The 57,671-nt window shown below is 50.7% G+C and carries 38 protein-coding genes, 1 tRNA gene and 3 pseudogenes (1 of these 42 running past the window's edge); 9 read left to right on the top strand and 33 right to left on the bottom strand.

All coding sequences use genetic code 11. The annotated features are described in order from the left end of the window. Positions 1-177, bottom strand: a pseudogene (locus EV202_RS15275) (IS5/IS1182 family transposase); the annotation flags it as partial. 457 nt (positions 178-634) lie between these two features. On the opposite strand from EV202_RS15275, the gene EV202_RS08465 reads away from it, so the two are divergent. After that, positions 635-2,440, top strand: a complete 1,806-nt coding sequence (locus tag EV202_RS08465) for an AMP-dependent synthetase/ligase (RefSeq protein ID WP_106069801.1) — start codon at positions 635-637, stop codon at positions 2,438-2,440. A 137-nt stretch (positions 2,441-2,577) separates the two neighbouring features. Here EV202_RS08465 and EV202_RS08470 read toward each other — a convergent pair whose 3' ends face one another. Further along, positions 2,578-5,499, bottom strand: a complete 2,922-nt coding sequence (locus EV202_RS08470; protein WP_131926699.1) for a M16 family metallopeptidase — start codon at positions 5,497-5,499, stop codon at positions 2,578-2,580. 187 nt (positions 5,500-5,686) lie between these two features. Here EV202_RS08470 and prfB point away from each other — a divergent pair, with 187 nt between their 5' ends. After that, positions 5,687-6,802, top strand: coding sequence for a peptide chain release factor 2 (gene prfB / locus EV202_RS08475; RefSeq protein ID WP_106069803.1), 1,116 nt, complete (start codon positions 5,687-5,689; stop codon positions 6,800-6,802). Between the two features lie 16 nt (positions 6,803-6,818). On the opposite strand, the gene EV202_RS08480 is transcribed toward prfB, so the two are convergent. The 4 genes and pseudogenes from EV202_RS08480 to EV202_RS08490 all read right to left on the bottom strand — a co-directional run bounded on the left by EV202_RS08480 (position 6,819) and on the right by EV202_RS08490 (position 7,868). Beyond that, complete coding sequence (locus tag EV202_RS08480) at positions 6,819-7,115, bottom strand: helix-turn-helix domain-containing protein (RefSeq protein ID WP_106069804.1); 297 nt, start codon at positions 7,113-7,115, stop codon at positions 6,819-6,821. Beyond that, a pseudogene (locus tag EV202_RS15400) lies at positions 7,099-7,236 on the bottom strand (type II toxin-antitoxin system RelE/ParE family toxin); the annotation flags it as partial. The gene EV202_RS08480 and the pseudogene EV202_RS15400, both read right to left, overlap by 17 nt. A gap of 15 nt (positions 7,237-7,251) precedes the next feature. Beyond that, a complete protein-coding gene (locus tag EV202_RS15280) occupies positions 7,252-7,458 on the bottom strand; it encodes a type II toxin-antitoxin system RelE/ParE family toxin (RefSeq protein ID WP_234878269.1) in 207 nt (68 codons plus the stop codon). A gap of 182 nt (positions 7,459-7,640) precedes the next feature. Next, positions 7,641-7,868, bottom strand: a complete 228-nt coding sequence (locus EV202_RS08490; protein ID WP_131926702.1) for a hypothetical protein — start codon at positions 7,866-7,868, stop codon at positions 7,641-7,643. Positions 7,869-8,071: 203 nt separating this feature from the next. Between EV202_RS08490 and EV202_RS15405 the strand changes: the two genes are divergently transcribed. The 4 genes from EV202_RS15405 to EV202_RS08505 all read left to right on the top strand — a co-directional run bounded on the left by EV202_RS15405 (position 8,072) and on the right by EV202_RS08505 (position 12,726). Continuing rightward, on the top strand, positions 8,072-8,206 hold the full coding sequence (locus EV202_RS15405; RefSeq protein ID WP_262709392.1) for a hypothetical protein: 135 nt from the start codon (positions 8,072-8,074) through the stop codon (positions 8,204-8,206). Between the two features lie 22 nt (positions 8,207-8,228). Then, on the top strand, positions 8,229-8,717 hold the full coding sequence (locus tag EV202_RS08495; RefSeq protein ID WP_131926704.1) for a CYTH domain-containing protein: 489 nt from the start codon (positions 8,229-8,231) through the stop codon (positions 8,715-8,717). Between the two features lie 13 nt (positions 8,718-8,730). Beyond that, positions 8,731-10,026 carry an MgtC/SapB family protein gene (locus tag EV202_RS08500; protein ID WP_131926706.1) on the top strand — a complete coding sequence of 432 codons (1,296 nt, stop codon included), beginning with the start codon at positions 8,731-8,733 and terminating at the stop codon, positions 10,024-10,026. A gap of 171 nt (positions 10,027-10,197) precedes the next feature. Then, positions 10,198-12,726, top strand: coding sequence for an outer membrane beta-barrel family protein (locus tag EV202_RS08505; protein ID WP_131926765.1), 2,529 nt, complete (start codon positions 10,198-10,200; stop codon positions 12,724-12,726). Positions 12,727-13,277: 551 nt separating this feature from the next. Here EV202_RS08505 and EV202_RS08510 read toward each other — a convergent pair. The 4 genes from EV202_RS08510 to EV202_RS08525 all read right to left on the bottom strand — a co-directional run bounded on the left by EV202_RS08510 (position 13,278) and on the right by EV202_RS08525 (position 18,066). Further along, positions 13,278-13,359 (bottom strand) — tRNA-Leu (locus EV202_RS08510). A 69-nt stretch (positions 13,360-13,428) separates the two neighbouring features. Next, entirely contained in the window at positions 13,429-14,451 is a 1,023-nt protein-coding gene (locus tag EV202_RS08515; protein WP_131926708.1) for a S41 family peptidase, read from the bottom strand. A gap of 32 nt (positions 14,452-14,483) precedes the next feature. Further along, positions 14,484-15,338 carry a DUF3316 domain-containing protein gene (locus tag EV202_RS08520; RefSeq protein WP_131926767.1) on the bottom strand — a complete coding sequence of 285 codons (855 nt, stop codon included), beginning with the start codon at positions 15,336-15,338 and terminating at the stop codon, positions 14,484-14,486. A gap of 46 nt (positions 15,339-15,384) precedes the next feature. Continuing rightward, a complete protein-coding gene (locus EV202_RS08525) occupies positions 15,385-18,066 on the bottom strand; it encodes a DNA gyrase/topoisomerase IV subunit A (RefSeq protein WP_131926710.1) in 2,682 nt (893 codons plus the stop codon). A 533-nt stretch (positions 18,067-18,599) separates the two neighbouring features. Here EV202_RS08525 and EV202_RS08530 point away from each other — a divergent pair. Both EV202_RS08530 and EV202_RS08535 read left to right on the top strand, forming a co-directional pair. Continuing rightward, positions 18,600-20,144 carry a glycine--tRNA ligase gene (locus EV202_RS08530; protein WP_131926712.1) on the top strand — a complete coding sequence of 515 codons (1,545 nt, stop codon included), beginning with the start codon at positions 18,600-18,602 and terminating at the stop codon, positions 20,142-20,144. Between the two features lie 131 nt (positions 20,145-20,275). Beyond that, positions 20,276-20,923, top strand: coding sequence for an FKBP-type peptidyl-prolyl cis-trans isomerase (locus EV202_RS08535; RefSeq protein WP_131926714.1), 648 nt, complete (start codon positions 20,276-20,278; stop codon positions 20,921-20,923). Positions 20,924-21,298: 375 nt separating this feature from the next. Here EV202_RS08535 and EV202_RS08540 read toward each other — a convergent pair whose 3' ends face one another. From EV202_RS08540 to hcp, 21 genes and pseudogenes are all read right to left on the bottom strand, one after another. Next, positions 21,299-23,176, bottom strand: a complete 1,878-nt coding sequence (locus EV202_RS08540; RefSeq protein WP_131926716.1) for a serine hydrolase — start codon at positions 23,174-23,176, stop codon at positions 21,299-21,301. A gap of 70 nt (positions 23,177-23,246) precedes the next feature. Then, entirely contained in the window at positions 23,247-24,059 is an 813-nt protein-coding gene (gene murQ / locus EV202_RS08545; protein WP_131926717.1) for an N-acetylmuramic acid 6-phosphate etherase, read from the bottom strand. Between the two features lie 73 nt (positions 24,060-24,132). After that, positions 24,133-24,978, bottom strand: a complete 846-nt coding sequence (locus tag EV202_RS08550; protein ID WP_131926718.1) for an ATPase — start codon at positions 24,976-24,978, stop codon at positions 24,133-24,135. Between the two features lie 18 nt (positions 24,979-24,996). Beyond that, positions 24,997-26,181, bottom strand: a complete 1,185-nt coding sequence (locus EV202_RS08555) for an acyltransferase family protein (RefSeq protein WP_131926719.1) — start codon at positions 26,179-26,181, stop codon at positions 24,997-24,999. Then, a complete protein-coding gene (locus EV202_RS08560) occupies positions 26,178-29,222 on the bottom strand; it encodes an FAD-binding and (Fe-S)-binding domain-containing protein (RefSeq protein WP_131926720.1) in 3,045 nt (1,014 codons plus the stop codon). Before EV202_RS08560 ends, EV202_RS08555 begins: the two co-directional genes overlap by 4 nt. Positions 29,223-29,531: 309 nt before the next feature. Next, entirely contained in the window at positions 29,532-30,770 is a 1,239-nt protein-coding gene (locus EV202_RS08565; RefSeq protein WP_131926721.1) for an exo-beta-N-acetylmuramidase NamZ family protein, read from the bottom strand. Positions 30,771-30,863: 93 nt separating this feature from the next. Then, the gene (locus EV202_RS08570; RefSeq protein WP_131926770.1) at positions 30,864-32,210 is read right to left on the bottom strand and encodes an MFS transporter; all 1,347 of its coding nucleotides are present in this window, start codon (positions 32,208-32,210) and stop codon (positions 30,864-30,866) included. Further along, complete coding sequence (locus EV202_RS15175) at positions 32,203-33,663, bottom strand: DUF559 domain-containing protein (RefSeq protein WP_455710222.1); 1,461 nt, start codon at positions 33,661-33,663, stop codon at positions 32,203-32,205. The genes EV202_RS08570 and EV202_RS15175 overlap by 8 nt, the downstream gene beginning before the upstream one ends. Further along, positions 33,649-34,062: pseudogene (locus tag EV202_RS15460) on the bottom strand (SpoIID/LytB domain-containing protein); the annotation flags it as partial. The pseudogene EV202_RS15460 and the gene EV202_RS15175, both read right to left, overlap by 15 nt. After that, positions 34,059-35,054, bottom strand: coding sequence for a DUF4922 domain-containing protein (locus EV202_RS08590; protein ID WP_131926722.1), 996 nt, complete (start codon positions 35,052-35,054; stop codon positions 34,059-34,061). The pseudogene EV202_RS15460 and the gene EV202_RS08590, both read right to left, overlap by 4 nt. A 172-nt stretch (positions 35,055-35,226) precedes the next feature. Further along, positions 35,227-36,690, bottom strand: a complete 1,464-nt coding sequence (locus EV202_RS08595; RefSeq protein ID WP_131926723.1) for a glycosyltransferase family 2 protein — start codon at positions 36,688-36,690, stop codon at positions 35,227-35,229. An 84-nt stretch (positions 36,691-36,774) separates the two neighbouring features. Next, entirely contained in the window at positions 36,775-38,673 is a 1,899-nt protein-coding gene (locus tag EV202_RS08600) for an outer membrane protein assembly factor BamB family protein (RefSeq protein WP_131926724.1), read from the bottom strand. A 19-nt stretch (positions 38,674-38,692) separates the two neighbouring features. Beyond that, positions 38,693-41,779, bottom strand: coding sequence for a golvesin C-terminal-like domain-containing protein (locus EV202_RS08605; protein ID WP_131926725.1), 3,087 nt, complete (start codon positions 41,777-41,779; stop codon positions 38,693-38,695). Positions 41,780-41,793: 14 nt separating this feature from the next. Then, positions 41,794-43,248, bottom strand: a complete 1,455-nt coding sequence (locus tag EV202_RS08610; protein ID WP_131926726.1) for a sodium:solute symporter — start codon at positions 43,246-43,248, stop codon at positions 41,794-41,796. A gap of 89 nt (positions 43,249-43,337) precedes the next feature. Continuing rightward, positions 43,338-44,504 (bottom strand): exo-beta-N-acetylmuramidase NamZ family protein, encoded by a 1,167-nt coding sequence (locus EV202_RS08615; RefSeq protein WP_131926727.1) that lies wholly within the window; start codon positions 44,502-44,504, stop codon positions 43,338-43,340. A 329-nt stretch (positions 44,505-44,833) separates the two neighbouring features. Next, positions 44,834-46,630, bottom strand: a complete 1,797-nt coding sequence (locus tag EV202_RS08620; RefSeq protein WP_131926728.1) for a RagB/SusD family nutrient uptake outer membrane protein — start codon at positions 46,628-46,630, stop codon at positions 44,834-44,836. Between the two features lie 19 nt (positions 46,631-46,649). Further along, on the bottom strand, positions 46,650-49,979 hold the full coding sequence (locus tag EV202_RS08625; protein WP_131926729.1) for a SusC/RagA family TonB-linked outer membrane protein: 3,330 nt from the start codon (positions 49,977-49,979) through the stop codon (positions 46,650-46,652). A 336-nt stretch (positions 49,980-50,315) separates the two neighbouring features. Then, a complete protein-coding gene (locus EV202_RS08630; RefSeq protein WP_131926730.1) occupies positions 50,316-51,164 on the bottom strand; it encodes a hypothetical protein in 849 nt (282 codons plus the stop codon). 145 nt (positions 51,165-51,309) lie between these two features. After that, complete coding sequence (locus tag EV202_RS08635) at positions 51,310-52,545, bottom strand: DUF438 domain-containing protein (protein WP_131926731.1); 1,236 nt, start codon at positions 52,543-52,545, stop codon at positions 51,310-51,312. A 7-nt stretch (positions 52,546-52,552) separates the two neighbouring features. Further along, positions 52,553-52,888, bottom strand: a complete 336-nt coding sequence (locus tag EV202_RS08640) for a cupin domain-containing protein (RefSeq protein ID WP_106041085.1) — start codon at positions 52,886-52,888, stop codon at positions 52,553-52,555. 26 nt (positions 52,889-52,914) lie between these two features. After that, a complete protein-coding gene (gene hcp, locus EV202_RS08645; protein ID WP_106070567.1) occupies positions 52,915-54,564 on the bottom strand; it encodes a hydroxylamine reductase in 1,650 nt (549 codons plus the stop codon). A gap of 188 nt (positions 54,565-54,752) precedes the next feature. Here hcp and EV202_RS08650 point away from each other — a divergent pair, with 188 nt between their 5' ends. Further along, positions 54,753-55,421, top strand: a complete 669-nt coding sequence (locus EV202_RS08650) for a Crp/Fnr family transcriptional regulator (protein WP_131926732.1) — start codon at positions 54,753-54,755, stop codon at positions 55,419-55,421. A 71-nt stretch (positions 55,422-55,492) separates the two neighbouring features. Here EV202_RS08650 and EV202_RS08655 read toward each other — a convergent pair whose 3' ends face one another. Both EV202_RS08655 and EV202_RS08660 read right to left on the bottom strand, forming a co-directional pair. Continuing rightward, positions 55,493-56,710 carry a DUF4407 domain-containing protein gene (locus EV202_RS08655; RefSeq protein WP_165899413.1) on the bottom strand — a complete coding sequence of 406 codons (1,218 nt, stop codon included), beginning with the start codon at positions 56,708-56,710 and terminating at the stop codon, positions 55,493-55,495. 12 nt (positions 56,711-56,722) lie between these two features. Further along, positions 56,723-57,671 carry the 3' portion of a serine/threonine-protein kinase gene (locus tag EV202_RS08660; RefSeq protein ID WP_131926734.1) on the bottom strand. The gene runs 650 nt beyond the window's last position, so 949 of the gene's 1,599 nt are visible here — the last part of the coding sequence; the start codon falls outside the window, past its right edge; it ends in the stop codon at positions 56,723-56,725.

A 57,671-nucleotide genomic window follows, 5' to 3' on the forward strand; every position in this document is an offset into this window, starting at 1 on the left:
TACGATTTCAACAAGACTACTTTGAGTTACGAAACCACGTTTGCCCACACATAAATGAGGCAATATTTCACTTTTTATTGTATCTTTGTCCAACACAGCGTACATGGGGATGTTGTTATGAATGAGTTTGCTCACCCATAATATAACAATTTTAGCTATTAGTACGCTGTTTCTCATTGGATCAATTAGTTTAAATCACTTCAAAATAAAAAGAATGAAAGACATCGTTTATGCTTACATGACTTTTGGTGAAGACTATTGGTGGGCGTTTTTAATCGTTTGGCTGCTTCTTATAATAATGACTTGGATTCCTGATTTTGTAAACTTTCGCAAGACAGCTTTAATAATTCCGGGAATTTTCTTTTTGGTTTGGTATATACTGGAAATACTTCGTTACCTATGTTTGATATAAGAACGAGAAAGTTAAAGCCTTGACCCTTAAATAAGATGCATGGAAAGCCTCACGATAACAAGAAATCTCGGATATGGGTAAGATGAATGAAGGAGTACCCTTTCTTGAAATCCTTATGATGATTCGGGAAGTTTTTCTGTATCTACGGATAAATCCTGAAAAAGGAAGAAGGTTTCAAATGAAACCACTACCTTTGCGGTGTATTTATTAATTCATAGACTTATGACTTATCATCATTTATCTGTTCTGGTGCATCGCCAGGCAGAAAAGTATGGAGACAAAACGGCCCTGAAATACAGGGACTATGAGACGGCGCAGTGGATACCGGTTTCCTGGAATGAGTTTTCGCGGATTGTGCATCGGGTTGCCCGGGCAATGGCAGCCTTAGGGATAGAGCCGCAGGAGAACGTCGGTATCTTCTCGCAGAATAAACCCGAATGTCTTTATACTGATTTCGGCGCTTTTGCCAACCGGGCGGCGACTGTTCCTTTGTATGCCACCAGTTCGCCGGCACAAGCGCAGTATATCATCAACGATGCAAAGATGCGCTATGTGTTCGTGGGTGAGCAGTTTCAGTATGACGCAGCTTTCAGTGTGTTCGGCTTCTGCACCTCCTTGCAGCAACTTATCATCTTCGATCGTGCCGTGGTGCGCGACCCGCGAGACACCACGTCCATCTATTTTGACGAGTTTCTGGAGATAGACAAAGAGGCACGATACGCTGCAGTTGTGGAAGAGCGTACCGCAGCAGCTTCGTACGACGACCTTGCCAATATCCTTTATACCTCCGGCACCACCGGCGAACCGAAAGGAGTCATGCTCCACCATTTCAATTATCGTGAAGCTTTCCGCATCCACGACATCCGCCTGCCTTTTATGACCGACAAAGATGTTTCCATGAACTTCCTTCCGTTGACGCATGTGTTCGAAAAGGCGTGGACTTATCTCTGCATCCATCGGGGTGTGCAGGTCTGCGTCAATCTCCGTCCGCAGGATATTCAGACCACCATCAAAGAGATACGCCCCACGCTGATGTGCAGCGTGCCGCGCTTTTGGGAGAAAGTCTATGCCGGCGTACAGGAAAAGATTGCCCAAGAAACCGGCTTGCGCAAAGCGATGATGCTGGATGCCATCAAGGTGGGCAAAGCGCACAACATCGACTATCTGCGCCGTGGAAAAACTCCTCCGGTGATGCTTCATCTGAAATATAAGTTTTACGAGAAGACCGTCTATGCGCTGTTGAAGAAGACCATCGGCATTGAAAACGGCAATTTCTTCCCCACGGCGGGTGCTGCCGTGCCCGATGAGATTTGCGAGTTTGTGCATTCGGTGGGCATCAACATGGTGGTGGGCTACGGACTGACGGAGTCGACGGCCACCGTGTCGTGCTTCTTGAACGAAGGCTACGAGATAGGCTCCGTGGGTACGCTGATGCCCGATGTGGAGGTGAAGATTGGCGAGAACAATGAGATACTCTTGCGTGGCAAGACCATTACCACCGGTTATTATAAGAAGCCGGTAGCCACTGCGGCCGCCATTGATGAAGACGGTTGGTTTCATACGGGCGATGCAGGTTATCTGAAAGATAATCATCTCTATCTGACAGAGCGCATTAAAGACTTGTTCAAGACGTCCAACGGGAAGTATATCTGCCCGCAGGCGTTGGAGACCAAGTTGGGCATCGACCGCTACATTGACCAGATTGCCATTATTGCCGATGAGCGGAAGTTCGTCTCTGCCCTGATAGTCCCTGTATATGGTTTCGTGAAGGATTATGCCGACGAGAAAGGCATTGCGTATGGCAGCATGGAAGAGTTGTTGCAGCATCCTAAGATACAGGCCTTGTTCCGTGCCCGCATCGACACGCTGCAACAGCAGTTTGCCCATTACGAACAGGTGAAACGTTTCACGCTCCTGCCCGAACCTTTCAGCATGGAGCGCGGCGAGCTGACGAACACGTTGAAGCTGAAACGTCCCGTGGTGGCGAAGAACTACAAGGATGTGATAGATAAGATGTATGAGGAGTAGCGAAAAAAAAGCACTATAGAAATATATAGTGCCTAATTTAAAATCTGTGTAATACGCATCGTCTGCGTCTGAATGATGTATAAACAGCCTTTCGGGCAGCCCGGCATACAGTGGCGTCCGAAAGGCTGTTTGTTTTTTTAGTATCCGAAGATTTCTTCCTGTGTCAGTTCAACCACCGGGGCTATTTTCTTCAAGGCTTCGATGTCGAGCTCTTTCTTGTCGCCGAGGATACCGTAGTTGTACGTGCGTCCTTTTATCCGGCTGGTTTGGAAGTCGACAACGTCTTTCAGCGTCATGCCCTGAATGTCGTTGTACAATTTGATGCGTGAGTCTATATCCTGACCCAGATATTGGGCGCTGATAAACGACCAGATGACGCTCATCTTCGTGATGCGTTCGGTGCGCAGGCGTGCCGTCATGCCCTCTTTGGCCAGTTTGAAGGCTGCTTCCGATTGGGGCATGTTTTCGATGATGTCGTTGAATGTTTTGATGGCATCCAGCATCTTGTCGTTCTGCGTGGCTATCTGGCTCATAACAAGGTAATTGTTTTTCAGATAAGACGGACGGTTGAAACCTGCCCATGCCGAATAGGCCAACCCACGGCTTTCGCGCATTTCTTGGAACACGATGGAGTTCATGCCGCCTCCGAAATACTCGTTGTAGAGCTGGCGTGCCGGCTCGATGGAGGCATCGAACTTCTCTCCCCGGTTGGATATCTGGGTCATGTAAATCTGTTTTGCCTCGTATGGAGCAATGTAGAAAGTGGTTTTCGGCGTAAGCTGTTCATTGAAGTCATTGCCCGTGGGGATGTCTTTCAGCATGGCCGGAGTCTTGTGCTCTTTGGCAAGAAGGGCAAGCACGTCTTGTTCGCTGCGGGGGCCGTAGTACAGAATGCGGTGCTTGAAGCCGTTCAGGCCGTGGATGCGGTCTACCAGCTCTTGCGGGTTCATGTCGGTCAGTTCGGCTTCGCTCAAGAGGTTGGTTGCGGCGTTTTTCGGGCCATAGACGATGTAGGTCGTCAGGCGCGAGAAGTTCTGCATCTGGTTCAGTTTGGCATCTTTACGCTTCTTCAGGATGTCTTGCACGAGGTTGGCGTAGGCTTCCTTGTTGACTTGCGCATCGGCCAACAGCTTTTCGAAGAGGGCGATGGCGGCGGGCATGTTTTCGTTCAAGCCCGAAAGCTCCACATACGTGCGTTCGCTGCTGGGATATACGCTGAAGCTGCAAGCCATGCGGTAGAACTCGCTTTTCACCTGTTCGGGAGTCATGTCCGATGTGCCCAGGTATTCCAGATACTGGGCTGCCGTGCCCAATGCCTTGTCGTTGTTGTTGCCCATATCGAAAAGATAGGTCAGCTCGAAAATGTCGTTGTTGGTGTTCTGCTTGTAGAGTACGGGGATGCCGTTCTGTGTTTTCAGTTGCGACAAGTCTTTGCTGTAATCGAGGAATACCGGCTCGATGGGAGTGACTTGGCTTCCCTGTATATCTTTCAGGAACGGGCTGATGGCGTCGCGGTTCATGAAGATGGGGGTGATGGTGGGTTTCGCAATCTTCTTCTCGTTCAGGTCTTTTCCCTGACGTTTGTAGATAACGACGTAGTTCGTGTCTTCCAGATATTGGTTGGCGAAAGCCACGATGTCGGCTTTGGTCAGTCGGGAGATGCGGTTCAGTTGGTTCACCTCGTCGGCCCAGTCGCTGCCGTTGACGAAAGACTGTACGAACCAGTTGGCGCGTGCGCCGTTGCTATCCAGTCTGTATAGCTGGTTCAGTTTGAAGTTGTTGATGTTGGCTTCCAATATTTTTTCGTCGAAGTCGCCGTTGCGCAGTTTCTTGACTTCGCCCAGCAGCAGGTCTTTCACCTCGTCCAATGTCTGGCCCTGTTTGGGACGTCCCTGCATCATCAGTGCGGAATAGTCTGACATGCTCATCGGATAGCAGTAAGCGCTCAGCGTCTTCTGTTGTTGGGTCAGGTTGAGGTCAATCAGACCGGCTTGGCCGTTGTAGAGGATTTGCGATACCACTTCCAGTATTTCGGCCTCTTTGCTGGCTGCTCCGGGGAATCGCCATGCCAAAGCCACGCTTTCGGCGTCCGGGCCGAACACTTCGCGCACAATCGGGGCGGTGATAGGCTTTTCTTTCGCCAGATTCAGTTTGGGCAGATTGGGATTGGGCTTCAGTGAGCCGAAGTATTTGTCAACGACGGCAATCATGCTGTCGGGGTCGAAGTCGCCGCTGAGGCAGATGGCCATGTTGTTGGGCACATACCACATCTTATAATAGTTTTTGATGTTGGTGATGGAGGGGTTCTTCAGATGCTCCTGTGTGCCGAGTACGGTTTGCGTGCCGTAGGGATGGTGGGGGAAGAGGGCCGATAGGGTAGCTTCGTACACCTTACGCGGGTCTCTGGTGAGCGACATGTTCTTCTCCTCGTACACCGTCTCCAGCTCGGTGTGGAAACCGCGGATCACACTGTTCTTGAAGCGGTCGGCCTGTATCTTTGCCCAGTTCTCTACTTGATTGGAGGGTATGTCTTCGGTGTAGCACGTCACGTCGAAGCTGGTATAGGCATTCGTCCCATTGGCGCCGATGGCAGTCATCAGCTTGTCGTATTCGTTGGGGATGGACAGTTTGGATGCCTCGTAAGAAAGGCTGTCGATGGCGTGATAGATGTTTTTGCGGGCAACGCTGTCCGTTGTTTTGCGATAGATTTCGAATTGCTGTTCTATCTGGTCGAGCAGTGGCTTCTCGGCTTCGTAGTTTTGCGTGCCGAAGTGGTTGGTGCCTTTAAACATCAGGTGCTCGAAATAGTGTGCCAGTCCGGTGGTTTCGGCAGGGTCGTTCTTTCCGCCCACACGTACGGCGATAAACGTTTGTATACGCGGTTTCTCTTTGTTAACTGTCATGTAGACTTTCAGTCCATTGTCTAAGGTGTAGATACGTGCTTTCAGTGGGTCGTTGGGCACGGTGGTGTAGCGATAGTCCTTGGGACCGGCGCCACGCATGCTTGCTGTTGCCAGAATGAAAAGCAGCAGGCACGCCAAGCGGAATAATTTATTCATAAATTAAAGTTATTGGGTTGATAAACACAAAAGTATGTATTTTTATCCAAAGGTGGTGCATGTAGCAGGTTATTTTTTGAAAAACGGGCTATGTTTCACTGCTTCAACTATTTCAGGAGCTTGCTTTTTGAGTAATTGTGTTTTTTTCCTACCTTTGCCGTCCTGAAAACCGAAAAGGAACAAGCGTATGATTACCGCAGAACAACTGAAAGATATCAAAGAACGTACCGATGCCTTGAACCGCTATCTGGACATCGAAGGAAAAAAAATACAAGTAGAGGAAGAACAACTCCGCACGCAAGCCCCCGGATTCTGGGACGACCAAAAGGCCGCCGAAGCGCAGATGAAGAAAGTGAAGGGCTTGCAACAATGGATTTCGGGCTACAACGAGGTGAAGACGCTGACGGAAGAAGTGCAGCTGGCCTACGATTTCTACAAGGACGAGCTGGTGAGCGAGGAAGAGGTGGACGAGGCCTATGCCAAAGCATCCGTTGCCGTAGAGGAACTTGAACTCAAGAATATGCTTCGCGAAGAAGCCGACCAGATGGACTGCGTGCTGAAGATAAACTCCGGTGCGGGCGGCACGGAAAGCCAAGACTGGGCCAGCATGCTGATGCGCATGTACCTGCGCTATGCCGAGACCAACGGTTATAAGGCCACCATTGCCAACTTGCAGGAGGGCGACGAGGCGGGCATCAAGACTTGTACCATCGAGATTGCCGGCGATTATGCCTACGGTTACCTGAAGGGCGAGAACGGGGTGCACCGCTTGGTGCGCGTCTCTCCCTACAACGCACAGGGCAAGCGCATGACTTCTTTTGCCTCTGTGTTCGTCACTCCGTTGGTAGACGATACCATTGAGGTGAACATCAACGTAGCCAACATCTCGTGGGATACCTTCCGTTCCAGCGGGGCAGGCGGGCAGAACGTGAACAAGGTGGAGTCCGGCGTGCGTCTGCGCTATCAGTTCAAAGACCCTTATACGGGCGAGGAAGAAGAAATCCTGATTGAAAACACCGAAACGCGCGACCAGCCCAAGAACCGCGAGAATGCCCTGCGCCAGTTGCGCTCCATCTTGTACGACAAGGAACTTCAGCACCGCATGGCCGAACAGGCCAAGGTGGAAGCCGGCAAGAAGAAAATCGAATGGGGCTCGCAGATACGCAGTTACGTGTTCGACGACCGCCGCGTGAAAGACCATCGCACCAACTTCCAGACCAGCGACGTGAACGGGGTGATGGACGGAAAGATAGACGGCTTCATCAAGGCATACCTCATGGAGTTTGCCGGAAGCGGCGAATAGAGGCGGAGGTGGGGCGCTACATGGGGCGCAGTTCCACCGTGAGCCCCATTGCCGCCGCGATGCGGTAGAGCGTGGAGACGGTGGGGATGGTCAGCCCTCTTTCGATTCTCGAAATGTAGCCTTTGTCCGCCCCGATGCGCTTGGCGAGTTCTTCCTGCGTCAGCTTCGCGTTTTTGCGGGCATCCAGCAGGATTTGGGCGTTGTATTCTTCCCAAGCCTTTTCTCTGGCTTGTTCGCGCTCTTTTGTGCCAATCTCTCCGAACTCTCTTGCGAGTTCGGCGCTGACGTCGTAGATTTCATTCTTTTTGCTCATGATACTCTTTCTTTAGTTTGAGTGCTTTTTCGATTTCGCTGTTTGGGGTTTTCTGCGTCTTTTTCCTGAAACAGTTGAACAATATCACTATCGTGTCTCCGTCGTAAGTGAAGAGAAGGCGAAATTCATTGTTGCCCTAATTCACGCGGAACTCGTAAATCCCGTTTCTTATGAACTTGATATAGTGGTTTGGCACTTTATCCTCTGTTTCGAGCAGCAGCAGGGCATGCCTTATCTTTTTTCGTTCTTGGTCTGACAATCGGGACATGAAGTCAGAATAATACCCTTTGTATGCGATAATCTTCCTCATGGTGCAAAGATAGCGATAGTTATATGAAAACACAACTTTTTCTCTCTCTTTTTTCTTTCCGGCGTTTCGGCATCCTCTCTGATGCGGGGCGGAGGGCGGGTGGTTGCCGCGATTGCCTTTCGGGGATGGCGGCTGTCGTTCTTCCTGTTACATACCTCTCCTCTGCGGACGGCACGTCCGCTCCCTTCGGGTTTCCTCCGGTTTCGGAGGAACCATTAAAGGAGGAGGTATGCTTTTATATGCTTTGCTTTGCTTTGTGTACCAAATGCCGCTTCAACAGGCTTTTGGTACGTAAATCCTGCTTTTTCGAGCTTAAATGTTGCATTTTTGGCGATAAATGTAACATTTAACGGACAGGTTCCCCCTGTGTCGGCCGCCTCTCTCGCGATGTTGTTCTGCCGGGTTTCTTTCGGGTGCCGGCGCAATGAAGATTCTTCAGGCATGCCTTTGTCGGGCGAGGGAGTGCCGAGTACGGGTGCTTGTCGTGCCGGAGGCTTGTGTCTGTCACGGCAAAGTCCGGCCGCCCGGGAGCGGGGGCGGAGGGCGAGGCGGGACGATGGTTGAACATTTTTCTCTTTTTCGTTTGGAAACTTCCCGAATTTCCTCTTACTTTGTTCATCGTTGAACTTTAAACAGCAAAAACGCCATGGGAAAAAGTAAGAAGAAGGCAATGCACAGCCTGAAAGAAGAGCAACAAGCCAGGAAAGTGATGATTGTCATCGGCATCGTAGCCATCGTTTTGGTTATAGCCATGTTTGTGGGCTATTCTTACCGGGGCTGATGACAAATTAGAAAAGACGGGCATGCCGCAGGAGATAGAACGGAAATTCCTTGTGACGGGCGAGTATAAGTCGCAAGCCCACGCACAGAGCCGCATCGTGCAAGGCTACATCAGCAGCGCGCGCGGGCGGACGGTGAGGGTACGCATTCGCGACGGCAAAGGCTATCTCACCATTAAAGGACCGTCCGATGCGTCGGGAACCGCACGCTACGAATGGGAGAGGGAACTTCCGCTTGAAGAGGCCGAAGAGTTGATGCGGCTGTGCGAACCGGGTGTCATTGACAAGACGCGCTATTTGGTGCGCAGCGGCCGCCACATCTTCGAGGTGGACGAGTTTCGAGGCGAAAACGAAGGGCTGACCTTGGCCGAAGTGGAGCTTTCCTCGGCCGACGAAGTGTTCGTGAAGCCCGCTTTCCTCGGCCGGGAGGTGACGGGCGACGTCCGGTATTATAACTCGCAACTGATGAAGCATCCTTTCGCTACGTGGCGGCAAACCCACGACTCACCCTAATCCTTACGCAATCATGGAGAAACTTTACGAGTACTTGCCAAGAGAACTGGTCTCCTTTATTTTGGTCACCCTGTTTTCTCTGCTCATCGGGCTTTCGCAGCGTAAAATCAGCCTGAAGCGCGAAGGCGAGACCACGCTCTTCGGCACCGACCGCACGTTTACCTTCATCGGCATTCTGGGCTACCTGCTCTACATCCTCGACCCTGTGGAGTATCGCCTCTTCATGGGTGGCGGTGCCGTTCTGGGCTTGCTGCTCGGGCTGAACTACTACGTGAAACAGGCGCAGTTCCATGTGTTCGGCGTAACCACCATCGTCATTGCGCTCATCACCTACTGCATAGCACCTATTGTGGCCACGCAGCCTTCGTGGTTCTACGTCATGGTCGTCGTCACGGTGCTGCTTTTCACCGAACTGAAGCACACCTTTACGGAGCTGGCGCAGCGCATGAAGAACGACGAGATGATAACGCTTGCCAAGTTCCTTGCCATCAGTGGCATCATCCTGCCCATGCTGCCCAATAAGAATCTCATCCCCGGCATCAACCTGACGCCTTACACCATCTGGCTGGCCACGGTGGTGGTATCGGGCATCTCCTACCTCTCGTATCTGCTCAAGCGTTACGTCTTCCACGAATCGGGCGTGCTGGTTTCGGGCATCGTGGGAGGGCTGTATAGCAGCACGGCCACCATCTCCGTGCTGGCACGCAAAAGCCGCAGGGCCTCCGCGCAGGATGCCCCGGAATATGCGGCTGCCATGTTGCTGGCGGTGAGCATGATGTTCCTGCGCTTCCTGATACTGATAGGCATCTTCAGCCGCGATACGTTGTTGGCCATCTATCCCTACCTGCTGCTTATGTCGGTTGTGGCGGCAGGCACGGCATGGTATCTGCATTCCCGGCGCAGACCGGCGGATAACGGCGACCATGCAGGCGAGGAAGAAGACGGCAGCAATCCGTTGGAGTTCAAGGTGGCACTCATCTTCGCCGTGTTGTTTGTCGTGTTCACCATACTGACCCATTATACGTTGATGTATGCCGGTACGGGCGGATTGAATCTGCTCTCTTTCATCTCCGGTTTCAGCGACATCACTCCTTTCATCCTGAACCTGCTTCAGGGCACGAGCAGTGTGGCGGTGACGGTTGTTGCGGCTTGCAGCATGCAGGCCATTGTCAGCAACATTGCGGTGAACATGTGCTACGCCCTCTTCTTTGCCGGCCGGCAGAACCCTTTGCGCCCGTGGATATTGAGGGGCTTTGGTTGTGTCATAGCCGTGAACATCAGCATCCTGCTCCTTTTTTACTTTCTGTAAACAGTTGTGTATAAGCTGTTATGCAACTTCTTTTTTGCCTTTTTTAACTCCGAAACTCTCGTAATCGTATGGAAAGGGACTATTTTTGTCGCAATCACTGTGACAAAACCCCATCGGACTCGTCTAATAGCAAAAACAATGATCAACGAATAGTAACCAAACATGAAAACAATGAGAATGAAATGGTTTGTGCTGCTGTGGATGCTGATGCTATCCGCAATGCTGGCTGCACAAAGTACGGCTCCCTTATCTTTTCAAGTCAAAGGAGTATTGCTCGACTCGCTTACCCACGAGGGAGAGCCTTATGCCACTATTAAAATCGTGAAGAAAGAAAATCCCGGACGTGCTTTGAAGATGATGGTGACGGACATGAAAGGCCGTTTTCAAGAGAAAGTGCCCGGCACGGGAAACTTCGTGCTCACCATAACCTCTGTGGGGCGTGTGCCTATCGTGAAGAATTTCACGGTGAAGGCAGGCAAGCAGGTAGTAGACTTCGGCACGCTGTATGCCGTGGATGCCACCAACGAACTGGCGCAGGTGGAAATCGTGGCGCAAAAGCCGTTGGTCAAAGCCGATGTGGATAAGATAGAATACAATATACAGGACGACCCCGACTCGAAATCGAACTCCTTGCTGGAGATGCTCCGCAAAGTGCCTCTGGTGACAGTGGACGGGGAGGACAACATCAAGGTGAACGGTAGCAGTAACTTCAAGGTCTACGTCAACGGGAAGCCCAACAACATGATGAGCAACAATCCTACGGAGGTGTTGAAGAGTATGCCCGCCAACTCCATCAAGCACATTGAGGTGATAACCAATCCCGGCCCCAAGTACGACGCCGAAGGCGTGGGAGGTATCCTTAACATCGTCACTATGGGCAGCGGACTGGAAGGTTACACGGTGACTTTCAGCGGGAATGTCAGCAACCGAGGTGCAGGAGGCGGCTTGTTTGGTACGGTGAAGAGCGGTAAACTGACTGTCAGCGGTCGCTACAACTACGATTACCACGACCAGCCGCGCAGCTATTCCGGTGGAAGCCAGCGCACAAAAGGCAAAATCACAGCAATGTCTTCGGATCTGGATTTTGATGGAATGAACGAAGGAAGCGATCACTTCCAGTCGGGCAGTATGGAGGCAAGTTATGAGATAGACACCTTACGCCTGCTTTCCATGTCTTTCGGGTTGTGGGGAGGCGGAAACAAGGGGTCCGGCGAGAATCACGCCCGAGCCACCGCACCGGGCACGGACAACGAACTATACCGCTACACCTCGAACAACCATAACAAGCGCTCGTGGTACTCCATCGACGGAGGCCTCGACTATCAACGTCTGTTCGGTGTGAAAAACCGCATGCTCACCTTGTCTTATAAGATAAATACCCGTCCGCAGACCTCGGATTCGTATTCCGACTACAACGATACGCATGCAGCCACGGATTGGCAGGACTTCATGAAGCGCATGCGCAATCAGCGTAACGACGGTTCGCAAAGCACCACGGAACATACTTTCCAGGTGGACTATACCACGCCCATCGGCAAGATTCATACGCTCGAAGCCGGTACCAAATACATCTTGCGCAACAACATTTCGGAGAACGACCGCTATGAGCGTATGATTGGAGCGGATGCTTACGAGTTCGACAGAGACCACAGCTCTCACTACAAGCATCAGAACGACATTCTGGCCGCCTATCTGGGCTATGGATTGAGGGTAAAGAAACTTTCCGGACGGTTGGGTGTGCGCTATGAGCATACCATCCAGAACGTGAAATACAGGTTGGGCAAGGGCGATGATTTCAAGGAGCATTTTAACGATGTGGTGCCCTCGGCAAGCATCGGCTGGAAGCTGACCGATATGTCGAACCTGCAACTGGGCTACAACATGCGCATTTACCGTCCGGGCATCTGGTTCCTGAATCCTTATCTGAACGACAGCAATCCCACCTACATCAGTCAGGGTAATCCGAATCTGGACAGTGAGAAGAACCATTCGTTCAACCTTAGCTACAGCAATTTTACCCAAAAGTTCAACATCAACCTCTCCATGCGCTATTCGTTCACCAACAACAGCATTGAGAGCATCACCGAACTTGTGTCGGACAGAACGCTCGTGGAAAAGGGTTTGCAGAACCCTACCGGCAAGGATGTCCTCTACAACACCTATCAAAACATCGGTAAGAGCAGGAATGCGGGGTTGAGCGGCTATGTGAACTGGAACGCGACTGCCAACACGCGTATTTATATGAACTTCTATGGCAGTTACGCCTATATGGAAGACGGCAGGGGACTGAAGAACGACGGGTGGAGTCTCTTTGCTTATGGCGGCATCCAGCAGTCGTTGCCTCGCGACTGGCGCATCAGTATGAACATGTACGGACAGACTCCGTGGATAATGCTTCAAGGCAAGGGAAGCAGTTTCTTCGATTACAGTTTGAGCGTTAACAAGTCTTTCCTGAAAAAGCGTCTTACCTTGTCGGCATTTGCCGGAAACTTCTTCTCGAAATATATGCATCAGAATAATACGTTGGAGAATGCCAACTTCATACAAGAAAGTCGCTACAAGTATAGTCGCCGGCGTTTCGGCGTGAGCGTCAGCTATCGCATCGGCGAACTGAAGGCAAGCGTGAAGAAAGCCTCGCGCACCATCAGCAACGATGACGTGAAGGGCGAGGGAAACAGTGGCGGTGGAGGAGCCGAATAAGGAAGGTTTGGTATAGGAAGACGCGGAGGCACAACATTTTCCGTTCATCTGCAACGAACAGGAAATGCTGCGCCTCCGCGTCTTTGTTGTATTATCTGCGGAACTGTTCTTTCATTGCCGATACTCCTGAATGTTGTGCTTCCGCATCCTTTTTTGTATAAACGGCCGAACAATCAGCAAAGTCCCGGTGGCATTTCGTCTTCCTCCGGGTTTACTTTGCCTCGACACGCGGGAGTAGCGCCTCTAAGGTGTGGGCTTACCTCCCGTAAAGTGTGGGCTAACCTCCCGTGAAGTGTGGGCTTACACCTCGTGAAGTGTGGGCATAGGCCTCGTGAAGTGTGGGCTTGGAATTGCTTGGATGCGGGGTTATGTCTGCCAAGCATATAAAATTGAACTTTTTTGTAGCAAGAAAGAAAGGGTTTGCCCATCGGCTTTTCTGACTATCGCAAAGGCATGTCATCAGAAAGGGGGATATAAAAAGATAAAAGGAAACTGTCTCACGACGCTCTCCTTTCCGTTTTGTTTTGTTTGATTGTTCTTCTTATAAATCGTGCGGGTGATAGGACTCGAACCTACACGCCTCACAGCACCAGATCCTAAGTCTGGCGCGGCTACCAATTACGCCACACCCGCAAGTTCGTTTTGTAGTGGCTGCAAAGGTAGAAAGAAATTTCATTTCAGCAAATAGTTGAAGTTGCAAAGTTACTTCAAAGCCCCTATTTTAAGGTTTTTTCGAGCTTCTTCAATAATAGTGTCTATTCCGTCGGCCTCGTCTTCCTTGCTCATGTCCACCTTTTTGTCCGGAGCGATGCCGAACTCTATCTGCTGCTTGCCTGCATCAAGATGCGGGCTGGCCGAGAAGCGTACTCCCCACCCGTTGGGAAGTTCGGACGAGAAGGGCAGGCCCGAGCCTCCACCGGTCTTGTCGCCTATCAGTGTAACGTTGGGGAAGTAGCGCATGGAGTTGACGAAGTCGTTGGTGGCGCTGTAGCAATGGCGGTTGGTGAGCAGGGCCACTTTCTTTTGCCAGCGAATGCTGTTCGAGGGCTCTATATAAATGGGTGTAGGTTCGGAAAAGTCGCTGTGCCCCTTGCCGGCTTTGTGCATGATGTGGCCCGTCAGCACCTTTTCGTTGGTGAAGCGTTGGGCCATGCGGGTGGCGTTTGTCAGGTTGCCTCCACCATTGTTGCGCACGTCTATAATCAGCCCGTTGCACACGGAGAGGTACGACAGTATCTCGCTCAGATTGCCGTCGCCGATGGGGCTGGAGAAGTTGCCGTAGTAGATGTAGCCGATGTTATCTTCCAGAATGGTGTATTTGGCGCCGCCGGCGATGCGGTAGTCTCTGCCCAAATACTTTTCGATGAGGCTTTCGTTGAAGTTGCGCGGGTAGTCCAGATACCAGTTCCAATAGCGTGCCATGTCGGAAGAGGAGTATAGGTTGACGTGCCCGTCTTTCAGTTCGGCAAGCATGTTGCCCAATACCTCGAACAGGGCTTCGTTGCCCATGTTCGGAGTGATGAGCGCTTGGTATTTGTCGTGAATGTCGTTCCAGTCTATCTGCTTGTAGTCGAAGAAGCAGTAGCGTTCGTCGATGATTTGCCACAAAGCCTCGAAATTGCCTTGCGGGGTGTTGGCATATTCCTCCTCACGGATGCATCCGTGCAGCAGGGGGAGCAGGCTGAGCAGAATGCCCCAAATGCTTAAAAGGTATCTTCTTTTCATCGTCCTTACCGTCTTCTTGTTACTAAAAAATCTCACCTCCTCTTATTGGGGAATAGATAGAACTCTTTTACGAAACCCGCCATGAATACATGCGAGTAGGTGTGCGTCTTTATCTTGTTGATGTTTGACTGCTGTGTGTCCCACAAGTAGGCAAGGCGTATGGTAGAACGCCCCACAGGGAAGTCGGCGGAGAACATCTGCCTCAGTGACGGCTGGTTGTGCAGTGAGGTGAAGTTCACCACTCCGTCCCAATGTTCCAGCGTGAATATCTCGTAGTATGACTGTCCGTAGTTGGGCATGAACATCACGCCTGCCAGCGGGAGGTTTATCTGATAGCGCAGCGTGAAAGGGGAGGTTTTGATGCGCAGCTTCCAGATGGCCATGCCCGATGCGGCAAGGTTGATGTAGGCGCGTGCTTGGGCGGGGTTATTGCCGTTGCGCAGGTTGTAGACAAAGCCCCCGTTGAGGTCGGCCACGCCTCCGGCCAGCAGCTTGAAGTTGCTTGTGATGGCGAAGTTGTAGTGCAGGCCGTAGTTCCAGTTGGCCAGTGCGGAGAGGGTGTTGTTGTTCTCCGCCTTGTTGTGCGTATATCCCAAGTCGGCCTGAAAGAAGGTCTGTTGCGAGATGTTGCCGTTCATCAGCCGTGTCATCCGCATACTTTCGCGGGAAACGCGGAAGTCGATGCCTTTGTATTCCTGTGGCGATAGATAAGTATCGAACACATTGGCGAAGCCCACGCCGTACATCGTGGCACGGCTGACGATGCGGTTGCGGGCTGCGGAGTCTGTACGCAGCTTCTGCACGAGGCCGTCCTCTGCATCCTGAGCTTGCAGTGCGCCGCCGCCTGAAAGCAGCCCCACCAAGGCGATTATCCAATATGACTTCATAACCCTTCCTTCCATATTAACCGCTCATCACTTATTGCTAACCACTCTAAAACAGTTTCATCTGCCCTGTCATCTCATCCAGAATGTCTCCCTCGCTCTTCCCGTGGTCGGGGTCCAGAATTTCCGGCTCGTCTTCCCCCTCCCCGCTTTCCGGCTGTTGCGTCGGTTCGGGGCGGCGGGTAGGTTCCAGCTCATTGATGGTGTCGACGGTGAAAGTGGTCAGCCGTTTGCCTTTGGCTTTGAAACCTTTCACGGCGATGAACTCGTCAGCTTCCACCACCAGAGGTTCGCGGAAGTTGTCGTGCCCGCCGAAGATGACCTCTAATCGTGGGTAGTATTCGTCAGTGAGCAGTATGAGGCTGTTGTTCTTGTTTTCGCCCAGATAATTCTGCTTGCGCGATGTGGCTTCGAAGCAGAAACGCTTGATATACGGATAGTCTTGTTGGTCGGCATCGTAGAGCACGGCCGTCCATACCTTGTTGGGGTCGTACTTCTCAAGCACGCGTATGTTGTCCTCGTAGTGGTTGTTCAAGTCGAAGTTGGTGGTGTGGAAATCGCCGTTGTTCTGCACCACAAGGATGATGTCGTCGCTCTGGAACTCTCCGAGATATTCTCCGCGTCCGTCATAGTTGAGGCGCAGCACGTCTTGGTCGAACCATACCTGCCGTCCGCCCAATGTGGAGCCTCCGCGTTGCTTCAAGGCTATCTTGTGCACCGGGTTGCGGGTCAGGATGTTTCCCATGGCCTGACGTCCCTTGATGTTGATGGTGCTGAAGTCTTCTTCAAAGATGATGCGACGTATGCGCGGGTTGGGCTTCAGCGTCACTTTGATTACTTCTGCCTCGCCGTTGGGGTTGGCGCTGAAGTAGGTGATGCGGGAGTCGGGCGTGCCTTGCGTCACGTCGTACTCGCGGTCGCGCACCACGCCGGTGACGGCAAAACGCTTGATGTAGGTGGTTCCTTCCTTCCCGTCGCGGTAGCATACGTTGTAGATGGTGCGCTTGTCGTTCTTCTTGAATACGCTGGCGTAGAGTATGTTCTTGCCCACGAACTTTTTCTCGGCCACGGGCGTGATGATGTACTTCCCGTCGCGGAAGAAGATGATGACGTCGTCGATGGGCGAGCAGTTGGCCAGATACTCGTCTTTCTTCAGGCCGGTGCCGATGAAGCCCTCTTCGCGGTTGATGTAGAGCTTCTCGTTGGCCTCGATGACCTTGGTGGCCTCGATAGTGTCGAAGTTGCGCAATTCCGTGCGGCGGGCAAAGCCTTTGCCGTACTTCTCTTTCAGCATGCGGAACCAGTCCACGGTATATTCCACGATGTTTGCCAAGTGGCGGTCTGTCTCCTCGATGTCCGCTTTCATGCGGGCAATCAGCTCTTCGGCCTTATCGGAGTTGAACTTGAGGATGCGTGCCATCTTGATTTCCATCAGGCGGAGGATGTCGTCTTTGGTCACTTCGCGGATGAAGGTGGGGTAGTAGGGCGTCAGGCGGTCGTCGATGTGTTCGCAGGCGGCATCCATGCTCTTGGCCTGCTCGAACTCCTTGTCCTTGTAGATGCGCTCTTCGATGAAGACCTTTTCGAGCGAGGCGAAGTGGAGGCTTTCCAGAATCTCGCTCTTGCGTATCTCCAATTCTTGGCGCAGCAGGGCCAGCGTGTTGTCGGCCGATTTGCGCAGCACGTCGCTCACGGTGAGGAAGTGCGGCTTTTGCTCGTCGATGACGCAACAGTTGGGCGAGATGCTCACTTCGCAGTCGGTAAAGGCATAGAGTGCGTCTATCGTCTTGTCGGACGATACGCCCGGCGCCAAGTGCACCAGAATTTCCACATTGCCCGATGTGAGGTCTTCTACCTTACGGATTTTTATTTTCCCTTTTTCGCTTGCCTTTACGATGGAGTCGCATATTCCCGCCACCGTTTTCCCGTAAGGAATCTCTTTGATGGCAAGCGTCTTGTTGTCAATCTTCTCTATCTTTGAACGCACGCGTACGGCGCCTCCCCGCTCGCCGTCGTTGTACTTGGACACGTCGATGGAGCCTCCCGTCTGGAAGTCGGGATAGAGCTTGAAGGCTTCGTTATGCAGATACTTGATGGAGGCGTCGCATAGTTCATTGAAGTTGTGCGGCAGTATTTTGGACGACAGGCCCACGGCAATGCCCTCTACGCCTTGTGCCAGCAGCAGGGGGAATTTCACGGGCAGCGTCACCGGTTCTTTGTTCCGTCCGTCGTAAGAGAGTTTCCATTCGGTGGTTTTGGGGTTGAACACCACGTCGAGCGCAAACTTGGAGAGGCGTGCCTCGATGTATCGCGGTGCGGCGGCGCTGTCGCCCGTCAGGATGTTTCCCCAGTTCCCCTGACAGTCTACAAGCAAGTCCTTCTGTCCCAGTTGCACCAAGGCGTCGCCTATGGAAGCGTCGCCGTGGGGGTGGAACTGCATGGTGTGCCCCACGATGTTGGCCACCTTGTTGTATCGTCCGTCTTCCATGCGGCGCATGGAGTGCAGGATGCGCCGTTGTACGGGCTTCAACCCGTCCATGATGTGGGGCACGGCACGTTCCAGTATCACGTACGAGGCATAGTCCAGAAACCAGTTCTGGTACATGCCGCTCAGCTGGTGTTTCACGTTGGCGTCTTTCGTGTCGGCAGGTTTGTAGTCAGAGTGTTCTTCTTTTCCGGCCGGCAGTTCCTTGTCAAAATCGTCTTTCGGTGCTTCAAAATCTTCGTTCATATTTGTTCGGGGATTGTCTATTCAATGATATGGCTGATTTTCAGTTGCACGCAAAAATACGAAATTTGTTCGATAAACGAGAATTTATGCCGGACTTTTATCATGGAGCGCCTCTCTCAGGGGCTTTCTGGGGGGGCGGAGAGGAACGTGCGGCAGATGCGGCATGCGGAGATTCTGTCAGGTGCTTGTGCCCGGCGTGACAGGCACAAGCCTTTGACGGCTCAGACACAAGTCTTCGACTTGACAAACACAAGTGCCTGTCACGCCGGGCACAAGCTTCTGACAAACCTGCCCGAGAAGCCGCCCGGGTGCAGGAGGGGTGACCGGATTGGCGGCTGCTTAAATTCCATTCGGATACGGCACGGCATCTTCTCCACAGCTGCGCACACGGCGAAGCACCCGAGTCTCCGGCGATGACGAAGGATATTGCAGAAATTAACGCCCATCGTGCCCTACTTATGATATAAATCTCTATCTTTGTGGCACTTTTTTACACAAGAGATGAAATAAAATTAATTAAGATACAACAGAAAATGGCACAAGAAGACGTTTTTAAGAAACTCGTATCACACTGCAAAGAGTATGGCTTCGTATTCCCCTCCAGCGAAATTTATGATGGATTGGGAGCCGTGTACGACTACGGCCAGATGGGTGTGGAACTGAAAAACAACATCAAACAATATTGGTGGCAGAGCATGGTGTTGCTGCACGAAAACATCGTCGGCATAGACTCGGCCATCTTCATGCACCCCACCATATGGAAAGCCAGCGGGCATGTGGACGCGTTCAACGACCCTTTGATTGACAACCGCGACTCCAAGAAACGCTATCGTGCCGATGTATTGATAGAAGACCAGATTGCCAAATACGACGACAAGATAAACAAGGAAGTGGCCAAGGCAGCCAAACGCTTCGGCGAGGCTTTCGATGAGGCACAGTTCCGCAGCACCAACGCCCGCGTGCTGGAGCATCAGTCCAAGCGCGATGCCCTGCATCGACGCTATTCCGACGCCATGAACGCCGGTCCCGACCTGAACGAGCTTCGTCAGATTATCCTCGATGAAGAAATCGTGTGCCCCATCAGCGGAACGAAGAACTGGACGGAAGTGCGCCAGTTCAACCTCATGTTCTCCACTGAAATGGGTTCTACGACCGACGGTGCCATGAAGATATACCTCCGTCCCGAAACGGCGCAAGGCATCTTTGTGAACTACCTAAACGTGCAGAAGACCGGACGCATGAAGATACCTTTCGGCATCGCGCAGATAGGCAAGGCCTTCCGTAACGAAATCGTGGCTCGCCAGTTTATCTTCCGCATGCGCGAATTCGAGCAGATGGAGATGCAGTTCTTCGTAAAACCGGGCACCGAGCTGGATTGGTTCAAGACATGGAAGGAAACCCGCCTGAAGTGGCACAAGGCACTGGGCTTCGGCGACGACCACTACCGCTATCACGACCACGAGAAGCTGGCCCACTACGCCAACGCCGCCACCGACATCGAATTCCTGATGCCTTTCGGCTTCAAGGAAGTGGAAGGTATCCACAGCCGTACGAACTTCGACCTTTCCCAGCACGAGAAGTTCTCAGGCAAGAATATCAAGTACTTCGACCCCGAAACGAACGAGAGCTATACACCGTATGTTATCGAGACTTCCATCGGCGTAGACCGTATGTTCCTCAGCATCATGTCCGCCTCTTATTGCGAAGAGAAGCTGGAGAACGGCGAAACCCGCGTTGTGCTGAAGCTTCCCGCTGCTCTGGCTCCGGTGAAGCTGGCCGTGATGCCGCTGGTGAAGAAAGACGGACTGCCCGAAAAGGCACGCGAAATCATCGACAGCCTGAAGTTCCACTTCCACTGCCAGTATGACGAGAAAGACAGCATCGGCAAGCGCTATCGTCGTCAGGACGCCATTGGTACTCCCTATTGCGTCACCGTCGATCATCAGACACTGGAAGACAACTGTGTGACGCTGCGTAATCGCGACTCCATGGAGCAGGAACGTGTGCCTATCACCGAGCTGAACAATATCATTGCAGACCGAGTAAGCATCACTTCGTTGCTGAAGACATTGCAGTAAAAGCGGTTTGCATGATGTATGGATACATAGTCGGATACGGCTTGTACGGATTGACGGATGCATAAGTTCATCCGTGTAATCCATTCCTAATAAAGAAACAGATGAATAATTATATATAATAGTTTAACCGAATGAGAAGATTATCCCTTTTGTTTTTGCCTTTCGTATGGTTGTTGGCAGGTATTTTTGTTTCCTGCGAGGAAAGTGAAGAGGCGGGAAAATATGATAATTGGCAAGAGCGCAACAAGATGTTTGTCGACTCGATAAAGACGTCGACCGGCGAAAATTATGTGTTTACAGCAGAGGCCGCCGATGCAATGGAGCTTGGAAAACTGTATGCCATACAAACCACAGCCAGCACCTCCGACGGGGCTCAATATGTATATTGCAGAAAGCTTGTAAAAAATGACGCGGGCGAGCGTCCGCTGTATGCGGGCTATCACTCCAAAGTAAATGCTTTCTATTACGGGACTTACATAAACGGAGATAAGTTCGACGGGAATTTCACCGGTTATAGTGCGCAAGACCGTGCGATACCCGTTCCACCGGCAAAGGCTCCCACCGATTTTGATGCGTATAGTGCTTTTGAAGTCTCGAAAGTGGTTGCAGGCTGGACGGCAGCTTTGCAGTTCATGCGAATGGGCGAGCGCTGGATGCTGTATATTCCGTGGCAAAGCGGATATGGAACGAGCAATTATACCTCCCAAGGCTCTACGAAGACCATTCCGGGCTATTCGGTGTTGACATTCGACGTGCAGCTGGTCAGCTTTGCGAAGTAATCCATCAGAGGATATATAGAAAAGAGCCATGCCATTACTCAAAAATAGAGTTTGGCATGGCTCTTTCGGTTTTCTCATCTGTATCTAAAAAACAATAGGCTGAATGGAGTGAAAGAGAAACGGAGTATAATAACTGTTTACTGTTAAGACCTCGTTTCCGGCAATGAACCAAGAGCTCGAAAGCCCCCCTTCGGGAAGGGCTTCTGAGAGGGGGTAGGCTAAGTATACGACTGAGATACCCTAAGTCGTATACTTAGCCTACCTCAGTCCTATACTTAGGTACCCTCCATATAGAACTGAAATTTCCTCCTCCTTTTTATCTGCCCTTCAAGAGATAAAAAATGGTGATATTTTTCAAAACAGAAAGAAGATTATTTATACCTTTTTCCTGATTGCCTTTACCCAAATCTCATACCCTTCCTCATTCAGGTGCAGGCCGTCGTTGGTCAGGTTGCCGCGCAGCACGTTCGTGCCTTTCTCCGTGAACAAGGGGAAGAGGTCGATGAAAACAATCTTTTTTTCCTTGGCCAGTGCTTCGAGGCGGGCGTTGATTTCGGGAATCATATCCGTCTTTCCGGTCAGCCTTTTGTAGCGGCCGAAGCTCTCGTTGATGGGGAGCAGGCTTTGCAGGTAGAGTTTGGTTTCGGGCGATTCGCGTTGAATGCGGTCTATCGTTGTGCGCATCATCGCCACGATGCTGTCTGTCGTGAGGTCGTGTGATACGTCGTTAACGCCGGTTAGCAGGAACAGTTTCTGCGGATGTCCGGGAAGAATCTGGTGCAGGCGGTCATAGATACCCATCACTTCGTCGCCGATGATGCCACGATTGCGCACATTTTTCTTCCCGAGGCGGGCAGACCAGTCACCACCGTTTTCGGTCAGGCTGTTGCCCAGCATCACGATGTCCTTGCGGGTGATGGCAGGCTCGTCCGTGAATTGCAGGAAGCGTTTGTAGTAATGCTCCGTATAAGTGCGCGGAATGGGGCAGATGGCAGCCGCTACGGCGTTGGCCACCAGCGAACGCAGGCGAACGGTGTTATGACTGTCTTTAGGATGTACGGCATTGATGAGCAGAATCACGGAAATATCATTGTCCGGATCTATGACGATGGAAGTACCTGTATAACCGGTATGTCCGTATGTGTTAGGGCCAAACAGGTCTCCGGTGTTCGAGGCGTATGCACTGAAGTTGTCCCAACCAAGTGTACGCCCGAAGGTGGCGGTGGCCCGGGGTACGGTACGCATGGCCTTCACACCAAGCGGACTGAGTATGCGGTGTCCGTTCCATTCGCCTCCGTTCTGTAAGGCGGCGCAGAGTACGGCAATATCTTCCGCACAGGAAAACAAGCCGGCATTGCCACTGATGCCTCCGTTCATGACACGTGCCAAGGGGTCGTGTACTTGTCCGCAAAGCACTTGCCCGTCTGTTTGCTTCTCGGTAGGAGCAATGTTGTTTACTGCACAGCGGTCAGAAGAGAGCGGAGAGCAGGAAGTGTTTACCCATTGTCCGTTCTTGTCGCGCCGGCAGGGCAGGTAGTCGGTGTGATTCATGCCCAGCACGTCGAAGATATTCTCGCGGGCGAAGTCGCGCAGGCTTTCTCCGGATACGGTCTCGATGATGTGTTGCAGGGTGATGAAGTTGAGGCAACTGTATTGAAAATCGGTTTGTGGTTTGAAGTCTCGCTTGCATGTGGCAATATACTCCATCAGTCCTTCAGGGTTGGGCGAACCGTATTGTTTCTCCAGCTCGGTTACAGAGGCGTAGGGAGGCAGACCGGAGGTATGCGTCATCAAATCGGCAATGCGGATGACTTTCTTCTCTTTTCCGTCTTCGCTCTCCCAATTCTTGAAACCGGGGATGTAGAGGCTGACGGGGTCGAGCATGCGTATCTTGCCGCGCTCTGCCAGTATCATGACGCAAACGGCAGTAGACATGGATTTGCTGCAAGAGGCCATGTCGAAAATGGTGTTTGTTGTCATCGGCTGCGTGTCAGGATAGACGCGTTTGTTGCCGTATGCTTTCAGGTAGGCCATTTTCCCACCCCGCACCACGGCAAGTACCGCACCGGGAATCTCACGATTGGCAATGGCTGTTTCAATGGCTTCGTCGGCGTACATCAGCTTGCGCGAGTCTATGCCCACCTGTTCGGGGGCTACACGCTGCAAAGATTGTCCGAAGGCTGTTTGCAGGCAGAATAGAAAAAGAAGGAGGAAGAGTTTGAAGTTACTTTTGGTAGATTTTGACTGTATCATATCCGGTTTCCTTTCTAAAGTTTTTATTGATAAATAGTTATGTTTGTAGCGGCTGCGAGAAGGGAGGGCTTTAGAGACTCCTATACGCATCCACCGCATTCTTCACCGACCCGTGCATCAGCAGCAATGCCTTGGCCTTGCCATAATCCAGTCCGAGTTCCTCTACCAGCATGCGTGTGCCGCGATCCACTAATTTCTTGTTGCTGAGTTGCATGTTTACCATCTTGTTGCCCTTCACGCGTCCCAACTGTATCATGACGGAAGTGGTAATCATGTTCAGAATCATTTTCTGCCCTGTACCCGACTTCATGCGCGAACTTCCCGTTACGTATTCCGGGCCTACAATCATTTCGATGGCTACATCGGCTTCTGCCGCCATGGGCGAATCGGGATTGCTGGTGATGCAACCGGTCAGGATGCCGTGTTCGCGTGCTTCGTGCATGGCTCCAATCACGTATGGAGTGGTGCCCGATGCGGCGATGCCGATGACGGTATCCCTGTCTGTGATGTTACGTTCCGTCAGTTCCTCCCATCCGCGATGCACGTCATCTTCGGCGTTTTCCACCGGATTGCGCAGTGCGGTGTCTCCGCCTGCTATCAGTCCGATGACTAACGTGGGAGGCATGCCGAAAGTAGGAGGTATTTCCGAGGCGTCGAGCACGCCGAGGCGTCCGCTGGTACCTGCACCCATGTAGAAGATACGTCCGCCTTGCTTCATGCGCGGCACAATCAGGTTCACCAGTTTCTCTATTTGCGGAATGGCCTTTTGTACGGCAAGTGCCACTTTTTGGTCTTCCGTGTTGATGTCTTCCAGAATCTCACGGACAGACTTCTTTTCCAGATCGTTGTAGAGCGAGGGTTGCTCTGAGATTTTTACGAACATAAGGCTATTTATTGTTTTAACGGTTTACTATTTGTTGTATGGCAGTGTGCCGGTTGCACGGCCGCTTTCTTCATCATTTCCCGCTGTGATATTTTATTAATCCCTCCATCGGGCTTTTGATGATGTTTCCCACTTGGATGCCCGTTTCATAGGCGGCTTTTATCAGCACCTCCTTGTAGTGGAAAGCCACCGAACCGATGAAGTGCACTTTTTCGTGTTGATAGCCGTCGTATTGCATGACATTGCGTTTGAGGAATGCCTTGAAACTGTTCAATACCAAGTTGTGCACGCAAGGTTCGTCCATGTTCTGTGCAAGGAACGGCGACAGGCTTGCCAGAAAACGGTTTGGGAACGGTTGGCGGTACACACGGTCGATGATATCGGCAGGCGTCAGGCCGAACTGCTCGAGGAACTTCTCTTTCAGCCCGGGTGTCATCTGGTTTTTCAGGAGGTCGCCCACCAAGAGTTTGCCCAAACAGGCACCGCTACCTTCGTCACCCAAGATGAAGCCTAAGGGCGACACGTTGGCCACGATGTCTTGTCCGTTGTAGTAGCACGAGTTGGAGCCGGTGCCCATGATGCAGGCAATGCCGGACTTATGCCCGCAAAGCCCGCGCGCGGCGGCCAGCATGTCGGTGTTCACTTCTATCGCCCCTTTCACCTTGAGGTGTTGGGCGATGGCTCGGCGCATCGTGGCAATCTTGTCGGGAAAGCCGCATCCCGCACCATAAAAATAGACTGCATCCGGTTCGTCGGACTTCAGCCGGGGCAGTAGCGTCGTTGCTATCTCGTTGCTGATTTCTTCTTCCGATTGAAAGAAAGGATTCGTCCCTTTCGTAAATATCTGTTGGAGGAGTTCTCCATTCTCTACAACGCACCAGTCGGTTTTTGTAGAGCCACTGTCTGCTATTAGAATCATGTCTTTTATATGTTATTTTTATATCTTGATGTATATCTTCCGTTTGTATAGCTGATAGCCTATGCACCAGTTGATTGCGATGAACAGAAGGGCATAGGCCAGCGAGCCTCCGGTTTCACCGAAGACGGGCATGAACACTATCTTGTACAGGAATCCATGTATGCTGATGCTGCCGTCGGCCCACGGAAAACGGATGCTGCCGAACAGAATGCTGAGCACACCGCCCAGCACATACATGAACAGAGGGTTCACACCGAAGGCTTCGAAGAACATGCTCCACCGTCTGGCGCCTTTCACGTCGATAATCCAGATGAGCAATGCGAGGAAGCTCGATGCCAGTCCGCAGGTAGCGAGCACATAGGTAGGCGACCATATCTTCTTGTTGATGGGGCATCCGTAGCTCAGCAGGAAGCCGGCAAAAGTAAGGATGACACCTGTCAGAAACAGTGTGATGAGCTGTGCGTTCAGGAAGCTTTCGCGGTCTGCCGGCTTGTTGCCGTCGAGCATCAACCGCCCCACACAGAAGCCAAGCAATACGTGGGCAATGGAGGGAATGGTGCTCAATATGCCTTCCGGGTCGATGCCGTTGTCCTTGTACATGTGTGCAGGGGTCAGGATGGCACGGTCTACAACGGAAAGGATGTTCGTTTCGTTATAGGCAAAGCCGTTGCCGCACATCAGCAGGATGAAATAGCCTGCCAGCAGGCTGAAGATGAGGTAGGGGATGTGCTTGTGCTTCATGGTCAGTGCAATGATGGAGGTTGCCCCGTAGCACAGGGCCAGTCGCTGCATGACGCCCAAGATGCGCATACGGTTGAAAGTCCAGACCGAAGCCCACAAGTTCTCGCCGAAGCTCAAGTCATCCGGAGCGGAGGCCCAGTAGTAGCAGAAACGGGAGAACCAGCCGATGGCCATGCCGATGAGGAAGATGAGGACGGTGCGTTTCAGTATCTTTAAGGCGGCGGCATGACTGAAAGTGAAATCGTATTTCTTCAGGGAGATGTACGTGGATATGCCCATGATGAACATGAAGAAAGGAAAGACAAGGTCGGTGGGTGTGAGACCGTTCCATTCGGCATGGCGGAGGGGGGCATAGATGTGCGTCCAACTTCCGGGATTGTTCACCATAATCATGCCTGCAATGGTGACGCCGCGGAGAATGTCGAGTGCGAGGATGCGTTTGTTTATCTTCGGACTATTCATGAGTTTATGTGTGTTAAGTTTGTTCTCAATGGTTTGGTACATTCGTCCACTAAATAAACGATGGACACGTAGGGAATGCCGGAGTTTGTCGTCAGCCCTATTTCGCAGGTACGACTGTTGGAGTAGCCTATCTGTACTCCGGCAGCTTCTATCTGTGGACGCAGTTTACGCAGGGCGTAAGCATTCAGCTCGGGATGGGTGAAACCACGGTCGCCTGCGAAGCCGCAACACCCCACTTCCTCCGGAATGATGACATTGTTGGAACAAAGACGGGCAAGGCCGGTCAATGTATCCGCCAATCCCATTTTCCGCATGGAGCAGGTGATATGGATGGCCACGGGGCGGTCGGTCGGCGTGAAGTCCAGCTTGTCTCGCAAGAAAGTGTGGATAAATTCTGCGGGTTCGTACAGTTTCATCCGTTTGATGTGTTCGCGCATGCGGTGCAGGCAGGGGCTTTGGTCGCAAAGCACAGGATACTCGCCGTGCCGGCTGGCTTCCCACAGGGCGGCTTCGAGTTCTTCTACCTTGCGGTCGGCTATGTCGGGCATGCCTTTGCTTTCCCAGATGGTGCCGCAACACAGTTTGTCCATCCCCTCCGGGAAGATGACCTCGTAGCCCGCTTTCTGCAACAGGGATATCATTTTGTTTACCAGCGCCCGTTCTACAGGCGATTTCTTGGATAAACCCATAGTTTGGTTAATACAACTGGGAAAGTAGACTACTTTGCAGATGGTGTTGTTTTGCATGGCATTCTCTTCCCTGTCGGATGTATGTGTCGGTGAGGCTTGTGAACCGGTATATTTGTAGGCCTTGGGCATGGCAGGTGTCCACAAGGGTATGTTTGGCAGTTTGTGCATGCCTTTGGTAACGGCACTCATGGCTTTCGTCCTTAACAGGGAATGGCCGAAGTCGGCCAAGCGCAGGGTGGAACGTAGGGCGCTTTTGACGCCTGCAAAATGGTTGGCGGCAAAGTTTCCCGCTTTATATCCGAGGCTGTTCTTGGGCAATGCTTCCTGTCGGACAAGATGGGTGAGGTCGCCGGTATTGATGCCCATCGGGCAGGATGTGGAGCAGAGCCCGTCGCCGGCGCAGGTTTGGTCGCCGAGGTAGCGGTATTGCTTTTCAAGTTTTTTGGCTTCTTGTAAATATCCGTGTTGCTTCAGGCGAGATATCTCGCGTTGCACCACGATGCGTTGGCGCGAGGAGAGGGTGAAACCGCAGGAAAGGCAGTTTACTTCGCAGAAGCCGCATTCTATGCACTTGTCGGCCGCAAGTGGCGGGCAAAGTGCCACGATGGCAATTCCATCGGAATTGCGTTGCAGTTGATAGCCGGTGGCTCGGTTCTTTTCGTCGATGGCTAAGACGGGCAGTGGCTTGAAGTGCTTGATGTGGCATTGAGGGTCGTCGTTGAAGATGACGCCGGGATTCAACAAGCCTTTCGGGTCGAAAATCTCCTTGACGGTCTGCATGGCCCGGAAAGCATCGTCGCCCCATTCGTAGCGGACGAAAGGCGCCATGTTGCGCCCCGTGCCGTGTTCGGCTTTCAGAGAGCCGTCGTACTTGTCTACAACTAACGTTTTGACGTCATTCATCAGGGCTTCGTAGCGTTTCACTTCGTCGGCAGTGCTGAACGACTGGTTGATGATGAAGTGATAGTTCCCTTCGAGGGCATGCCCGTAGATGCAGGCATCGTCGTAGCCGTGGCGGGCGATGAGCTGTTGCAGTTCGGCGGTGGCTTCGGGCAGGTCTTCGATGTGGAAGGCGATGTCCTCGATGAGGCAGGTTGTGCCCGGCTTGCGTGTTCCGCCCACGGAGGGGAAGATGCCGGAACGGATGGCCCAATAGGGGGAGTACTCTTCGGGGTTGTCGGTAAAGCGGACGGGCGTATAGGTCTTGAACGAGGTCAGACATGCCTCGATGGCGGAGATGTTCTGCTTTAATTCCTCCGGGGTGCGGGCTTTGGTCTCTGTCAGTACGGCGGTCAGTCCCATTTCGTCGCCGGGTTCTACGCCCGGGAGGATGGAGGAGGCCACTTCGCCTTTATATCTCAAGAAGACGGGGTCGTTGACGGAAGAGAGGCTTTTGGAGTCCAGCATCTCCGCGCTTTTCACAACGGGTTCGCCGCTTTCGGCCGGTTGTCCGTCGGGCGTCGTTCTCGTAAGTCTTTTCATCGCCACCACGGCACGGCTCGCTTCTTTGATGGTTTTGAAGTAAATCATGGCGCTTGCCTTGCAGGGGTAGTCGTACTCCGTTTTCATCGTCACTTCAGCAAGGAAAGCCAGCGTGCCCTCGGAGCCTACCATGAGGTGGGCGATGATGTCGAACGGGTCGTCGAAGCGGACGAAGGGCAGAAGGTTGAGGCCCATGACGTTCTTGATGGAGTATTTATAGCGGATGCGCTCTACCAGTTTCTCATTGGCGCGGATTTCGTCGCGTAGGTTGCAGATGCGGCGGATGAAGTCGCTGTGGGTCGCTTCGAAAGAGGTGCGACTGTCGGGGTCGCCGGTGTCCAGCACCGTGCCGTCAGTCAGGATGATGCGTGCCGAAATCAGCACCTTGTCGCTGTTGGCATGGGTGCCACAGTTCATGCCGGAGGCGTTGTTCATGACGATGCCGCCCACCATGGCGCTCTTCACGCTGGCAGGGTCGGGGGCAAACTTGCGTCCGTAGGGAGCCAGCAGTTCGTTCACACGCTGGCCGATGATGCCGGGCTGGAGGGTTATCCGTTCACGGTCGGCAGATATCTTGTATTTCTCCCAGTGTTTGCCCGCCACGATGAGGATGGAGTCGCTGATGGCCTGCCCGGACAGGCTGGTGCCTGCCGCGCGGAAAGTGACGGGCAGGTTGTAGTGGTCGGCCAGCGTCAACAGCAGGGAGACTTCTTCTTCATTCTTAGAGCGAATCACCGCTTGGGGTATCAGGCGGTAGAAGCCCGCATCCGTGCCCCATGCCAACCGGCGCAGGGGGTCGGTATAGATTCTGTCTTTCGGAATGAACCGTCCTGCCTCTTGCAGGAATGTGTCGTAAATTGTTTTCTCCATCTTCGTTCTCCTTTCGTTAAGGTTCGTTATTTGTCATCGCCCTTTTTGTGCCATGCTCCGAAGCGGGGCGAACGCTTCGGGCGGCTTCTGTTTCCGGCGTTACGGAGGGGGCGGTTGTGTCGTATAGGCGAGGCCGGTAACGTCGCATATGCGAGGCCGGTGATGTCGCATATACGAGACTAATGACGTCGTATATACGAGGCTGCCGGCCTCTCCCTAATGTCGTTGCCTACGACTTCCCAATGTCATCACCCACGACTTCCCAACGCCGTTTCGCTCCTCCTGCGGTGATGTCTTGAGCGGCGTATGTCATTTATATAAGTAATACTTCTTCGACAGCTTGCGGAATGTTTCGGTGTCTTTGTACCAATAGTCGCGGATGTCTTCCCAACGGTTGCGCTCGGCGAAGCGTTCGCGTATCCGGCGTGAGCCGCACACTTTGTCGAACATCGAGAAACGCCCCTTGTTGGCATGGTCGAACACGGCACGGTCGGGATAGAGGGCGGCCACTTCCTGCATCACCAAGAACTGTATGTCGCTCAACGGCGCCCGGCCGAAGTCCATGATATGCACTTGCACGCCTTGCAGCAACTTGCCTTTGCCCACGCTGTAAAACGGTTTCAGATACATCGGCCGGAAAACGACGCCCGGCACGTTCAGGCTGTTCAGGTTTTTGGCAAGCTGCCCGGCCTCTATCCACGGTGCGGCAAACATCTGGAACGGGATGGTGTAGCCCACGCCGATGGACATATAGCCCAATTCGCCCAAGATGCCGCTGACGGGATAGAAGAAGGCGGAATGCGGATGAGGAATGTGCGGAGACGAGGGCACCCATTGCAGTCCGGTCTGCGTGTAGTCCATCTTGCGCTTCCAGCCTTTCATCTTCACCACACGGAGGTTGCATTGTTTCCCGTCCTTCAACATCTTTTCGCCGTTGAGCATCAGTGCCAACTCGCCGCAAGTGAGGGCGTAAAGGTAAGGTATTCTGAACTGGCTGACAAAAGAAACGCAGTCGTCTTCCACCAGATTGCCTTCTATCTTCAGTCCGCCCAAGGGGTTGGGGCGGTCCAGTACGATGAACTCTTTGCCGTTCTCGGCGGCTGCTTCCATAGCCAGTCCCATGGTGCTGATGTAGGTGAACGAACGGCAACCGATGTCTTGAATGTCATACACCAGCACGTCCACGTCTTTCAGCATCTTCGGCGTGGCTTTGCGCGTCCTTCCGTAGAGCGAGTAGACGGGCAGGCCGGTGGAGGCGTCCTTGATGTCCGTTACGTGGTCGCCCGCATGCACATCGCCGCGCACGCCATGTTCGGGGCCATAGAGGGCCACCAGATTCACGTTCGGCGCTTCGTGCAGAATGTCGATAGTAGACTTCATGCGGTTATCTACTCCCGTAGGATTCGTAATCAGTCCTACGCGTTTACCTTCCAGACACTTGAATTTTTGTTCTTTCAGCACCTCGATGCCGGTCTTTATTCTGATTTTCTGTGCCTGCGTCGCACTCGTTAAGAAGAGGCAGAGCAGACTGGTGAGGAAGAGTTTCATTTTAGTGGTTAGTGATTAGTGATTAATGGTTAGTGATTGGCGATTAACGGTTAGTAAACTAATCACTAATCGTTAACCGCTAATCACTAATCGTTATTTTCCCTTTCCATAATTCGGATCGATTTTCCGGTCTACCAGATAAGTGACGGCCAGTGTGGCGAGGCAGCAAGCCATTACCATCCAGAAGAAGTTGACATAGCCGATGGCTTCCTGTATATAGCCTGCCACGAATCCCGGCAGCATCATGCTCAGTGCCATGAAGGCGGTGCAGATGGCATAGTGCGACGTCTTGAACTCGCCTTCGGAGAAATACATCATATAAAGCATGTAAGCCGTGAAGCCGAACCCGTAGCCGAACTGCTCGATGGATACGGCAATGCTTATCAGCGTGATGCTGGCAGGCTGAACAACGGCTAAATAGACGAACGTGAGGCAGGGCAGCGTCATGCAGGCGGCCATGAGCCACAACGAACGTTTCAGTCCGCGACGCGAGGCGTAGACGCCTCCCACGATGCCACCGGCCAGCAGGGCTATCACGCCGATGGTGCCATATACGATGCCCACCATCTCGGTGCTCAGTCCCAGTCCGCCTTTCTCAACAGAGTGCACAAGGAAAGGCTGGCACATCTTGATGAGGAAACCTTCGGGTAGGCGGTAGAGCAGCATGAAGGCTATGGCAAGCAATACGCCGGGCTTCTTGACGAAGGTGATGAACGAGTTGGCCAATTCCCGTCCTTTCGACTGCTGCCGTGCTTGTGCCGAACCGTCCGCTGCGGAGGCCGGAACACGGGGCTTGTCTTCTTTGGAGCGCGGCAGGCGGAAGGTGTGGTAGATGGTAATCAGGCAGAACACCACGGCGGCGCAGCCCATTGTCACTTGCCAAGAGAGGGGGATGTTGCCCGTCTCTTTCTCCAGCATGCCGGCAATGAACACCAACACGCCTTGCCCGAAGACCGAAGCCACCCGATAGAACGTGCTTCGGATGCCGATAAAGGCGGCCTGACTGCTCGGACTGTGTGCCAACATGTAGAAGCCGTCGGCGGCAATGTCGTGCGTGGCCGAGGCAAAGGCGGCGATGATGAACAATATCAGCGTGAACGAGAACATGCCGATGGGGGTTTGTCCCGAAGCGATGGTCTCTTGCTCCGGATGGGGCAGGCTGACGGTGAGCACCACCATGAGCACCGTCAGCAAGGCCTGCATGGAGAGAATCCACCAGCGTTTGGTCTTCACCACGTCCACGATGGGGCTCCAGATACCTTTCAGGAACCAAGGGAAGTAGAGCAGCGTGGTGAAGAATGCCATATCGCCGTTGGGCACGCCCATCTTGGTGAACATCATCACCGAGATGGTGTTGACAACAAAGTAGGGCACACCTTCTGCAAAGTAGAGTGTGGGCACCCACCACCAAGGACTCTTTTCTTTCATATCATTATTCATGGTCATAAAGTTTTTTGATTTCAGCGTCTATATAATAATGTAACAGGATGTCGTCGTACCGATAGCCTTGCTCGCCCATCACGGCGGCGCCTATCTGGCACAGGCCCACACCGTGCCCCCAGCCTGCACCGGTAAGGACGAACCGCCCCGGTATGCCTTCGGCAGAGATATCTTCCTTGTCTACGACGAATGCCGAGCTGTAGAGGTGGGAGTTGGAGAGCGTGCGGCGTATTTCCAGCTCCTTGCCTATGGTGAGCGTCTTCTTTGTTCCCACAATCTTCAGTTTCCAGAGGCGTCCGCTCGTGCCGCGTGCTACGGGAACGAGGTCGATGATTTGTCCGTAGTCGATGCCCGAACGCTTCAGTATGAGGGCCGACAGTTCGTCTTGCGCATAGGTCACCTTCCAGCGATAGAAGTCCGTGGTCTCTTGGTCGTAGTTATTGAGCACCTGCGAGAGTATGCGCTTGTCCGCCGTGTTGCAGAAGGCTTCGGGCGAAGTGCGTATCCAACGCTCCAGCCTCTCCCCCCCAGCCCCCTCCCCCATAGGGAGGGGGTGTTGAGATAGAATTGCGTTATCATCGCAGCCTTCCCTCTCTATAGGGATGGGGTCGGAAGAAGGGCTGGAGAAGTCGGGGGTGGGAGGCGTGGGGATGAGGTCGCGCTTTTTACTGAGGTAAGGGTGCTTGACGTCTGCCCAGCAATATTGAAACTCTTCGAATATGCCGCCGCAGCATTTGGAGAATCGGGCATCGCATATCTTGCCGTTGTACGTCAGAACTTGGCCGTAAGTGGCGGCGATGGCTTGGCGTACGGTATCGGTACAAGCACGGGTGATACCTTGATAACGTTGGCAGTGGTCGTCGGCGCAGACATCGAAGTGGGTGTGAGCGTCGCGTTCGTACCAGACGAGGGAGAGGTCTTTCTCCTTCGTCTCTTTCTCTTGTTGGAAAGAGATAGGTTGCGCCATGTGCGATGTGATTTGTTGCATGACGCACTCGGGATGGGCGATGACTTCTTCATTGGTGAAGCGAAGCACATGGTAGCCTAAGGATTCGAGATGGCGGGTACGATCGGCATCTTTGGCTTGCTGTTCAGGCGTGGAATGATAGCCGCCGTCTATTTCGATGATGAGTTGTTTCTCCAGACATACGAAGTCTACGATGTAGCAATCGATGATGTGTTGTCTCCTGAACTTACAGCCGGTTTGCCCGTTACGCAATCCTTCCCACATCACTCTCTCCGCTTCTGTTGGATTCTTCTTTAGCTCTTGCTGTTTCTCTTTCAGTAAGTCATAACTGAGTCTGTCGGCCGTTTGATAGCGGTCTTTCTCCTTGCCCCCCTTTTCCGTGAGGAGGGAGTGTTGAGATAGACTATCGCTTTCGTCGCGCAGCCCTCCCCTCCCTATGGGGGAGGGGTTGGGGGAGAGGCTTAGCAGCCAGCTCCTCGAAATCACTGCGTGTGCCTTGAGCAACTCCAAGGAGGCGGTGGCGCTCATTTCGGACGAGATGACGCTGGTCAGGTAGTCTTCCACCTTCACCACATTGATGCCGGTGAGCTTGCCATCTTCCACGATGATTTTCAAGGCACCGAGGAAACGCTGATTCTCCTTGCGCTCCCAGTGGAAGTTGATGCCGATGGTGACGTTCAGCAGCTCGAATGCGTCTGTCGACTCATTGTTCGGCTCGAACAGCAGCTCGTCATACAGGCGGCCGTTCCAGCGTATTCTGCCTTGGTCATAAGTAACTACTTGTTTGCCGCAGACCTCCGTTCCGCCGATGCGGTACGGGCTCAGCAGGTTGAACTCTATCTGCGGCTCGAACAAGATGCCTACGTGTACTTTGGGTTCTTTCATAATGAGGTATTGTTTAAGATTTGTTCCTTGATGCGCTGCCGTATGCGTCGGAAATCATCGGCAGAAAGACATACTTCTCCTAAAATACGGGCTACGTCTTCGGCGGTAATCTTCCTGAAATCTTTCTCTACGGGAGTGATGAATACCCCTCCGAGGTCTACCGACGCCGGACTGCTCAACAGGTTGGCATCGCCTTCGGCGGTGTAGCAGGCGGGGCGGTGCTTTTCGCGGGGAAAAAGGAAGATGGTCCAGAAAGCCTCTGCCTCCGGCTCGTTTCCCGGCCGTAGGGAGGGTGCGGGTTGGGTTTCGTATAAGGCGAGCACGTTCATCATCGGCTCGTCTTCGCCTGGTTTCACGTCCAACGTGCGATAGATGATGTCGAAGAGGGCGGTGGCGTCTGCTGCCGAGGCAGATTGAATGACGAGGGTGGTACGGGGGGCATCGTTCAGATACCATAAGGCAGCCTTTCCATAATCGGCTATCTTGCCCGCAACCTGTCCGCGCCATTCTTTTTCAATGGGCAGGAACCCTTTGTTTCCGGCCTGAAAATGGGCATGGTCGGGGGCGGAGGCGCCGCACTTCGGTCCGTTGTAGAAGATGATGAAGTCCGACAGGGCTTGTGCCAACTCCAGCATATCCGCAAAGCGGGGGGCAATGAGCTGGGGCACGTGCGCCAGTTCCGGTATCGTCAAGTGACGGGGGAAGATGGGGAAAGGGTTCACCAGTATGTGGTAGTGCCCTTTGAAGGGAATGCCTTTTTGCTCCGGCGGCAGATGGGCGGGGCATAGGAAGCACTTCCGCTCCCGGATGGACTTGGCGTCTACCTTGGCTCCGGAGGAAACGATGCGGGCGGGGTTGAACTGCACTTTATACGGAATGCCGTTTACGTTCAGCTCCTTCACCTGCACACCTGCCAGAGCCGCATAGTTGTTGCGGGCGGTTTCCCAAGAGGTGGTTTGTTCGGTCAGAAGGCGGCGTATCGCTTGATTCATGTTTCTGTTTAACAGGTTGTTATTTAGTGTGTTGACAGATGCCGGATTTCGGTTTGTCAGACACAAGTGTTTGACGTGGTAGAACACAAGTGTTTTAGACGACAAACACAAGTGTTTGAGATGACAGACACAAGTGTTTGAGACGAAAGACACAAGTGTCTGACAAGTGCCGTTATAACTTGCTCTTGTTCAAGGCAATGCGTGCCTGCAACTCCCACGTGCGGATGCGGTCTTTATAGAGGTTGTGTCCGTTCTGCTTTACGATGTCCAATGAGGCGTCGGAATTATCTTCCCAGCGTCGGCAGAGGTAAACCACGTCGTAGACACGTCCTATCTGATAACGGCGAGAGAAGTTCAGTCCCAGCGCATAGTCTTCGCCATAGCTGGTGTTGGGCACTTTCACCTCGCGCAGCACCGGCGTGTAGAAGGCGCGCGGGGCGCCCAGCCCGTTGATGCGCAGGGCGTTGTTGCGGCCATTGTCGGGCGTCCATTCCTTGTGGTCGATAATGCCCGGCGCAATCATGTTCATATGGAAGTCTGTCATCATGTAAGTGCCCACCACCATGGCGCAGTTCTGCTCGTAGAAGGCACGTACCATGATGGCGAGGGTATGCTCGTCTTTGTACACGTCGTCGCTGTCCAGCTGTACGGCGAACTTGCCGCATTTGGCATGGTGCACGCCCATGTTCCAGCAGCCGCCGATGCCGAGGTCGTTGCGCTCGGGGATGATGTGGACGAGGCGTTCGTCGGCTTTGAACTCGTCGATGGCCTCTGTAGTGCCGTCTGTGGAGTGGTTGTCGATGATAATCAGGTTGAATTTGAAGTCCGTCTTCTGGTTCAGTACAGACCGGATGGCGTCGCGGATGGTACGGATACGGTTGCGTACGGGGATGATGACCGATGCTTCGTATTCAAAGCTGTTGTCATTGAAGTTTATCTGCGTGAATTTGGGTTCCAGATAGCCGTCTATTTCCTTCAGATGTTCGGTGCATGCCTGCTCCATTTCTACCTGACGGTCGCGGTTCTTGGGATCTACATAGTCGAAAATCTTTTCACCGCTTTTGCGGGTGTCGTTCTCCACCTCACTGTAGAGATATTCGTTGATGTGCACCAGCTCTGCCTTTTGGCTCAGCTTCAAGCGCAAGTCATAGAGGCCGGCGAAGCGATACTCCGCCTTCATGCGTCCGGCTGCCTCTTTCAGCTTGGCGGTGTTGAACAGTAGCACGGAGCCGAAGTTGAAGTCGTCTCTGAGCGAGCCGAATTGGTAGTCGATGACGGGTGCATTGGCCTGCTTGCCGTTGGTGGTCTGGTAGTGGTCGGCATAGACCATGCCCGCGTCCGTATCTTCGGCAATGCGCATCATGCGCTCCAAGGCGAACATGCCCATTTCGAGCGTTGTCTCTTTGGTATAAAGCAGTGTGTACTCGCCCTTCGCGGCATTCGCCACGGCGTGCATGGCCCGGCTGCCGAAAGGTTGTTCCACGCAAATGCGATGACAGCCGGGAAGCTCTTTCAATTCGGTGTTGGTGGTCATCAGATAGATGCTCTCTACAAGCCCGGTGGCTTGCAGTCCTTGTATTGTTTTCTCTACTTGTTCTTTTCCTGCGTAAGGGATGAAACAGCTGATTTTCTTCATATTCGTATTGTTTTTAATGCTATTGGTTCTTTATTCGGGGGTCTCTCGATTTCTTTGGCATGGTGCGATGAGGCGTGTGCTCCCTTACCGCTGTGCCGGAGCAGGTTTCGCCCGCAACAGTCCCACTTCTCCGCTCGTTGCTGTGAACAGCACTTCGCGGCCGTTCAGCGGAACCACGGTGCTGATAAGGGAGTTTCCTATCTTGTGCTTCCACAGTATCTTGCCGCTTCGGGCTTCCAACGCGAAGACAAGCCCTTCTTTCGTACTGCCGAACACCACTCCTTCTTTTTCTACCTGCATGGAGGGAGCGTGCTCGTAGCCGAAGCCTACATCGGATGCCCAAATCTCTTTCGGGACATCGCCCCGGGTGGCGTAGCAGACAATGCTGTCGTTCATCGTCTTGCTGTATACACGTTCACCGTCTTCGGAGAGGCCGATGGTTTCGCGTACCATGGATTGGAACGTGCGCCATACGGTATTTCCGGTTTGGATGTCGATGGCTGTCATGGCACGTTGTGGGTCGGTGATGAACACCTTTCCTTGTGCTGCCACCGGCCATACGGCAGCGGGAGAGAAGTGCATGCGGGTCAGTCCTCCCGTCCACCTCCAGCATTCCTTGCCGTCCGCCTTGTTCAGGGCATAGAGTGTATTGTCCCATGCCCCGAAGATAACCTTGTCTTCCGTTACCAGCGGTTTGGTTTCGATGTAACCCTTCACGCCCGTGTAGGCCCAAACCAGCCTGCCCGTGCGGATGTTTATGGCACGAAAGGTGCCGTCGCTGGCGCCGATGTAGGCCGTGCCTTTGTCGATGGTCACTGCCCCGAGTACAGGTTCTGCGGCTTCGGTCGTCCATAGCAGACTTCCGTCTTTCGTGTTCAGTCCGTAGATGCGGCGGTCTGCCGAGCCGAACACAACGATGCCTTCGCTTGCCGCGGGAGTGCCTACGATGCGTTTGCCTGAGGCAAAGCTCCACAGCTTACGGCCGTTCTTCAGGGCGTAGGCGGTGAGGATGCCCATGTCGTCGCCTACAAAGACTTTGTCTTTTTCTACGCAGGGAGAGCAGTAGATGCCTACTCCTGTCTGCACCGTCCATTGTTCCTTCACCTGCGGATAGTTCTTGTTGACGGAGAAGTCGGGGTATTTATCCGCTTTGCCGTTGCGGTTGTAATAGGGCTCGACGAGCGAGAAGGCTGCCCACTCTTTGGCCGGTTCGCCGATACGCTGCGTATATACCTTGATGGAATCTTTACTTACTTCGTAGATGCCATACCCCGGCTTTCCCTCTTTGTCGCGCAGGTTGCTGCGCATCAGTATGCCCGGAATGCCGTCGTAGCGCAAATTTCTGTTCGCATGATAGTGTCCGCCGATGAACAGGCGTATGTTGTAGGGGCGCACGGCATCGGTTACCTCGTACCAGTTGTCCACATCTCCTTCCATCAACGGATAATGGGTGACGAGTATCACGGGTTTGTCTCTGCCCGCCTTATCCATTTCCTCGGTCATCCACCGGATGTCTTGCGGCACTACATGACCATAGGCCATGCGCATCAGCGGGCCCGAGTTGAAGCCGAGGAACAGAATTCCTTTGTGTTCGAACTCAAAACGTTCTCCGCCGAAAATCTCTCCGAAGGCGGTACAACCTGAGTCGCTCCACTTCGTCTCATGATTGCCGAGGATGACGTAGTAGCGGGTTTTCAGCAGGTCGAGGCACGATTTCACTTTCTCCATGGTGGTACGGTCTCCTTCCTCGGTCAGGTCGCCTGTCACCAGAACGAAGTCGATGCTGTCCGTGGCGTTGATTTGTGCGATGGAGCGCAGCAAGTCTTCCGTGGGGTTCGGATTGTTCGGGTTCAGATGAATATCCGTCAGTTGCGCGAAGCGGAATGTTTCCTGTTGTGCCTGCATGCCAAGGGGGATGAGGCAAACCGTCAGGAACAGGGTCAACAGGCTTCGACTGAAAAAGTATGATTGGTTTAACTTCATAGATAGAGTATGATTGGTGTTACTTATTGTCATTGAAGAAGGTCAATACCGCGTGCATGAATGCTTCTCTTTCCGCCTCGGTACGTATCGCCTCGAAAGGAAATCCCAGAATCAGTGTTTTGTAGTCGCCCTGATAAGCCACGCCGGCACTCAGGTTGTTCTCAGCATAGCGCATCACCGTATAGGCGTCTTTGCTTGCCGGCTCAATGGCGTCGGGCGCTTCTACTACGTATGTTTCCGCGTTCAGTTCGTTGTAGTAGGTGTAATTCCCCGATAGAGAGGGGAATGGAGAAGCCACGCTTTTCACTTTCCCCGTTATGGCTGCCTGGCCTACACGCCACTTGTACTTCAGGATATCCGTGGCAAACTTCTTGTCCGCTTCATCGGCAGCGGCAAGCCGGTTGTCCCAAAGGTCTGTTCCGACGAAAGCACCCGAAACAAAGATGTTTCCTCCTTGCTTGCAATATGCGGTAATCGCTTCCTGCATCCGGTTGTTGAAGGTTTTGAACTCCAACGGCATCACACCCCTTCCCATCTTGCTCTGGCATTCTTTTCCTAAGATGAGGTCGACGTAGTTGTAGTCGTTGAGCGATGTCCATCCGTCTTCCACAGCTTCGTCGCTGCTCGAAACAAAGGAGTAGCCCGCTTTCAGTATCGCGGCGCCGTGTACGGAGGGATAGTCGAACGTATTGCCGGCAATCACTTGATTTTCATAATCACCGTAGCTGTCGCCAAAGCCCGATGCATCGTCGTCCATCCAAGGAATGGAGCGGCGAAACTCTTTCATTTTACCGATGTAGCTGATGTCCTTTATATAAGGTACACCGTGATCTTGTTCGTCCAGAAAACCGGCAAGCAACGTATCGGCCGGTGCAGGTGCCACGAAGTCGGCGGGAGCGCTGATACGGTCGAATCCGTTTACCACCAGTATCGTGCCCTTGGATTGTGAAGCCCGTCCTACCGATAGTATTTCGGATGGGAAGCTCTCACCTCCTTTGTTCACGGCCGTCACTTTGTAGCTGCATACCACGTCGGCAGGAATGCGTACACGGTAGCTGTTCTTCTCCACCAATACGCCGTTATCGAAAGCTCCGTTTCCGATGCGCGTATAGACAATGTATTTCTCTGCTTTGGCTGTCGGTTCCAATGTGTCGTCCACGGGTTGCCAGCTCAGCTCTACCTCATCCTCTCCGGTCATGCGCAGGGCCATGTGGTCTACCGGAAGTGGTTGGACAACGTACTCCGTGCCATATTGCGAGCAGAGGAACTGCAACATGCCTTTGTAGATGGCACGGCTCACGGTGAAGCGGAAACGTGGGTCGAGTCCGTAGCGCATATCGGCAAAGTTCTGGTGAGAAAGCAGTTCGAGCAGCATGGTGGGTACGCGGGGGACACGGGCCTCGTAATAAGATTGATTCCACTTGCCTCGGCGGGTCCATCGGGGTTCGTAAAGAGTGCGCACATCACGCACGATGTTCGATTGAATCAAGTCGGTCAGGTCGTGGCCGAGGTAGCGCGACGCTCCGTTGGCATACTTTTCGTTGTAGGCATTGGTATAGTAGATGCCCAGCGTCCCGATAATGGAGTCGTTCAAGGTGGTTCCCGCATCCGAGTGGAAGGCGAAAGCCATGTTCACGGGAATGTTCAGTCCCTTTTCCGTGGGATTAACCGGAGAACCTCCGGCGAGGTAGTTCACCCAGATGCCGCGGCATTTGTAGTCGTCCGTATAGTCGTTCTTGCCCTTGCTCTCGGAATATACGCTGTCGGGAATTCCCGCCCATTGCAGCCAGTAGCGGGCTGCTTCGCAGAAACGGGGATAGCCGCTTGTCTCAAATCTCTGTTGCGACAAGAAAGCGGCAGTTTGAGATTCGTTTTTTTCGCTTGTGCTTTCCGTTTGCAGGTTGCGTGTATCGGAGCTTTTCAGATTTTCTGTTATGCCTTCATCGGAGATGCGGCGTGCTATGTTACCCATACCGCCGCCAATCTTCACGGCATCTGCCGTTATCATTCGTCCGGCTTTGGCCGAGCGGTTGCTCAAAACCACTCTGCCCTCCTTATTCCTTCCGGCATCGAAAGCGAAAGTACCGAGGTAAATCCACGTGCCGCCTCCCATTTGCTGGTTGACTCTGAACTGTGTCATGCCGCCTTTATGATACACCGTGTAGAGTGCATCGTCTGCACTGTTTGGTAGTGTTTGGTAGGCTACGTATACGGCATACTGTCCGGTCGAAGGTATTTCGGGCATCCATTCGGCTGTGCTTTCTTTCCCTTTCTTGATGGTTTCGACAGCACGATAGCTACCTTCCTTGAAAGGGTTCTCGAAGCCGATGTATTGCGAGCGCAGGTGGGCGAACCCTTCTCCGCTTCCTTGCGTCCAACTTTTATCTCCCGTGCTTTCCGTGTAGGTGGAGCTGCTGTTGAGGCAACCGTCGTTATCCACAATTTCCTCCTCCGCCCGGCAGTCGCGTTCGCGTGGCAGCAATACATTGGCGCCTGCATTTTCCAGCATCGGTACGAGGAAAGGCAATACGTAACTTTGGGTGTACAAGTCCTCCACCGTCTGGAAAATACGTGCACGTTGCCATTCCCAACGGGCAAGTTTAGACTCGTAGTACCAGCCGTGGCTTTGCCACAAAGCGATGTGACGATTCAGCAAGCCGTTAGTGGGGGCATAAGGGGCAGAGATATTCGTCACCAAAGGCCTTGTGGCGGTGGGGTTGAATCTTTTGGCTTTCTTGTCTTTTTTATGGCGCAGGGCTTGGGGAATCAGCTCTTCGATACTACGCTTGTTGGTGCGGATTTGCAGCCTGTTTTTGGCAAAGTGCGGCGGAAGTAAAGCACGCACACCTTTATAAATCTCGGCGACGTTGTCTTCAAGGAAAGGGATATAGGCGCAGTTCATGTTGGCAAAGAGTTGCAGCGTTTTCCCTTCCACGGCCACGGAGTCTATCCTGATGTTTCCCACAGAAACTTCTTTCCGTGCCACGTCGTCCAGAAACCGCTCGATTTCACGGCGCACATCCGTCGGAAGTTCTTGCGCGCCTCCCGTCTGGGGGAAGAGGGAGGCGGCAAGCAGACTTGGTAAAAAAAGACGTCTTACATTCATGATGATGTGTTAAGTTAATGTTCTTTTTTATTCTTCTTAATCAGCAGGCAGAGGCCGATGAAAGTGAACAGCGCATTGAATATCAGTAATTCGTAGCTGAACTGGTAGCCTCCAAACCATGCTTCGGAATTCTTTTGCAGAATGAAGCATAAGGCCGGCGAAGCGATGGCAACCAACGGTATATACTTGTCACGCACCTGTTGTTTCATGAAAATGCCGAAAGCAAACAAACCCAAGATGGGGCCGTAGCTGTAGCTTGCCAGAATATATACAGCGTCGATGACGCTTGTGTTATTCAGGAGATTGAATACAAAAATAGTGATGCCCATGACTACGGCCATGCCGACGTGTACCTTCTTGCGTATCTTGACAACCGTGTCTTCCGGCTTGCCTTTCGCCCCCAGAATGTCTACGGTGAAAGAGGTGGTCAGGGCGGTAAGTGCCGAACCGGCAGCAGAATAGGCCGAAGAAATCAGTCCGATGATGAACAGGATGCCTACGACGGCGGGGAAATAGTCGCCGGTGGCAATCAAGGGGAACAGCTCGTCGCTCTTTGCCACCGTAATCTCCCGATTGGCGGCGAATATGTAGAGCAGTACGCCCAGCATGAGGAACAGCAGGATGACGAAGAATTGAGAGATGACACTGGTTATCATGTTCTTCTGCGAGTCTTTGAAGTTCTTGCAACTCAGGTTGCGCTGCATCATGTCTTGATCCAGTCCCGTCATGGCAATCATTGTGAAGACTCCGGCGAGGAATTGCTTGAAGAAGTATTGCTTGCTGTTTACGTCGTCGAAGAAGAAGATGCGCGACATGTCGCTGTCGGCAATGGTGCTTATCATGCCGGTGAACGACAAGTTCAAGTCGGAAGCGATGTAGTAAATGCAGAGTGCTACCGAAACCACCAGACAGAATGTTTTCAGAGAATCAGTCCAAATCAGTGATTTTACTCCGCCTTGAAAAGTGTACAGCCATACTAAAGCTACCGTAATGGCTACATTCAGCAGGAACGGCAGTCCGAACGGCTCGAATACCAGTAATTGCAACGTCAGGCACACCAAAAACAGGCGGACGGCTGCGCCGAGCATCTTAGAAATAAAGAAGAACCAAGCTCCCGTGCGATAAGAAGACATGCCGAAACGGTTTTCCAGATACTCGTAGATAGACACCAGATTCATCTTGTAGAACAAGGGTACAAGCACGTAAGCAATGATGAGTTGTCCGACAATGAAGCCCATAACCATCTGCAGATAGCCGAAACTACTGGCTGTCACCATGCCCGGAACGGAGACGTAGGTAACGCCCGAAATGGCAGAGCCTACCATGGCAAAAGCCACTACATACCAAGATGATTTGCGGTTGCCGACAAAGAAACCTTCGTTGTCGGCCTTTCTGCCTGCAATGTAGGATACCGTGAACAGTATCGCGAAGTAGGCGGCGATGGTGATGATTACTGAAAGCGGTGTCATGAGGAGGATTTACTGTTTATTCATTTATAATTGTTTGATTAATCTGTTATTCGCCATAATGCGTGGAGTGCCGGTGCGTAGGCACGAGGTCATTCTTCGTAGAGCAGATAAGGTTTGCGCTGCACCTTGAACTTTTCCACGTCTTCTTTCCACATTGCTTTTATCTCGTCGGCACTTTTCCCTTCTTTTATCATTTTGCGCACGTAGTCTGTGCCTATCAGCAGTTCGAAAAAAGAGCGGAAGAAGTGGTCTTCCATATTCAGGTTTCGGTAGGCGTCTATCACATAACTCAGGTCGATGCCGCGCTTCCAAATCTCCTCATCGCTCAGGTTGCTCAGGTTCATGCCGTGGCAAAGTTTGTTCAGTTGCGGCGGATTCTTGGCTCCGGGCACGCTGCGCGGCGTAAAGCTGTAACTATAGCCCGTCATGTTGGGATGTCCGTACACCTGAAACGGAAGGTCGGTTCCTCTGCCCAGGCTGACAGGAGTAGCTTCGAAATAGCAGGTAGAAGGATATAGATAGACGGACTTCATGTTCGGCAGGTTGGGCGATGGAGGAATCGGCAACCGATACATGGTTCGGTGTGTGTAGTTTTTGCAAGGAATGACGGTCAGGTCGCATACGCGCGAGGCGGGCAACCAGCGTTCGCCGTTCACCATCAACGCAAGTTCGCCCAGCGTCATGCCGTGCACAATGGGAATGGGAAGCCAACCCACGCCCGACTTGTATTTCATGTCCAGTATCGGTCCGTCCACATAATGCCCGTTGGGATTTGGGCGATCCAGTACCAGCACCTTGCGGTTATATTCTGCACAAGCATCCATTAGTCGGCACATGGAGGCATAATAGGTGTAGAACCGCAAACCTACATCCTGTATGTCTACAATCAGGATATCGAATTTACGCATAGAAGCATCGCTGGGTTTACCCAACTTTCCGTCGTATAAAGAAAGGATAGGAACGCCTGTCTTCGAATCCACAGAACTCGACACGTGTTCACCTGCATCGGCATTCCCCCGGAAGCCATGTTCGGGCGAGAATATAGCCACCACGTCGAATTTGTTTTCCAGCAAAACGTCCAGCAGGTGCTTGTCTCCCACCATGCCGGTGTGATTGGAGAATATGGCTATTCGCTTGTTTTTCAAGATGGGAAAATACTCCGAAGTCTGCTCGTCGCCTAAAACGACTCGCTCTTCTTGTGCCCCGCACAACAAAGAGCCACATAGCATCAAAAATAAAAGCAATAGTTTCTTCATAATATGGTATAGCCTAAGGAGGATATTGTTTGCAACAAAGATAACGTTTATTTTAATATCAAAAACACTTATTTTAATATTTTCAATATTATCAATCTTATTTTGCAGAGTTGGAATATCATAAGCTGTCCACTATCAATATTGCTCCATCGTGCTATCATTTCATGTTGCCTTTTCTTTCCCTTATATAGGATGCGCTGCACTAACCGTTCTACAATATGTAGATTTCATGATCAATAAACCCATCGTCAGAATTAAATATGCACTAAATTAATTCTGCCGATGGGTTAATCATAATAAAAGGTTAATGGTTTTGTAGTTAATTTTTATCACCAGCCGGGATTATTCTCTAACTTATAACCATGGCTTTCATACAAGGTTATTTGATCCAAAGGAATAGGATATAAATAATCTTTCTCTGCATAAGTTCTCAATAGGGATGCGTCCGAGATAGGCAATATGTAACCAGCGTTTCCGGCTCTGTCCAAAACAATACTCTTCAATTTGTCTAATGTAATCGTTTTTTGGGGATTCTGTTCGTTATACCAAGCCACGTATTTGTCTTTATCCAACCATGCGCCAAGATTCAGCTTCTTATTAAGTTTCATGTCCGCATACTCCAACTTGTTCCAACGACGAAGATCATCGAATCGAATACCTTCGTACACCAATTCTACACGGCGTTCTCTACGAATCTCCCAAATAAGGGAAGGAACATCTGCATCACGCTCCGGATCATTAATCGTAATGCCATTTACTGAAAGGTTTCCACCATTTAAAATAACATGGGGCATGTGTGTACTTTTTCTGTCGCGGATTGTGTTTATTGTCCGGTCAAAGTCGTTTTGAGTCAGTTGGTAGGCATTTAGTTGAGCCAATTCGGCCGCAGCCTCGATATAATTCATTAAGACTTCGTTCAGTTTCATTATGGGGGCATCGGTTATGCAGGTATTGCTTCTGCCCCCCGGCTTATCTTTTAACTCTTCATTTACAAAGCGGTTTCCGAAATAACCGGAAATAGCATATACACCTTCTATTCCGTTTAACCGTAGCCCCTTGGTTTCGATGTTGTCGGATAAGCGCGGGTCCCGGTCTGCTATTTCATCATAGAACCACTTGTCACCCTTGAACATTGTATTCTCTGTTTGATGGATAGGCAAACCATTTGCAGATAAATAGGAGTCGATTAAGGATTTTGAAGGGCTGTTTATCTCTGCTTCCGTATTTTGGAAACTCATTAAACTATGCATTAATACGCCTTCCACATAAGAACGATACATGATTATCTCCGGATTGCCGGCTAAGTCTTCCGAGGTTGTCAGCGTTTTATAACTATCGGCTATTTGATACGTGTTCCAGCTCATCAACTCGGCAGCGGCATCTTTGGCTTTTTGCAGATATTTCTTTGCATATTCGTTATTCTTTCCCCGGTATTTTTGCCAAGTTCCTTCAAATAATAGTATGCGTGAGGTATAAGCGTACGCAACGGCCTTGTTGATGCTCAGGCCCGTTACGCCGTCACTTTGGCGTATGTTCTGGCAAGCAAAATCCAAATCGTCCAGCACCTTGTCCATTACCGTGGTTCGTGGTTCGCGAGGTTTATACAGTTCTTCGTAATTGGTATTGCTTAACTCCTCACTATACCAAGGCACATCTCCGAAACGCGAAACCTGCTTGGCATATTCCATTGCCCGCAAAAAGCGTGTTACACCCAGCCAATGGTTTTTAGCTTCTTCATTTAATGCGCTCTGTGAGATGCGGTTTATCATAATGTTTATTTGGCGTACATAGCTGAAAGTCCAAGTACGCTCATCTTTTTTCGTCGATTTGTCATCTGTCTCGGAAGCCGGTGCTACTTTTGTGAAGAATCTTGCTTCCTTTTGAGCATTATTGTCTGTCCAATCTGCAATGTTTGTTTCAGAATACCAGTCGGAACGACTCCACTCTGTTCTATAGCCTTCGAAGTATATATCATACAAAGCGTATACAGATGTGCGGATATTATCTTCGCTGTTCCAGAAATCAGGAGTATCTGTCACAGTATCCATAGGGTCGCGCGTCAGGAAATCCTCACAAGCACCCAGAGTTATTGCTACTAATAGTAAGCTTAATATTTTTATTTTCATATCGATAGTCTTTTTTTATTTAAAATACGATTTGCATGCCAAATGAAACTGTTCTGGAGAAAGGATAGCTTCTTCCGAACGACCAGGAATTGCCTCCATATCCCACCTTATAGTCTGTCGCTTCCGGGTCGAGGGGCAGATGCATATTGTCAAACTCGAAAACGTTTTCTGCACTGACATAGAGACGGGCACTTTCAAAACAGATCTTCTTTGTCCATTCTTTAGGGAGGGTGTAGCCTAATGTCAAGTTCTTACAGCGCAGATAAGACATGTTGGAGAGATATCTTGTTTGACGCAAGAAGTTCTGTCCATTGCTGACCCATGCGTGATTGGCCGGACGCGGATAAAAAGCATCGGTGTTTTTCGGAGTCCAATAATCCATCTGATGATCATAAGCTGCGTCTGCATAACTTGAACCACCGGAGGGTATGGCTATACTTCCGAATCCCCAATAATCACGTTTTCCTACACCTTGGAGGAATGCATTGAAGTCGAATCCTTTATAATTCAAACCGATAGTGAAACTATATTCATAGTTGGGAAGAGAGTTTCCTATCACTTTCAAGTCTCCATGATCCTCCACTGTATTTTTCCCATAACTGATTTTCTTGTCTCCGTCCAAGTCTTTATATTTCACATCGCCCGGGCCAAATTTGAAGGAACCGCTCTCATACAGTGATTGAGACGGGATACCGCTTTTCAATACATAAGTACCGTCCTTTGGATCCACGGTGAAATCTTCTTCTTGGAATAAACGGTCGGTTTCATATCCCCAAATCTCGCCTAAGACTTTTCCTTCATAATTTCCGTAAATGTTTCTGTCACTGCTGTTAAATTTGGAAATTTTTTCTTTGATATGTGATAAGGAAGCTCTGAGGTTGACTCCTAACCCATTGTTGAAACGATGGCTGTAGTCTAAAGCAAGTTCAAATCCTTTGCCGGTGATTTCACCGTAATTTATGTTGGGCGAAGCGGCTCCGAATGTTAAAGGAAGGGTCTCGCCGGCACAATGCATATCCGAAGTCACGCGGCGATACCAGTCGAATGATAATCCCAACTCATCATTGAAGAATCTTACGTCAAGTCCCAAGTCGAGTGTAGTCACCCGTTCCCATGTCAATGAAGCAGATATGACAGAAGGAGAACTTAAATAAATCTGGTTTTTCCCGTTTATAACCCATCCGGAATTACCTGAGGTCATTGTCGAGATAAACGAGTTGGCTGCTACATCTTGGTTTCCGATAGTACCCCATGAACCTCTGACTTTTAAATTGGAAAGCGAAGGTTTTGCCCATTCCATGAATGCTTCTTCCGAGGCTCTCCACCCGGCTGATACGGATGGGAAAAAAGCCCACTTTTTGCCTTTAGGGAATTTAGAAGAACCGTCATAACGAGCATTGAATTCTACAAGATATTTCTGCATGAAATCATAATTGATACGGCCGAAGAATCCGGCTGCCGCAAAGTCGTTATGATAGCTGTCGCTTGAGGAATAAGAGAATTGTTCTCCGGTAGTCAATGCAATTTCCGGTAGCGTAGTACTAATCAAGCCGCGACGTTCGGAATAATGTCCCAGTCTTTCACGTGTTTCCGCATCCATACCGGCCATTAACTTGATGTTATGCTTTCTATCAAAATCAAAGTTGTAAGTTGCGTATGCTTTGAAAATGTTAGACATTGTATATTTGCTCGACTGTATTACACGATTATGTGTAGACCCATAAATATCAGAATAATTGCTAAAAGGTGCGCTCGTAAACATGTTGTATGCCATCACTGTTCCACCATTTCTTTTCTGTGCGTCGATCAGCATAGAGAAAGTATAGTCAAAATTGACTGTCAGGTTTTTGATGGGGCTGATTTCCGTTCCCAAGTTTGCGCGGATATAATTTGAGGTTATGGATTCGCGGTTACCGGCTTTTATATCCGTTACAGCCGAACGGAAGTCTTTTCCTTCATATTGGGCATAAGGGTACCATCTCGGCCAACGCATCAAGTAAAACCAAGCGTCAAATTGTCCGGATGTATATCTATATGGCTGTTCGTTTACCGAGCGGGTAAATAATACATTCGCACGAACTTTCCACCAATCGCGTATATTGGTTGTAATGTTACTGTTCAGCGTATATCTATCATATTCATCCGCATTAAACTTCATTACGCCTTCCTGCTTCAAGTATCCCAAACTGATGTTGTAGGTTGTTTTATCGTTTCCACCGGTCACGGAAAGGTTATGGTTTTGTTGAGGTGTCCATTTTCTTGTAAATTCATTTACGGCATCGAACGAACGGTAGAAATAGGTATTTCCATTTTTTATTTCAAAGTCGCGCTTTTCCTGCATCTCTCCAAGACTGCTTTGCGACATGCCTCCATACAATTTTTCCCATTCTTTTATTTTTTCCACGGCATAAGCATCAATTGTATAGCCTATATTGCTCTTTGAACTCAAGCCTAAACGGCCCATGATATTCATTATAAAATCGGCGTTATCCGATGCGGTGGCCAATTTAGGCATCTTGGTAGGAGTGTTCCATGCAAAATTGTTCGAATATGAAACTCTTACTTTCTCATTCTTTTTCCCTTGCTTGGTGGTAATCAAGATAACGCCCCAGGCGGCGCGAGTTCCATAAATCGAGGAGGAAGCGGCATCTTTCAGAACAGAAATGCTTTCAATATCATCCGGGTTCACCAGATTCAAACCGGGCACCTCTACATTGTCTACCAAGATTAAAGGGGCGGTACCATCCGTTGCGCTCAATGAACCTACCGAGCCGCGTAACTTAATTGTCGATTCGGTTCCTACACCTCCAATGTTGTTGGTGATAGATAAACCGGGAGTGATGCCTTGCAGGGCTTTTGCCACATCTGTAATAGGCCTGCTTGCTATTGCCTCTTGTGCGTTTACGTTTGCAACAGCACCCGTCAGATTGACTTTCTTTTGGGCGCCGTATCCTACTACTACGACTTCATCCAATAGCTCTGTATCTTCTTTCAACACGATTCTCATTGTTCTTGCTGCTTTGACCTCTTGAGTCTGATAGCCAACAAAGGATACTTGTATAATAGCATTCGGCGCAACGTTTAATGTGAATTTACCGTCTATGTCGGTCATAATTCCATTGGTCGTTCCTTTTTCCACGACGCTGGCACCAATTACCGGCTCACCTGCGGCGTCTGTTACCAAACCGTTGACGGTGATGGATTGCAGTTGTTCTGCCACTCCCGGAGTACCGGTTGTGGCTTTCGAGGTAGCCATCACATTGCCGCTGCTTAAAAACAGGGCGCTTATGGCCACTGCGGTGAGAAACTTGCTGTATGCTGTTCCTCGTTTTTTGTGATCTTCATTCATAATAAAAGATTGATGATTTTTTAGTTAATTAAATGGTCTCTTCGATTTCGGGGGTAAAGTTAAGTGAGATGCAATGGCTACGTGGCCATCCATTTTTTTAGGGCAGTTCATTCTTCATAGGCTTCTCCTCTATTATCTATATTTAAAGTCATTATTGGTAAAGGGATGAAACGACCGGTTTCAACCGTCCGGATTCCTACAAACAAAGATACGTTTTTATTTAATATTAAGAACAAATATTTGTAAATATTTAGATTTATATAGATAGATTTACATACGAAAGATTTCATTCTCTGTTATATGGATAAATTAGGCTTTCTTTGTTTTGCAAGTAAACTAAGGCTCCTCAATGTTTAAGGCATGAAAATCAATCAGTCCGTTCATGGGTGTTTCTTCAATTACTTCCAATTCGATGCCGAACTCGCCCGCCACTTCGCGCAAAATACTTGCATAGCTATAGGCCAATGAACCGACGAAACGGATGGGATAGTTTTGGTAATCATATTGGCAAACATTGCGAGTGAAGAAATTTCTCAGATTATCTGTAATCAATCCATATACATAATCATCGTTTGTATAATCTGCCAAGAAATAAGACAAAGTGGACAAGAAACGATTGGGGAAAGGACGGTTGTATACTGACTCCATCACTTCATTCGGACTGATGCGGAACTTATCGAAGAAGTCGGAAGCAATATTCTTGGGAGTCAGTCCTTTCAGAATGTCGGATAGAAAGATTTTGCCCAATACTGCGCCACTGCCTTCGTCACCTAAGATATAGCCGCCTGCTTTGACGTTTTTCACGATGATTTTTCCGTCATAGAAACAGGAGTTGGAGCCGGTGCCCAAAATGCAGGCAATGTCGGCCTCGCATTTGAAGAGTCCGCGAGCAGCGGCAAGCAGATCGCTTTCCACTTGGATGGGGGTTTTGAATTGAGCCACCAGCGAGGCGCCCAAGATATTCTTCTTTTCGTGTGAAGAGCAGCCGGCCCCATAGTAGTAGACCTGCTCCAATTTTCTTTTAAAGAAATGTTCGGGCAGACCTAACCGTACACTCCGGCTAATCTCTCTTCTGGTCTGAAAGAAAGGATTCAATCCCTCTGTAAAGGCTTGCTGTATCAGATGATTATCTTCAACCAATGCCCACTCTGTTCTGGTAGAACCACTTTCGGCTATGAGTTTCATAAGCAGACAATTTTAGAATAGGATACAAATGTATAGCTTTTTTTAATCTTTCCAATACATTTTATGGAAAAAACAACGGGAGGTAAAGAAACAGATGAGGCGGGTGACAGCTTCTGTACCCGCCTCATCCAGCTTGTTATTATTTTTATTTCTCGTACGACAGCAGACGCCGGTCGCCTTCCAGAGCGCGGAGTCCGGTGATGTCCTGTGTCACTTCTACTACGCCGAGGTATTCGCCGTTCTTTCCACGTACGGCTGAATATTCGATGTAGACGAAGCGGTTTTTGAAGTTGGAAATCCAGAAAGCTGCTTTGTTTTCTTTTCCACTCTTGAAGTCTTCGAGAATCTTTTCTACCACGTGCACGCTGCCGGGCGGATGGCACATTCGCACGTCGCGTCCGATGATGGAGCGGTTGCGCTCGAACACTCGCTTGGGACTGTGCGAGAAGAAGCGTACCTTATCATCTTTGTCTACGAAAGTGATGTCGATGGGCAGGTGTATGAAGAGGGCTTCCAGCTCTTCGACGCTGAATGCTCCTGACGATAGACGGATGGCATCCGCCGTAATATAGGTTTGCTTCTCCGCTTTTGCGGTACTTGCCGGTGCCCACTCATCGTCCGTATCGATGAGGCAGTAACCGAAGTCGGGTGTTTCCTGATAAATCTTGTACCACTCGTCTTCCGTCAGTGTATCCATGCTCATGGGAAAGAGGATTTCTTCTTCTTTCTTAATCATGCCGGCAATCATTTCTACGGCCGGGTTGCAGACGGTTGCAACGGCTGTTTTCAGCTCGTTCACCGTGGTGAGAGGTGAAGTCAGGGTCTCGAACGCCTTTTTCAGTTGCAGGCGGGTTTCGTCGTGCTTGCCCCACATCACTTTGGGAGGGCCGGTGATGAGGTGCTTTTCCAGAAACGGGAAAAGCAGGTATTCCTTGCGTTTGTAGTGCTTGTCTACGTCGGCGAGGCTGTTGAAGATGGTGCGCAATCCTAAGAGGTAGCCTGTCAGGTGTGCATCATCCCATGTGTCCATCGCACCGGTCAGCTTTTCATAGCCGGCGATTTCGGCTTTCAACGCCTCGTTCTCTTTGCGGAAGGTATCTGCGGGATGTCCTGCCGGAATGGCCTTTGCACCTCCTAAGTCGATGCTTCCGTCCAGCACGGCGGTGTGCAGGTCGCAGAAATCCTGTATTTCGGCTTCGCTCAACAACTGCTCGTTGATAAGTGTCTGTTCCACTTCCACCACCTCGTTGTAAGGTATGGTTTTCAGGACTTCGATAAGCCGGTTTCTCAGCGCTTCGGGATTTTCGCCTTCGTGCAGCCTGAGCAGGAGGTGGCGCAACATTTCTTTGCGTTGTGCCGAGTTGTTAATTATTTCACTCATATCGGTTTTAGTTTTGTTCGCTGCCGCGAATCATGGTTAATAACATTTTAAATCTCTCTACGGCTTGCAGTGCGTGCGGATGTCCGGCAGGCATGATGATGCAATCGCCTTTCTTCAGCAGTCGGGGTGTTCCGTCGATGCGGATTTCCGCTGCGCCGTCCAGTATTTGCACGAATGCGTCGAAATTGGCCGTGTGTTCGCTCAGTCCCTGTCCCTTGTCGAACGAGAACAAGGTGATGTTGCCCGCTTCGTTCTTCGTGACCTGCTTGCTGATGACTCCGCCCTCCGTGTATTCTATCGAATCTTCCAGGGCGATGACTGTGGCTTTTTCGTATATTTTCATAACGCTATACATTATTATATATTATATTATGCACTTAAAAAGAGTTTCATGTCCTCGTCTGCGGAGGTGATGCCGGCAATGCCGAAGTTGTTCACCAGTACGTTGGCCACGTTGGGCGAGAGGAATGCGGGCAATGTAGGCCCGAGGTGGATGTCTTTTACTCCGAGCGAGAGCAGGGCCAGCAATACGATGACCGCCTTTTGCTCGTACCAAGCAATGTTGTAGGCGATGGGCAGGCTGTTCACGCTGTCGAGGCCGAAGGCTTCTTTCAGTGCGAGGGCGATGCGTACAAGCGAGTAGCTGTCGTTGCATTGTCCGGCGTCGAGCACGCGGGGAATGCCGTTGATATCGCCCAACGGGAGCTTGTTGTAGCGATACTTGGCACATCCGGCAGTGAGGATGACGGTATCTTTCGGCAATTTCTCGGCAAACTCGGTGTAGTAGTTGCGTCCCGGCATGCGTCCGTCGCAGCCTGCCATGACGAAGAACTTGCGGATGGCTCCCGACTTCACGGCGTCAATCACCTTATCGGCCAATGCAATCACCTGATTGTGGGCAAAGCCACCGATGATTTCGCCGGTCTCTATCTCTTGAGGAGCCGCACAGCGTTTGGCATGCTCGATCAGGGCGGAGAAGTCTTTCGGGCGACCGTCTTTTCTGTCGGCAATGTGCTTGAACCCGTCGAAGCCCGAAGCGCCTGTGGTATATACGCGGTCGGCGTAAGTGGAGCTTTTGCGGGGAGGAACGATGCAGTTGGTGGTGAAGAGAATCACGCCGTTGAAGTGCTCGAAGTCTTCGGTCTGATGCCACCAAGAGCTGCCGTAATTGCCTACGAAGTGAGCATACTTCTTGAATGCCGGATAGTAGTTGGCCGGCAGCATTTCGCTGTGGGTATATACATCGACGCCTGTGCCTTCGGTCTGTTTCAGCAGTTCTTCCATATCCTTCAGGTCGTGCCCGCTTATGAGGATGCCCGGATTTTTGCGCACACCGATGTTTACTTTGGTGATTTCGGGATGGCCGTATGAAGAAGTGTTTGCCTTGTCGAGCAATGCCATGACCTGTACCCCGTATTTTCCTGTTTCGAGCACAAGGGCTGTCAGTTCTTCGGCGGAGAGGGTGTCGTCTGTGACGGCTACCAATGCACGTTGCATGAAGGCGTAAATCTCAATGTCCTCGTACTTCAGGTTGGCGGCATGTTCGGCATAAGCAGCCATGCCCTTCAGGCCGTAGACGGTGAGCTCGCGCAAGGAACGCACGTCCTCGTTCTCCGTGGCCAACACACCCACCGAGGCGGCTTTCTCGTGCATCTGGGCTTCGGTTTCTCCACTCCATGAGGCACCTTCGAAGATGATGCCTTCAAGTGTTCCGCCTTCGGCGAGCAGGCGTTCTTTGACGGAGTTGCGCAACTCTTGTGCCATGCGGATGCGGGTGATGAAACGGTTGATGTCGAAATTGGCGTTGGTGATGGTCATGAACAGACTGTCCGTGATGAACTTGTTGACTTCGGGAATTTCTATTCCTTTCGCTCTCAGACGCACCGTGTAGCACGCCATGCCTTTGCACAAGAAAAGCAAGAGGTCTTGCAGATTGGCCACATCGGCGGTTTTTCCGCACACACCTTTCACTGTACAGCCTTGATTCTTGGCTGTCTCCTGACACTGGAAGCAAAACATTTTCTCCATAATTACGCTATTTTTTTAAAAATAAATACTGTTGTCTTTTGATGTTGCAAAGGTAGGGCGCGCACCATCGGGAAACGGTAACCATGGTTACACGCCTCCGGCATTTGTGTTTTTTAACAATAAGAAGTCCGGCTTTATTCCTTGTGCGGCGTATCTTTATCCTCAAAAGAACAGAAGCCATGTTGGAGTATAGTTTAGTTGGTTGCCCTTTGTTTGCAGGCATGACGCCTGCGCAGGTCGAAGAGTTGGTTGTGCGTTGCGTCTCTGATGTCAAAGAGTTTGCCAAGGGAGAACATGTGGTGAGGCAGGGCGGCGTCATCAATCATCTGTACCTGCTGGTCTCCGGTTTGGTGCGCACGGAGATGATTACCAAAGACGACAATGTGCTCGAAATCGAGTTTATCGACCCGGTGCGTCCGTTGGCTCCGGCCTTTGTTTTTGCCGACCGCAACTTCTTTCCGGTGGATGTGATTGCCATGGAGGAGAAGACGGTTCTCTATCTCATCCCCAAATCGGTGTTTCAGAAAGAGATGATGCAGAACGAGACACTGCTGCGCAATTTTCTCCGCATCAATTCCAATATTATTGTTTTCCTTTCGGGCAAGGTGCAGATGCTGTCCATCCGCAGTTTGCGGATGAAGCTGGCCATCTATCTGCTGGAGAACACCACGGAAAAACAAAACACCTTCAAGTGGCGGCGCACGCATGCCCAGCTTGCCGAATATTTCGGAGTGCAACGCCCGTCGCTCTCGCGCACGCTTGGCGAGATGGTGGCGGATGGAGTGATTGCATTAGATAAGCAGGAAGTCATGGTGCTGGACAGGCGGAAGCTGCAAAGCTACATGTAAGCCGAAGGCTTTCGCTATCAGATTGTTCTTTGTAAGCTTTATGGTTGAGAATGGATGTTGCTCAAAACGATCTATGTTTTCACTGTATTTGTCTTGATATATAGAGATGGATTCTCCTTAATCTTGAGTAACTCTTCTTCCCGCCATTTGTCAATAGCTGTTTGTAATAATTCTGCTTGTACTTTAGCAACTCTTGTCATCAGTTCTCTATTAGCAAGTACTTCTGCAGTCAAGCGTTCTTTGTTCTTTTGCGTGGATATTTGTATTTCTGTATTTACTTCATCGTTAATGTCTGAAATCCGTTTGTCAGACGCTATTCTGGCGCGGTGCATTTCTGCACGTAGGTAGTCATCATACGGCCCCGAAGCAATCATCATTTTAAAAAATGTCGGCGCTGTTTCTATGATTATGAAGAGTAGCATTACAATGATGGAAACAATTTTTAAGTTTGAATTCTCATTCTTTATATTTGAGAAGGCCTCATAGCGAACACAGAACCCATTTTCATCATTACCTTTAGATATATCTTCATTTCCCTTAGCCCTATTAATTCCAATCTGCTTTATAATATGTTCGAGTTCCTTTTGATAAGAGCTTTCCCAGATCAAGAACTCTCTTTCAATTGTATTTTTATATTGTTCCTTGTCCCCGTATATTGGACCATGTCCGGCTTTCCCACTCAGTGCAGCTCCTACTCCTTCGTTTTTTAATTCTTCATTTGCTTTGGTTAATCGTCCTTGGATTTCGGCTTTCTGCTGTTCAAGCAGATCTCTACGCTTTATAAGAAGTTCGTTACCTTTGTCAATTTCTGCCATGGACGCATTAGTTCTCTCAATGTTATCCTTGACTAATTGTGAGTTTATTCTGTCCTCAAAAATTTTCATTTCAAGTGGTGTGGAAATAACAATGCCTAAGAATATGGCGATAATGATACGTGGTAGACCGCTATAAAATTCTTTCCAACTTATTGTGACTTTCCCGTCAGAATACATTGTGTTTACAATGAATCTGTCAAGATTGAAAATAAGCATTCCCCAAAATATTCCAAACGAGATTGCCTTTTCTACACTATGAAAAATAAAGTAAAGGGCGTAACCACCCGAAAGCGTAGCCATCAGTGCTGTAAATAAGATCGTTCCGCCAATACCTGCATATTTAGCATAATCAGTAGGGCATTGCCTTAAAATGGTTCGATTTGCACCTGAGCATATCCAGAGAAACTCGTTGAGCCATCCGCCCCATTTAATTAGTTCTTCGCTTTCATTTGTCTTTTTTATTTGCGTATTCATAGTCATTTCTTATTATCGGTTAAGTAATTTTCTTATTAAATTCATTAAACCAGATTTTGGAAGTGGAGGGAACTCTATATTTAATCCCATTTCTTTGAATGATGGGACAGCTTGAGGTTCTGTCTTCACAATGTCAAATTCTATATTAGGGAACGTGACTCCCACATTATATTTCGGTTGCTTTATAGTTATAGAGATCTTGTTAGCAATCTGCGGAGTAGGTACTAATATTGTTTTTACTTGTGGTATTGGTAACATGTTAATATCAAGACTTTTCTTCTTTCTTCCAAATTCATCTTCTGCTGTAAGTATGATGGTGGTAGCTTTTTGAGGTTCAATAATCTTTGTGCCTTTAGTTTCAACTTCATCGCTATCTATCCAAACTCTTTTTGCGTGTTTGACACCCCAAGTTAGTTTTACGGGAATTGTAGGAAATACATAGTATTTATCCGCAGAGAAATCAATTATACACTCATCAAAGACTTTAATAGAAATATCTTTTTTTATAATGTAGTCATTTACGGTCTTGACTAATAGTTCAAATGTGGAGTCCTTTACAAGATTCTTGGAAATATATCCTTTATTCTCGTATTTTTGTTCATTGCTTTCTCCTGCTTGTTTTAGATAAACATCTGCAACAAAAGGAACATTCCATTCTAACATTATTCTTTGAGTGTGGCGGACTACCTTTGTTGCAGAAGCAGAAAAGATTACTTTTTTCTCTAACAATAAAGATTCAAAAGGGAGTAATTCATTTATGTCATTATGTTTTAGATATCCTGCCAGCACATCTAATATTTCTTGGAAACTTTCTCCAAGAGATTGAATGTCTTTGTAACTTTCCGAATTTGTTATGTCTTCGTAGTCTTCTTTAGAGAAGAGAAGGCGATCGGAATCTTTCACTTTATATTTATCAATTAGGGAAGTCTTTTCTGATATTGCCAATATGCTGAGATAGATT

Source organism: Prevotella heparinolytica (assembly GCF_004342845.1).
Lineage (GTDB): Bacteria > Bacteroidota > Bacteroidia > Bacteroidales > Bacteroidaceae > Bacteroides > Bacteroides heparinolyticus.

Coding starts and splice junctions, on each gene's coding strand:
- EV202_RS08465 (WP_106069801.1), top strand. CDS start 635: ATGACTTATCATCATTTATCTGTTCTGGTGCATCGCCAGGCAGAAAAG.
- EV202_RS08470 (WP_131926699.1), bottom strand. CDS start 5,499: ATGAATAAATTATTCCGCTTGGCGTGCCTGCTGCTTTTCATTCTGGCA.
- prfB (WP_106069803.1), top strand. CDS start 5,687: ATGATTACCGCAGAACAACTGAAAGATATCAAAGAACGTACCGATGCC.
- EV202_RS08480 (WP_106069804.1), bottom strand. CDS start 7,115: ATGAGCAAAAAGAATGAAATCTACGACGTCAGCGCCGAACTCGCAAGA.
- EV202_RS08490 (WP_131926702.1), bottom strand. CDS start 7,868: ATGCCTGAAGAATCTTCATTGCGCCGGCACCCGAAAGAAACCCGGCAG.
- EV202_RS15405 (WP_262709392.1), top strand. CDS start 8,072: ATGGGAAAAAGTAAGAAGAAGGCAATGCACAGCCTGAAAGAAGAGCAA.
- EV202_RS08495 (WP_131926704.1), top strand. CDS start 8,229: ATGCCGCAGGAGATAGAACGGAAATTCCTTGTGACGGGCGAGTATAAG.
- EV202_RS08500 (WP_131926706.1), top strand. CDS start 8,731: ATGGAGAAACTTTACGAGTACTTGCCAAGAGAACTGGTCTCCTTTATT.
- EV202_RS08505 (WP_131926765.1), top strand. CDS start 10,198: ATGAGAATGAAATGGTTTGTGCTGCTGTGGATGCTGATGCTATCCGCA.
- EV202_RS08515 (WP_131926708.1), bottom strand. CDS start 14,451: ATGAAAAGAAGATACCTTTTAAGCATTTGGGGCATTCTGCTCAGCCTG.
- EV202_RS08520 (WP_131926767.1), bottom strand. CDS start 15,338: ATGAAGTCATATTGGATAATCGCCTTGGTGGGGCTGCTTTCAGGCGGC.
- EV202_RS08525 (WP_131926710.1), bottom strand. CDS start 18,066: ATGAACGAAGATTTTGAAGCACCGAAAGACGATTTTGACAAGGAACTG.
- EV202_RS08530 (WP_131926712.1), top strand. CDS start 18,600: ATGGCACAAGAAGACGTTTTTAAGAAACTCGTATCACACTGCAAAGAG.
- EV202_RS08535 (WP_131926714.1), top strand. CDS start 20,276: ATGAGAAGATTATCCCTTTTGTTTTTGCCTTTCGTATGGTTGTTGGCA.
- EV202_RS08540 (WP_131926716.1), bottom strand. CDS start 23,176: ATGATACAGTCAAAATCTACCAAAAGTAACTTCAAACTCTTCCTCCTT.
- murQ (WP_131926717.1), bottom strand. CDS start 24,059: ATGTTCGTAAAAATCTCAGAGCAACCCTCGCTCTACAACGATCTGGAA.
- EV202_RS08550 (WP_131926718.1), bottom strand. CDS start 24,978: ATGATTCTAATAGCAGACAGTGGCTCTACAAAAACCGACTGGTGCGTT.
- EV202_RS08555 (WP_131926719.1), bottom strand. CDS start 26,181: ATGAATAGTCCGAAGATAAACAAACGCATCCTCGCACTCGACATTCTC.
- EV202_RS08560 (WP_131926720.1), bottom strand. CDS start 29,222: ATGGAGAAAACAATTTACGACACATTCCTGCAAGAGGCAGGACGGTTC.
- EV202_RS08565 (WP_131926721.1), bottom strand. CDS start 30,770: ATGAAACTCTTCCTCACCAGTCTGCTCTGCCTCTTCTTAACGAGTGCG.
- EV202_RS08570 (WP_131926770.1), bottom strand. CDS start 32,210: ATGAATAATGATATGAAAGAAAAGAGTCCTTGGTGGTGGGTGCCCACA.
- EV202_RS08590 (WP_131926722.1), bottom strand. CDS start 35,054: ATGAATCAAGCGATACGCCGCCTTCTGACCGAACAAACCACCTCTTGG.
- EV202_RS08595 (WP_131926723.1), bottom strand. CDS start 36,690: ATGAAGAAAATCAGCTGTTTCATCCCTTACGCAGGAAAAGAACAAGTA.
- EV202_RS08600 (WP_131926724.1), bottom strand. CDS start 38,673: ATGAAGTTAAACCAATCATACTTTTTCAGTCGAAGCCTGTTGACCCTG.
- EV202_RS08605 (WP_131926725.1), bottom strand. CDS start 41,779: ATGAATGTAAGACGTCTTTTTTTACCAAGTCTGCTTGCCGCCTCCCTC.
- EV202_RS08610 (WP_131926726.1), bottom strand. CDS start 43,248: ATGACACCGCTTTCAGTAATCATCACCATCGCCGCCTACTTCGCGATA.
- EV202_RS08615 (WP_131926727.1), bottom strand. CDS start 44,504: ATGAAGAAACTATTGCTTTTATTTTTGATGCTATGTGGCTCTTTGTTG.
- EV202_RS08620 (WP_131926728.1), bottom strand. CDS start 46,630: ATGAAAATAAAAATATTAAGCTTACTATTAGTAGCAATAACTCTGGGT.
- EV202_RS08625 (WP_131926729.1), bottom strand. CDS start 49,979: ATGAATGAAGATCACAAAAAACGAGGAACAGCATACAGCAAGTTTCTC.
- EV202_RS08630 (WP_131926730.1), bottom strand. CDS start 51,164: ATGAAACTCATAGCCGAAAGTGGTTCTACCAGAACAGAGTGGGCATTG.
- EV202_RS08635 (WP_131926731.1), bottom strand. CDS start 52,545: ATGAGTGAAATAATTAACAACTCGGCACAACGCAAAGAAATGTTGCGC.
- EV202_RS08640 (WP_106041085.1), bottom strand. CDS start 52,888: ATGAAAATATACGAAAAAGCCACAGTCATCGCCCTGGAAGATTCGATA.
- hcp (WP_106070567.1), bottom strand. CDS start 54,564: ATGTTTTGCTTCCAGTGTCAGGAGACAGCCAAGAATCAAGGCTGTACA.
- EV202_RS08650 (WP_131926732.1), top strand. CDS start 54,753: ATGTTGGAGTATAGTTTAGTTGGTTGCCCTTTGTTTGCAGGCATGACG.
- EV202_RS08655 (WP_165899413.1), bottom strand. CDS start 56,710: ATGAATACGCAAATAAAAAAGACAAATGAAAGCGAAGAACTAATTAAA.